Source organism: Methylophaga sp. UBA2496, assembly GCF_002341635.1.
In the GTDB taxonomy this organism is placed as follows: domain Bacteria; phylum Pseudomonadota; class Gammaproteobacteria; order Nitrosococcales; family Methylophagaceae; genus Methylophaga.
The window spans coordinates 513,217-570,887 of sequence record NZ_DDOK01000004.1 but is presented as its reverse complement, the minus strand read 5'-3'; the positions used below and the strand labels follow the sequence as shown (position 1 = coordinate 570,887).

General features: G+C 46.5%; 59 protein-coding genes (1 of these 59 running past the window's edge). 49 read left to right on the top strand and 10 right to left on the bottom strand.

Translation table 11 applies throughout. The features are described 5' to 3' along the window. Both sbcB and hemL read right to left on the bottom strand, forming a co-directional pair. Positions 1-8, bottom strand: the 5' end (the start) of a protein-coding gene (gene sbcB / locus B2W60_RS06025; protein ID WP_292362116.1) for an exodeoxyribonuclease I. The gene continues 1,435 nt to the left of window position 1, outside the view; 8 of the gene's 1,443 nt are visible here — the first part of the coding sequence; the start codon lies at positions 6-8; its stop codon lies beyond the left edge, outside the window. Continuing rightward, on the bottom strand, positions 9-1,295 hold the full coding sequence (gene hemL / locus B2W60_RS06020) for a glutamate-1-semialdehyde 2,1-aminomutase (RefSeq protein ID WP_292362117.1): 1,287 nt from the start codon (positions 1,293-1,295) through the stop codon (positions 9-11). Between the two features lie 125 nt (positions 1,296-1,420). On the opposite strand from hemL, the gene B2W60_RS06015 reads away from it, so the two are divergent. The 12 genes from B2W60_RS06015 (at position 1,421) to B2W60_RS05960 (ending at position 12,960) form a co-directional block, all read left to right on the top strand. After that, a complete protein-coding gene (locus B2W60_RS06015) occupies positions 1,421-2,758 on the top strand; it encodes a LapD/MoxY N-terminal periplasmic domain-containing protein (RefSeq protein WP_292362118.1) in 1,338 nt (445 codons plus the stop codon). Next, positions 2,755-3,390 carry a response regulator gene (locus tag B2W60_RS06010; RefSeq protein WP_292362119.1) on the top strand — a complete coding sequence of 212 codons (636 nt, stop codon included), beginning with the start codon at positions 2,755-2,757 and terminating at the stop codon, positions 3,388-3,390. The genes B2W60_RS06015 and B2W60_RS06010 overlap by 4 nt, the downstream gene beginning before the upstream one ends. Positions 3,391-3,721: 331 nt before the next feature. Next, positions 3,722-4,489 (top strand): DUF3450 domain-containing protein, encoded by a 768-nt coding sequence (locus B2W60_RS06005; RefSeq protein ID WP_292362120.1) that lies wholly within the window; start codon positions 3,722-3,724, stop codon positions 4,487-4,489. Beyond that, positions 4,486-5,847: a MotA/TolQ/ExbB proton channel family protein gene (locus tag B2W60_RS06000; RefSeq protein ID WP_292362121.1), complete on the top strand. Its 1,362-nt coding sequence runs from the start codon at positions 4,486-4,488 to the stop codon at positions 5,845-5,847. The genes B2W60_RS06005 and B2W60_RS06000 overlap by 4 nt, the downstream gene beginning before the upstream one ends. 40 nt (positions 5,848-5,887) lie before the next feature. Continuing rightward, entirely contained in the window at positions 5,888-6,352 is a 465-nt protein-coding gene (locus tag B2W60_RS05995) for a MotA/TolQ/ExbB proton channel family protein (protein WP_292362122.1), read from the top strand. Between the two features lie 8 nt (positions 6,353-6,360). Beyond that, a complete protein-coding gene (locus tag B2W60_RS05990; protein ID WP_292362123.1) occupies positions 6,361-6,768 on the top strand; it encodes an ExbD/TolR family protein in 408 nt (135 codons plus the stop codon). Beyond that, entirely contained in the window at positions 6,740-7,447 is a 708-nt protein-coding gene (locus B2W60_RS05985) for an energy transducer TonB (protein WP_292362124.1), read from the top strand. The genes B2W60_RS05990 and B2W60_RS05985 overlap by 29 nt, the downstream gene beginning before the upstream one ends. Continuing rightward, positions 7,447-8,670: a tetratricopeptide repeat protein gene (locus B2W60_RS05980; protein ID WP_292362125.1), complete on the top strand. Its 1,224-nt coding sequence runs from the start codon at positions 7,447-7,449 to the stop codon at positions 8,668-8,670. Before B2W60_RS05985 ends, B2W60_RS05980 begins: the two co-directional genes overlap by 1 nt. Further along, positions 8,663-9,229: a class II aldolase/adducin family protein gene (locus tag B2W60_RS05975; protein WP_292362126.1), complete on the top strand. Its 567-nt coding sequence runs from the start codon at positions 8,663-8,665 to the stop codon at positions 9,227-9,229. Before B2W60_RS05980 ends, B2W60_RS05975 begins: the two co-directional genes overlap by 8 nt. A 134-nt stretch (positions 9,230-9,363) precedes the next feature. Next, complete coding sequence (ovoA, locus tag B2W60_RS05970; protein WP_292362127.1) at positions 9,364-11,511, top strand: 5-histidylcysteine sulfoxide synthase; 2,148 nt, start codon at positions 9,364-9,366, stop codon at positions 11,509-11,511. Beyond that, the gene (locus B2W60_RS05965) at positions 11,498-12,670 is read left to right on the top strand and encodes a MalY/PatB family protein (RefSeq protein WP_292362128.1); all 1,173 of its coding nucleotides are present in this window, start codon (positions 11,498-11,500) and stop codon (positions 12,668-12,670) included. The genes ovoA and B2W60_RS05965 overlap by 14 nt, the downstream gene beginning before the upstream one ends. A gap of 86 nt (positions 12,671-12,756) precedes the next feature. Further along, complete coding sequence (locus B2W60_RS05960) at positions 12,757-12,960, top strand: winged helix-turn-helix domain-containing protein (protein WP_292362129.1); 204 nt, start codon at positions 12,757-12,759, stop codon at positions 12,958-12,960. On the opposite strand, the gene B2W60_RS05955 is transcribed toward B2W60_RS05960, so the two are convergent. Beyond that, on the bottom strand, positions 12,957-13,529 hold the full coding sequence (locus B2W60_RS05955) for a Tll0287-like domain-containing protein (RefSeq protein ID WP_292362130.1): 573 nt from the start codon (positions 13,527-13,529) through the stop codon (positions 12,957-12,959). The genes B2W60_RS05960 and B2W60_RS05955 overlap by 4 nt on opposite strands. A 22-nt stretch (positions 13,530-13,551) precedes the next feature. Continuing rightward, positions 13,552-13,752 (bottom strand): YgaP family membrane protein, encoded by a 201-nt coding sequence (locus tag B2W60_RS05950; protein WP_292362131.1) that lies wholly within the window; start codon positions 13,750-13,752, stop codon positions 13,552-13,554. 153 nt (positions 13,753-13,905) lie between these two features. Between B2W60_RS05950 and parE the strand changes: the two genes are divergently transcribed. From parE to B2W60_RS05840, 22 genes are all read left to right on the top strand, one after another. Further along, complete coding sequence (gene parE / locus B2W60_RS05945) at positions 13,906-15,804, top strand: DNA topoisomerase IV subunit B (RefSeq protein WP_292362132.1); 1,899 nt, start codon at positions 13,906-13,908, stop codon at positions 15,802-15,804. 14 nt (positions 15,805-15,818) lie between these two features. Next, the gene (parC, locus tag B2W60_RS05940; RefSeq protein ID WP_292362133.1) at positions 15,819-18,059 is read left to right on the top strand and encodes a DNA topoisomerase IV subunit A; all 2,241 of its coding nucleotides are present in this window, start codon (positions 15,819-15,821) and stop codon (positions 18,057-18,059) included. Between the two features lie 54 nt (positions 18,060-18,113). Further along, on the top strand, positions 18,114-18,584 hold the full coding sequence (locus B2W60_RS05935; protein WP_292362134.1) for a DUF3305 domain-containing protein: 471 nt from the start codon (positions 18,114-18,116) through the stop codon (positions 18,582-18,584). Then, entirely contained in the window at positions 18,581-19,021 is a 441-nt protein-coding gene (locus B2W60_RS05930; RefSeq protein ID WP_292362135.1) for a DUF3306 domain-containing protein, read from the top strand. The genes B2W60_RS05935 and B2W60_RS05930 overlap by 4 nt, the downstream gene beginning before the upstream one ends. Further along, positions 18,984-20,570: a 4Fe-4S binding protein gene (locus B2W60_RS05925; protein WP_292362872.1), complete on the top strand. Its 1,587-nt coding sequence runs from the start codon at positions 18,984-18,986 to the stop codon at positions 20,568-20,570. Before B2W60_RS05930 ends, B2W60_RS05925 begins: the two co-directional genes overlap by 38 nt. Positions 20,571-20,575: 5 nt before the next feature. Further along, positions 20,576-21,151, top strand: coding sequence for a TorD/DmsD family molecular chaperone (locus B2W60_RS05920; RefSeq protein WP_292362136.1), 576 nt, complete (start codon positions 20,576-20,578; stop codon positions 21,149-21,151). A 131-nt stretch (positions 21,152-21,282) separates the two neighbouring features. After that, positions 21,283-21,492 (top strand): Tat pathway signal protein, encoded by a 210-nt coding sequence (locus B2W60_RS05915; protein WP_292362137.1) that lies wholly within the window; start codon positions 21,283-21,285, stop codon positions 21,490-21,492. A gap of 12 nt (positions 21,493-21,504) precedes the next feature. Then, positions 21,505-24,381 carry a formate dehydrogenase subunit alpha gene (locus B2W60_RS05910; RefSeq protein ID WP_292362138.1) on the top strand — a complete coding sequence of 959 codons (2,877 nt, stop codon included), beginning with the start codon at positions 21,505-21,507 and terminating at the stop codon, positions 24,379-24,381. Positions 24,382-24,397: 16 nt separating this feature from the next. Next, on the top strand, positions 24,398-24,982 hold the full coding sequence (fdh3B, locus tag B2W60_RS05905) for a formate dehydrogenase FDH3 subunit beta (protein ID WP_292362139.1): 585 nt from the start codon (positions 24,398-24,400) through the stop codon (positions 24,980-24,982). 2 nt (positions 24,983-24,984) lie between these two features. Beyond that, positions 24,985-25,164 (top strand): hypothetical protein, encoded by a 180-nt coding sequence (locus tag B2W60_RS05900; RefSeq protein WP_292362140.1) that lies wholly within the window; start codon positions 24,985-24,987, stop codon positions 25,162-25,164. 10 nt (positions 25,165-25,174) lie between these two features. After that, entirely contained in the window at positions 25,175-26,182 is a 1,008-nt protein-coding gene (locus B2W60_RS05895; RefSeq protein ID WP_292362141.1) for a formate dehydrogenase subunit gamma, read from the top strand. A gap of 335 nt (positions 26,183-26,517) precedes the next feature. Then, entirely contained in the window at positions 26,518-28,215 is a 1,698-nt protein-coding gene (locus B2W60_RS05890) for an NAD(P)H-dependent oxidoreductase subunit E (RefSeq protein WP_292362142.1), read from the top strand. Further along, complete coding sequence (gene fdhF, locus B2W60_RS05885; RefSeq protein WP_292362143.1) at positions 28,215-31,016, top strand: formate dehydrogenase subunit alpha; 2,802 nt, start codon at positions 28,215-28,217, stop codon at positions 31,014-31,016. Before B2W60_RS05890 ends, fdhF begins: the two co-directional genes overlap by 1 nt. Before the next feature lie 241 nt (positions 31,017-31,257). Continuing rightward, the gene (gene surE / locus B2W60_RS05880) at positions 31,258-32,010 is read left to right on the top strand and encodes a 5'/3'-nucleotidase SurE (protein WP_292362144.1); all 753 of its coding nucleotides are present in this window, start codon (positions 31,258-31,260) and stop codon (positions 32,008-32,010) included. After that, positions 32,007-32,669 carry a protein-L-isoaspartate(D-aspartate) O-methyltransferase gene (locus tag B2W60_RS05875; protein WP_292362145.1) on the top strand — a complete coding sequence of 221 codons (663 nt, stop codon included), beginning with the start codon at positions 32,007-32,009 and terminating at the stop codon, positions 32,667-32,669. Before surE ends, B2W60_RS05875 begins: the two co-directional genes overlap by 4 nt. After that, positions 32,666-33,241, top strand: coding sequence for a YqaA family protein (locus B2W60_RS05870; RefSeq protein ID WP_292362146.1), 576 nt, complete (start codon positions 32,666-32,668; stop codon positions 33,239-33,241). The genes B2W60_RS05875 and B2W60_RS05870 overlap by 4 nt, the downstream gene beginning before the upstream one ends. 2 nt (positions 33,242-33,243) lie before the next feature. After that, positions 33,244-34,074 carry a peptidoglycan DD-metalloendopeptidase family protein gene (locus tag B2W60_RS05865; protein WP_292362147.1) on the top strand — a complete coding sequence of 277 codons (831 nt, stop codon included), beginning with the start codon at positions 33,244-33,246 and terminating at the stop codon, positions 34,072-34,074. A gap of 88 nt (positions 34,075-34,162) precedes the next feature. Next, positions 34,163-35,240 (top strand): peptide chain release factor 2 gene (prfB, locus tag B2W60_RS05860; RefSeq protein ID WP_292362148.1). Its coding sequence is split into 2 segments (ribosomal slippage): positions 34,163-34,216 and positions 34,218-35,240, totalling 1,077 coding nucleotides; the frame shifts between segments, so codons are not numbered across the junction. 11 nt (positions 35,241-35,251) lie between these two features. Further along, complete coding sequence (lysS, locus tag B2W60_RS05855) at positions 35,252-36,745, top strand: lysine--tRNA ligase (protein ID WP_292362149.1); 1,494 nt, start codon at positions 35,252-35,254, stop codon at positions 36,743-36,745. A gap of 178 nt (positions 36,746-36,923) precedes the next feature. After that, complete coding sequence (locus tag B2W60_RS05850; protein ID WP_292362150.1) at positions 36,924-38,795, top strand: hypothetical protein; 1,872 nt, start codon at positions 36,924-36,926, stop codon at positions 38,793-38,795. 2 nt (positions 38,796-38,797) lie between these two features. Next, positions 38,798-39,520: a hypothetical protein gene (locus tag B2W60_RS05845; protein ID WP_292362151.1), complete on the top strand. Its 723-nt coding sequence runs from the start codon at positions 38,798-38,800 to the stop codon at positions 39,518-39,520. A gap of 235 nt (positions 39,521-39,755) precedes the next feature. Further along, positions 39,756-40,283, top strand: coding sequence for a hypothetical protein (locus B2W60_RS05840; protein WP_292363964.1), 528 nt, complete (start codon positions 39,756-39,758; stop codon positions 40,281-40,283). A 53-nt stretch (positions 40,284-40,336) separates the two neighbouring features. Here the strand turns inward: B2W60_RS05840 and B2W60_RS05835 are convergent, their stop codons facing one another. Continuing rightward, positions 40,337-40,930 (bottom strand): AI-2E family transporter, encoded by a 594-nt coding sequence (locus tag B2W60_RS05835; RefSeq protein WP_292362654.1) that lies wholly within the window; start codon positions 40,928-40,930, stop codon positions 40,337-40,339. A gap of 148 nt (positions 40,931-41,078) precedes the next feature. Between B2W60_RS05835 and B2W60_RS14335 the strand changes: the two genes are divergently transcribed. From B2W60_RS14335 to nadS, 5 genes are all read left to right on the top strand, one after another. Beyond that, positions 41,079-41,336, top strand: a complete 258-nt coding sequence (locus tag B2W60_RS14335; RefSeq protein ID WP_366652766.1) for a TIGR02450 family Trp-rich protein — start codon at positions 41,079-41,081, stop codon at positions 41,334-41,336. 90 nt (positions 41,337-41,426) lie between these two features. Continuing rightward, positions 41,427-42,149, top strand: a complete 723-nt coding sequence (locus B2W60_RS05830) for a transposase (protein ID WP_292362153.1) — start codon at positions 41,427-41,429, stop codon at positions 42,147-42,149. A gap of 43 nt (positions 42,150-42,192) precedes the next feature. Next, positions 42,193-42,531, top strand: coding sequence for a thioredoxin family protein (locus B2W60_RS05825; protein ID WP_292362154.1), 339 nt, complete (start codon positions 42,193-42,195; stop codon positions 42,529-42,531). A 103-nt stretch (positions 42,532-42,634) separates the two neighbouring features. Beyond that, on the top strand, positions 42,635-42,976 hold the full coding sequence (locus B2W60_RS05820; protein WP_292362155.1) for a type II toxin-antitoxin system RelE/ParE family toxin: 342 nt from the start codon (positions 42,635-42,637) through the stop codon (positions 42,974-42,976). Continuing rightward, positions 42,966-43,256 carry a NadS family protein gene (nadS, locus tag B2W60_RS05815; RefSeq protein WP_202971553.1) on the top strand — a complete coding sequence of 97 codons (291 nt, stop codon included), beginning with the start codon at positions 42,966-42,968 and terminating at the stop codon, positions 43,254-43,256. Before B2W60_RS05820 ends, nadS begins: the two co-directional genes overlap by 11 nt. Positions 43,257-43,297: 41 nt before the next feature. Here the strand turns inward: nadS and B2W60_RS05810 are convergent, their stop codons facing one another. After that, a complete protein-coding gene (locus tag B2W60_RS05810) occupies positions 43,298-44,143 on the bottom strand; it encodes a DNA ligase (RefSeq protein WP_292362156.1) in 846 nt (281 codons plus the stop codon). 527 nt (positions 44,144-44,670) lie between these two features. On the opposite strand from B2W60_RS05810, the gene B2W60_RS05805 reads away from it, so the two are divergent. After that, positions 44,671-46,518: a lytic transglycosylase domain-containing protein gene (locus B2W60_RS05805; RefSeq protein ID WP_292362157.1), complete on the top strand. Its 1,848-nt coding sequence runs from the start codon at positions 44,671-44,673 to the stop codon at positions 46,516-46,518. A 108-nt stretch (positions 46,519-46,626) separates the two neighbouring features. Here B2W60_RS05805 and B2W60_RS05800 read toward each other — a convergent pair whose 3' ends face one another. Continuing rightward, a complete protein-coding gene (locus B2W60_RS05800) occupies positions 46,627-46,914 on the bottom strand; it encodes a DUF3144 domain-containing protein (protein WP_292362158.1) in 288 nt (95 codons plus the stop codon). 168 nt (positions 46,915-47,082) lie between these two features. Here B2W60_RS05800 and B2W60_RS05795 point away from each other — a divergent pair, with 168 nt between their 5' ends. Continuing rightward, a complete protein-coding gene (locus B2W60_RS05795; protein WP_292362159.1) occupies positions 47,083-47,424 on the top strand; it encodes a Fis family transcriptional regulator in 342 nt (113 codons plus the stop codon). A 42-nt stretch (positions 47,425-47,466) separates the two neighbouring features. Here B2W60_RS05795 and B2W60_RS05790 read toward each other — a convergent pair whose 3' ends face one another. Next, the gene (locus B2W60_RS05790; RefSeq protein ID WP_292362160.1) at positions 47,467-49,911 is read right to left on the bottom strand and encodes an SAM-dependent methyltransferase; all 2,445 of its coding nucleotides are present in this window, start codon (positions 49,909-49,911) and stop codon (positions 47,467-47,469) included. Then, complete coding sequence (locus tag B2W60_RS05785) at positions 49,911-50,666, bottom strand: protein-L-isoaspartate(D-aspartate) O-methyltransferase (RefSeq protein ID WP_292362162.1); 756 nt, start codon at positions 50,664-50,666, stop codon at positions 49,911-49,913. Before B2W60_RS05785 ends, B2W60_RS05790 begins: the two co-directional genes overlap by 1 nt. Before the next feature lie 247 nt (positions 50,667-50,913). Here B2W60_RS05785 and B2W60_RS05780 point away from each other — a divergent pair, with 247 nt between their 5' ends. The 7 genes from B2W60_RS05780 (at position 50,914) to B2W60_RS05750 (ending at position 56,590) form a co-directional block, all read left to right on the top strand. Then, the gene (locus B2W60_RS05780; protein ID WP_292362163.1) at positions 50,914-51,765 is read left to right on the top strand and encodes a PA4780 family RIO1-like protein kinase; all 852 of its coding nucleotides are present in this window, start codon (positions 50,914-50,916) and stop codon (positions 51,763-51,765) included. A gap of 186 nt (positions 51,766-51,951) precedes the next feature. After that, on the top strand, positions 51,952-52,422 hold the full coding sequence (arsN2, locus tag B2W60_RS05775) for an arsenic resistance N-acetyltransferase ArsN2 (protein ID WP_292362164.1): 471 nt from the start codon (positions 51,952-51,954) through the stop codon (positions 52,420-52,422). Positions 52,423-52,461: 39 nt separating this feature from the next. Then, positions 52,462-53,079 carry a class I SAM-dependent methyltransferase gene (locus B2W60_RS05770; RefSeq protein ID WP_292362165.1) on the top strand — a complete coding sequence of 206 codons (618 nt, stop codon included), beginning with the start codon at positions 52,462-52,464 and terminating at the stop codon, positions 53,077-53,079. 305 nt (positions 53,080-53,384) lie between these two features. Next, the gene (locus B2W60_RS05765; protein ID WP_292362166.1) at positions 53,385-54,062 is read left to right on the top strand and encodes a methyl-accepting chemotaxis protein; all 678 of its coding nucleotides are present in this window, start codon (positions 53,385-53,387) and stop codon (positions 54,060-54,062) included. Between the two features lie 137 nt (positions 54,063-54,199). Continuing rightward, complete coding sequence (locus B2W60_RS05760) at positions 54,200-54,784, top strand: DJ-1/PfpI family protein (protein ID WP_292362167.1); 585 nt, start codon at positions 54,200-54,202, stop codon at positions 54,782-54,784. Positions 54,785-54,985: 201 nt separating this feature from the next. Continuing rightward, on the top strand, positions 54,986-55,513 hold the full coding sequence (locus B2W60_RS05755) for a hypothetical protein (protein WP_292362168.1): 528 nt from the start codon (positions 54,986-54,988) through the stop codon (positions 55,511-55,513). Positions 55,514-55,807: 294 nt separating this feature from the next. Next, complete coding sequence (locus tag B2W60_RS05750) at positions 55,808-56,590, top strand: outer membrane protein (protein ID WP_292362169.1); 783 nt, start codon at positions 55,808-55,810, stop codon at positions 56,588-56,590. A gap of 147 nt (positions 56,591-56,737) precedes the next feature. Here B2W60_RS05750 and B2W60_RS05745 read toward each other — a convergent pair whose 3' ends face one another. Further along, the gene (locus B2W60_RS05745) at positions 56,738-57,412 is read right to left on the bottom strand and encodes a type 1 glutamine amidotransferase domain-containing protein (protein WP_292362170.1); all 675 of its coding nucleotides are present in this window, start codon (positions 57,410-57,412) and stop codon (positions 56,738-56,740) included. Between the two features lie 136 nt (positions 57,413-57,548). Between B2W60_RS05745 and B2W60_RS14330 the strand changes: the two genes are divergently transcribed. Further along, positions 57,549-57,671, top strand: a 123-nt coding sequence (locus B2W60_RS14330; RefSeq protein ID WP_349676607.1) for a helix-turn-helix domain-containing protein, incomplete at its 3' end; no start/stop codon positions are given.

Genomic DNA, 57,671 nt, shown 5'->3' with positions numbered 1-57,671 from the left:
GTATTCATTTATAAGCTCGCCAAAACCAGTTCTGCCGCTGCCAGAGTGGCTTCAATTTCATCATCGCCATGTGCAGCAGAAACAAAGCCCGCTTCATAAGCAGAAGGTGCCAGGTAAACACCGCGATCCAGCATGCCGTGATAAAACCTTTTAAAACGTTCCTGATCACATTGGGTGACCTGTTCAAAAAACTCAATGTTGTTTTCTTCGGTAAAGAAAAAGCCAAACATGCCACCAACATAATTAATACTCATTGGAATACCGGCTGCATCGGCTTTTTGTTTCAAGCCATTGGCCAGTTTGGCAGTCTGTTGACTGAGGCGATCATGAAAACCGGGTTGTTGTACCAGTTTCAAAGTGGCCAGCCCAGCGGCCATAGCGACCGGGTTACCGGATAAGGTACCTGCCTGATAGACTGGACCCAGAGGCGCAATCGAATGCATCACATCTTTGCGTCCACCAAAAGCCCCTACCGGTAAGCCGCCGCCAACTACTTTACCCAGCGTAGTGAGATCGGGTTTAACTCCATAATGCTGCTGTGCACCGCCCAAAGCGACCCGGAAACCGGTCATCACTTCATCAAAAATTAACAGGCTGCCGTATTGATCACAGACGTCGCGTAAGCCTTCGAGAAACCCCGGAATCGGTGGAATACAGTTCATATTGCCAGCAACCGGTTCGACAATGATGCAGGCGATCTGATCGCCAATTTCCGCAAAACACTGATTGACAGATTCCATATCGTTGTAACGCAGGGTAATGGTGTGTTCTGCAATGGCTTTGGGGACACCAGCGGATGAAGGTTCGCCCAATGTTAATGCCCCACTACCAGCTTTAACTAAAAGGGAGTCAGCATGACCATGGTAACAGCCTTCAAATTTAACCATTTTGTCACGACCTGTATGGCCTCTGGCAAGACGAATCGCACTCATCGTCGCTTCGGTACCTGAGCTGACCATACGGACCATTTCCATAGACGGCACGAGTTCACAGAGTAAGTCGGCCATCTCGGTTTCAATAGCGGTGGGCGCGCCATATCCCAATCCGTTTGCGCACATTTGCTGAACGGCTTCAATGACTTGCGGATGCGCATGACCGGCAATCATCGGACCCCAGGAGCCAATATAATCAATATATTTTTTGCCTTCCACATCGGTGAGCCAGGCACCTTTTGCGCTACTGAAAAATACCGGATCACCGCCGACACCTTTGAATGCACGTACCGGTGAATTCACGCCACCGGGGATATGTTTTTGAGCCTGAAGGAAAAGTTGTTGATTGCTTTGCGCTTGCATTTACAGAGTCCTGATTTGATGATGTGCGATAATTGTAGGTCAATTTGATTTCTCATAGTCACAACAATGTCGGCTATGAAAGTTCAACAGGCCTTAGCCTATCACAGCGAGATAACTGACCCGACATGAGCCTGAAACTGCGTTTACTGATCATTGTAACCTTGATCCTGATATTCAACTTTGTCGCCGCTGGCTATTTTATGATTCAGAATGCCCGCCAGGCAGTCGCAGCTGAAATGGCCTCCAGTACTCAGTTGGCGCGTGGATTATTGATCAACGCTTTGCCGACATTGCGATTTTCCAATGATTTGAGTGAACGGGTGACCTTAATTGTCGATAGTGTGCGTCATACAAGACACATCCGCGCCTGGTTTGAAGATATGAACGGTCAACCGTTAATCGGCCATGAAGAAGGAGTGCCATTCACTAATCGACCAGATGCACCGGACTGGTTTATCCGTTTGATGGAACCGGAAGCGGTCGCCTTCCGACGGCTTATCACTCGGGGCAGTCAATCTTATGGTTATCTGGTGGTGGAAGCCGATCCCAGCGATGAAGTCACCGAAGTTTGGCGCGATATGGAAACCTTGTTATTTTTGGGTTTGTTTTTCCTCACCGTGATTTCCAGCCTGATCTATTTGGCGTTATTACATGGTCTGAGGCCATTGCAACAATTAGCCGATGCATTGGGGCACCTGGAAAAAGGCGATTTTCATGCGCGGGTGGATACCGGCGGTGCCAAAGAATTAAAACCGATCCAGATTCGCTTTAATCATATGGCCGATGTATTGGAAACCACCATGGCTGAAAACCATGCCCTGGCAGGAAACATGCTGACCTTACAGGAATCTGAACGACGCGATTTGGCACGTGAATTACATGATGAGCTGGCACCCTGTTTGTTTGGTATACGCGTTGATCTGGCTGAAATTGAACGCATTGCCATTGAAAATAAATTGCCGGATGTCGAAGAAAAAGTCAGCTCGGTTAAATTGATTACCAGCCATATTCAATCACTGGTGCGTAAAATGCTCAGTCGTTTGCGGCCGATGACACTGGATGATTTGGGTTTGGTGGAAGCGTTGCGTGATATGTTACATAACTGGCGTGACCGGCAACCGGAAATTGATTGGGAATGGGATTTTGTTGGCGATTTCACCGGTCTGGCGGATACGCTTCAAGTGACGGTGTATCGCGTAGTGCAGGAATGTACAACCAATTGTGTTCGCCATGCTGAAGCCAGTCACGTACGGGTTGAAGTAAAGCGCGAAAAACAATATATAAAGGTAACGGTCACCGATGACGGTAAAGGGCTGGATACATCTGCCGTAAAAGGCTTTGGCTTGATCGGTATGCGAGAGAGGGTCTCGGCGTTAGGTGGTAAAATCGCGTTTGATACTGCCGAAGGTCAGGGTTTGCAGGTAAGGGTAATGATCCCTATGAAGAGTGAAAATAAAAAATGAAACCAAGTATCACAATCCTGGTAGTAGATGATCATCCGATTGTCAGAGCCGGCTGTCGGCAGTTAATTCAGCAAATTCCCTCGGCCAAAGTCGTAGAGGCTGAGACCGGTGAAGAAGGTTACCGGATGTTTCAGGAACTGTATCCGGATATGGTGTTACTGGATATCACCTTACCCGGTGTGGGCGGTCTTGAAGTATTACGCCGCATTCGGGCCAACCGTGATACCGCCAAGGTATTAATGTTCAGCATGCATGAGGATCCGGTCTTTGCCTCTCGGGCCATGCAAGCCGGAGCACGAGGTTACATCACCAAGAACAATGCAGCGGATCATCTGGTCGAAGCGGTCAGTAAAGTGCTGGAAGGTAAAATTTATCTCAGTCCTGATATGGCCCAGCAGCTGGCAATGTTGAACATTGATGCCGGTACCAGTGCGCTAAGTGATCTGTCGCGGCGTGAATTGGAAATTTTACGCTTACTGGGCGAAGGTAAGAGCATGAACGAAATTTCGGACGTTTTAGGCATCAGTTACAAAACTGTCGCGAATAATCTGACCCAGATAAAAGGCAAGCTGGACATTAATAAAACAGCGGAACTGATGCGTTTTGCAATCAGCCATGGTTTATCGTCCTAACAACTTGTTTTACTTGTATGTTTTTGAAAAGGAACATATTCCCGTTTTAAAAGGAGAAGTCGCTCATGGCGAATGGGCTTGCATTCAGTAAGCTGTATCACAAGTCCATAGGAATGTTCAGCTTCTATTGTCTTATATTTCTCTCTCCTTCTATGAAGGTTTAGCCAGACCCAATCGGTCTGGCTTTTTTTTTGCCTTTTTTTGCACTTTTTTCATCTTCGTACGTCTAAATGATAAGAGATCGCATTTAGACTTCCCACTGTGCGTCTTCTCTTGATAAGATGTCGCTTTCATTTCCACCGCCGACATCCGGTAACACAAGGAAAATTTTATGCATTTTAATTTCAGCCGACTATGTTGCCTGCTAGGCATCTGGTTGGTGCCTTCATTCACCAATGCTGGCGCATTAGATCAAGCTGTTGACCAACAGGTGCAAACCGATACCGCAGCCCAGCGTACCCAGCAGCAAATTGACAATCTGGATGATGAAACCCGCGAATTATTAGCGGAGTATCGCAGTGTTTTGAATCAGAAGGAAAGTCTGGCGGCCTATAACAGTCAACTTGAACAGCTTGTTTCATCTCAACAGGAAGAACTGTTGTCAGTTGAAGCGCAGTTAGCCAATATCGATACAACGCAACGCGATATTGTGCCATTAATGATCAAAATGGTGGATGTGATAGAACAGTTTGTTGAATTGGATAGCCCATTTTTACCTGAAGAACGTAATAGCCGCGTTGAACAGTTAAAAACAATGATGAACCGGGCTGATGTAACGCTGTCTGAAAAATTCCGTCGTATTCTGGAAGCCTACCAGGTTGAAACTGAATACGGTCGTACTTTGGAAGCCTATCAGGGTGAACTGGTCGCAGGTGATAGCAATCGTACCGTTGATTTCCTGCGCGTAGGCCGCGTAGGTCTTTATTACCTGACACTGGATCAACGCGAGGCGGGTATGTGGGATCAGGAATCAAAAAGCTGGCAACAGCTCCCCAGAGAATCCATTCAGTCCGTTGTACAAGGTCTGAAAGTAGCTCGTAAGCAATTACCACCCGATTTATTAACCCTGCCGGTAAGAACGCCAGAGGCGATCCAATGAGAAGTATTTCAACGATAATTATTTTTTTAATGGCTTTGCCATTCTCTGTTGTGGCAGAGGAAAAGCCTGTCAATCTCGACCAGTTACTTGATCAAGTCAAGCGTGAACGTGTCATTGAACAAGAGCAGAATCGTTTGCGGGAAGCCGAGTTTCTTGAAGCCCGTGACCGTCAGGCGCAATTGCTGGAGCAGGCCAAAGCAGATTTAGCTGCTGAAGAACGCCGAACAGAGCGGCTCAATGATGCGTTTGAAGAGAATGAATTCAAATTAGCCGAGCAGGAATCTTTGCTGCAGGAACGTTCCGGTTCGCTGGGTGAATTATTTGGCACAGTTCGTCAAATGGCCAATGACAGCCGGGCGGTTATTGAATCATCAATGACCAGTGTGCAGTATCCGGAACGTATCGCATTTCTGACAGAGTTAAGCGAACGAAAACAACAACCGAGCATCGATGAGTTACGTGAACTGTGGTTAGTCTTGCAACACGAAATGACCCATTCAGGCAAAGTGGAACAGTTTCCAGCCCAGGTCATCACGGCAAACGGGGAAGTGGCAGATCGCGATGTGACCCGTGTCGGTGTGTTTACTGCTTTCAGTGATGGCAAGTTTCTGCGTTACATGTCTGAAAACCGTAATCTGGTGGAATTAGCCAGACAGCCGGTACAGCGCTTACGCGATCAAATTGAAGCATTTGAAAATAGTGATCCAGGTGAGTTGAAGACAGTCGTGGTTGATCCGACTCGCGGTGCAATTATGGCGTTACTGGTGCAAACACCTGATTTGCGTGAACGTATTCAACAAGGTGGCTGGATTGGTTATATCATTCTGATTTTGGGTGCAATTGGTTTACTGATTGCGCTGATTCGTTTTGTGACATTGATGCGGCTGGAGCGTGGCGTCAGCAAGCAGCAAAAATCCAAAGAATTGAATCTGAAAAATCCGTTGGGCCGAATCCTGTCTGTATACAGCGACAAGATTGCTCAGGATGTAGAAACGCTTTCTTTAAAACTGGATGAAGCCATTCTCCGGGAAACACCGAGTATTGAACGGGGGCTGGTGACACTGGCGATTCTGGCTGCTGTAGCACCGATGCTGGGTCTGTTAGGAACGGTTTCCGGCATGATCGAAACGTTCCAGTCGATTACGTTGTTTGGGACCGGTGATCCGAAACTGATGTCCGGCGGTATCTCACAAGCTTTGGTGACCACCGAGTTAGGTTTGGCAGTAGCGATTCCTATTTTATTAATTCATAGCGCTTTATCGAGCAAGAGTAATCGTTTGATTCAAATTCTTGATGAAGAGAGTGCAGCGATTGTTGCTCGTAACGCTGAAACACAAACTCTGAACCGTGACGGATAATTTCTTTCAGATACAGCTGCTGATGGAAAGCGGCGGCACAGTGCTCTGGCTGATTTTGCTGGCGTCGATTTTAATGTGGACACTAATCATTGAACGCTATGTGTTTATCTGGTTCCTGCATCCACGTGAAGTTCGCAAGATGATGGATGAGTGGCACCAGCGTGACGATTTGGCCAGTTGGTATGCCCAGCAAATCCGCCAGGGCATGATTGCTGAAAGCCAGGTGATGCTGGAGCGCTTTCTGATTTTGATTCGAACGCTGACCGTTGCATTACCGATGCTGGGATTATTAGGCACAGTAAACGGCATGATCCAGACCTTCGATGTGATGACCGTTTTCGGAACCGGTAATACTCGCGGTATGGCGGGTGGTATCTCAGTGGCATTGATAACGACGATGGGCGGTTTGCTGACTGCTTTATCAGGGCTCTATTTCATTACTCAGCTGGAACAGCGTGTTGCCCGAGAAGTTAATAACGTGGCTGACGCCCTACGCAGAGATTAGGAAAGTTTATGCGAAAACGACATTCCCGCCGTCAAAGTGGCGGTATAGCTGAAATCAACATGACACCTTTGATTGATATGGTGTTTATATTGCTGATCTTTTTTATTGTCACCACCTCGTTTGTTAAGGAAACCGGTGTTGATGTAAACCGTCCATCGGCTAAAACAGCGGTGGAGAAAGAGCGTGCAAATATCCTGATCTCGATTCGTGAAAATGATGAAATCTGGATGGATCAACGACAGATCGATCGCCGTGCTGTACGTGCCAATGTGGAACGGATGTATGCTGAAAACCCGGAAGGTTCGGTGATTATTCTGGCGGATGAAAATGCGAAAACCGGTATATTGATTGAAGTCATGGATCAGGCACGTCTGGCAGGAGTTGCGAATGTCTCAATTGCTGCTGAACGAGACTAGTCGCGGAGACTCATCGACTATGCGTATCTTGATCGGATTATTACTGGCGATAGTGGTCAACTATGGTCTGTTTACTTTAATGAAAGAGATGACCACTTCTGACAGCAGTCTTTATCGCGATGATAATGAAATGCTGGTACTGGACTTTGTGCGTCTGAAACAGGAAGAAACGCCACCTGAGACGATAAAGCGTGAGATCCCGAAAAAACCACCACCGCCGGAAGAGCCGCCACCGCCAACACCCACAACTGCGCCAAAAATGACGCAGCCTGATGTTCAACAACCCAAAATGGACATGCCGAGAATTGATGTGCCGCTGAATATTGCCGGTCAGCCTTATCTGGGGGATTTCAGTGCCGAGCCGGCACCAGCGCCTTCACCCAGTCCGGTGCAAGGCCCACAAATGGATGATGAAGTGGTGCCATTGGTACGTATTCCACCGAATTATCCACGTGTTGCTCAGCGTCGCGGTATTGAAGGTGTGGTGACCGTAGCCTTTACCATAACCCGTGATGGCAGGGTAAAAGATCCCGTAGTGGTGTCTGCCAACCCGGAGAATGTATTTGATAATGCGGCGATGACGGCCATTCTCAAATGGAAGTTCAAACCGAAAGTTGTTGATGGTGAGTCGGTTGAACGTCGGGCAACCCAGGAAATTGAATTTAAGCTGGCCAGATAATGAAGAAAATACTGAATCATAAATTCGCTGTGATGATCATACTGAGTAGTCTTATCTGGCCATTTTCAGTGCTGGCAGATGACTATTTACTGACCGAAAAAACCTACAAAGCGCTGAGTGCTGCTCAGGAAAAAATGGAGCAGCAACAGTATCGGCAGGCTGAAGCGGATCTGAAAAAGCTGATTGGTGAGACAGAGTCAGGCTCATACGAACGGGCGGTAGTATTGCAAACACTGGGTTATTTGTATTCAGAAACGGAACAATACAAGCAGGCCGCAGAACAGTTTGAACAGGCATTAGCACTCAATGCCTTACCTGAAGATGTGACTCATAATCTGCGCTACAATCTTGCTCAGCTGTTAATCGGAGATGGACGTTATCAAAAAGGCATTGATTTGCTGACAGCCTGGTTAAAGGATGAACCTCAGGCAAACAGCAGTGCCTATGTTCTGCTGGCAACGGCGTATTATCAAATCAATCAATTCACCAAAGTTGTTGAAGCGATTCGAGTCGCCATCCAACGAGATAAATCACCCAAAGAAAACTGGTATCGATTGCAGCTGTCGGCGCATATGGAAATGCAGCAATACAGTCAATCAATAGACGTGCTGGAAATTCTCATTGAGCAGTTTCCAGTGAATAAAACCTATTGGGATCAATTGGCTGCTCTCTACGCCCAACAGGAAAAACGACTTACCTCCCTGGCGGTGCAGATGTTGGCTAAGCGACTGAATCTTGGTGACAAAGACACGGTATTGCGCCTGGCGAATATGTATCGATATCTGAATATTCCCTATAAATCTGCTCAGCTTTTACAAAAATCTATGGATGATGGCGTGATTGAACGGAATTTCAAAAACCTTGAATCGCTTGCTGACAGTTGGTTAGCGGCCAGAGAAAATGAAAATGCCACTCAGGTTTTAGCTCGTATGCAATCAATGGACGCTTCAGGTGAGACCGATCTGAAACTCGCCAGAGTTTTCATCAGTATGGAAAGCTGGCCTGAAGCGGCCGGGCCTTTACAGCAAAGCCTGGAAAAATTACCGGAAGACAAGCTCGGTCAGGCGTGGATGCTTTCGGGTATGGTTAATTATCATTTGGGAAACATGGAGCAATCCGAGCAACATCTGAACCGTGCGCTGAATTACTCGGAAGTACGTAATCAGGCGTCGCAATGGCTGAGACATCTCCAGAACACAAGGCCGGATAAGGAAGATGCCTGAAGCCGCATTGAACGAACTGAAAGCGCAGCTGGTTCAACATTATCGGTGGCTGCGTCAGTATGGTTGCAATGATTCACATAGTGGTAATGCGTCTTTCCGCTGGCACAACCAGATATGGGTGACACCTACAGGCTGTTGCGCAGACACGCTCGCACCGGAAATGCTGGTGCCATGTGATGTTGATGGACAAATTGGTGATGGCGCTTCGCTTGATGCGCCGCTACACTTGGCAACCTATCAGCATAATCCGGCAACGAAAGCCATTTTTCATAGCCATGGGCCACATGCCATTGCAATGACGATGAATGGTAAAGACTTTATTCCTTTGGATTTTGAAGGGCAGTATTACTTTCCCAGCGTACCGGTTATTACGATTAACTATGCTGAATATGTGGAAAAGTCACCGTTGGCTGTAGCTCAGGGCTTGGCGAGAAATAAAGTTGTCATTGTTCGCGGGCATGGTGTGTATGCCTGTGCGGAAACCATCAATCTGGCCTATAAGTGGAGTTGCTCGGTAGAGTTGTCTGCAAAAACAGCCTGGCTTACTGCTCAGCTATAATCCGCTTTACACGAAACCAATTCGTACAAAATAAGTCAAAAGGGTCTGTTTATCTTCCGTCTCCAGCAGTGGTGGAGACGGAAGATAAACAGACCCTAAACTCTCATAAGTATCCTCAAAGGGATTTTTGACCAATGACTGCCGAAAAAGCCTTATCTTTTTCCCACTCAGAAGCCACGTATTTGCGTACTCCGCACTTAAATACAACAGATCCAGCAGCCGTTCGGACGGAACTTGCAGCCTATTTCAATGCCAACTTCGAACGTTATGAATCGCTGTTTGATACCTTGAAATCTGACGATGGGTATTACCAGAAAAGTATTCCGTTACGTCATCCATTGATTTTTTATTTCGGTCATACAGCAACATTTTTTGTTAATAAACTGTTACTGGCAGGCTTGTTAACGCAACGAATCAATCCACGTTTTGAATCGATGTTTGCTGTAGGTGTGGATGAAATGAGCTGGGATGATCTCAATGATGCACATTATGACTGGCCGACAGTAGCGGAAGTTAAAGCCTATCGCCAACAGGTAAAAAAAACGGTAAATCAACTTATTCAAACAGCACCGCTGCAATTGCCCATAAATTGGGAAAATCCCTGGTGGGCAATCATGATGGGTATTGAGCATGAACAGATTCATCTGGAAACGTCATCGGTATTAATCCGGCAACAGCAATTACAGTGGGTGCAACCCCATGCGGCCTGGCTGGCATGTGACATTTCCAGACCAGCTCCTGAAAACGCACTTTTGCAAGTGGAAGCCGGTACGGTTAGTCTCGGAAAATCATTTGATGATGCTTATTACGGTTGGGATAACGAATATGGTCAGCATCAAGCTGATGTAGAAGCGTTTAAGGCTGCAAGGTATCTGGTCAGTAATCAGGAGTTTTTAGCTTTTGTTGAAGCTGGCGGCTATCTGCAGCGACATTACTGGCAGGAAGAAGGGCTGCAATGGCGTGAATTTACTCAAGCTGAATATCCGACATTCTGGATAAAAACGAATCAAGGTTGGCAGTTGCGATTAATGGCCGAGGTGGTGCCGATGCGTTGGGATTGGCCGGCAGAAGTCAACTACCATGAAGCCAAGGCATTTTGTGCATGGAAGGCTGAACAAACCGGTGAAACCGTGCGCCTGCCTACTGAAGATGAATGGTATCGTCTGGTCGAGGTTTCAGGCCTCGAAGAGCTGAACGAAACGCCGGCAGCAGCAAATATTCATCTGGATCATTTTGCCTCCTCCTGTCCGGTCAATCATTTCGCCCAGGGTGATTTCTATGATGTGAGGGGGAATGTATGGCAATGGACCGAAACACCGATTTATCCATTTGATGGATCCCAGGTTCATCGCTTATATGATGACTTCACCACACCAACCTATGATGGAAAACACAATCTGATCAAAGGCGGCAGCTGGGTTTCCTGTGGTAATGAAACGCGTTTATCATCACGTTATGCTTTCAGACGTCACTTTTTCCAACATGCCGGTTTCCGCTATGTGGTCTCAGAGGCCCCGGTGGTAAATCTCGATTCAAATTACGAAACCGACAAAATGCTCTCAGAATATGCCGAGTTCCACTACGGTGAAAGCTATTTTGATGTGCCGAACTTTCAAAAAGCCATTGCTCGGTTAGCTATCGAAAAAATGTCTGGCAAACCATCACGACGTGCTCTCGATCTGGGTTGTGCTGTGGGACGGGCCAGTTTCGAATTAGCCAGGCATTTTGATCAGGTAACAGGAATTGATTTCTCGGCACGCCTGATTAATCTGGGGGTCCAGCTCAAACGGGATGGTGTCGTTCGCTATGCTGTAGCCGATGAAGGTGATTTATTACTCTACCGTGAACAGCGGCTGGCGAATTTTGGATTGGAAAAGACAGCTCACAAAGTCGATTTTATGCAGGGGGATGCCTGTAATCTCAAAGCGGTATACAGCAATTATGATTTAGTGCTGGCAGCGAATTTATTAGACCGTTTGTATGACCCGATTTTATTTTTAAAACAGATACATGAACGGATTAATGCGGGTGGCTTGCTGGTGCTGGCTTCGCCGTATACATGGCTGGAAGAACACACGGATAAAGCCAATTGGCTGGGTGGTTTCAAAAAAGACGGAGAAAGCTTTTCCACACTGGACGGCATCAAAAGCGTGCTGGAAAAACACTTTCAGCTGATTGATGGTCCATTTTCACAACCCTTTGTTATCCGTGAAACCCGACGTAAATTCCAGCATACTCTGTCAGAGGTGACTATCTGGGAACGTCGACATGTCGAAGATTGATTTTGATCAGAAAATAGATCGCAGCGGCACGTATAGTCTTAAATACGATGCCCGCCAGCGACTGTTTGGCCGGGAGGATGCGATTCCTCTGTGGGTGGCTGATATGGATTTTGTTGCCCCTGAGGCCGTAACCCGGGCGTTGACAGTCAGAGCTGAGCATCCTTTGTACGGTTATAGTGAATATCCAGCGGCCCTGTATCAGGCGACTCAGGAATGGTTTCTGCGTCGTCATCACTGGCATATTGCCACTGAACATATTCTGATCTGTCCCGGCGTAGTGCCTTCATTGCATGCCACCATTATGGCGCTCACGGAAAAGCATGAGCAGGTTATTGCTCAGCCCCCGGTCTATTTTCCGTTTTTCTCAGCCGTCACAGAGACACAGCGCGAACTGGTCGTAAATCCGTTAGTACTGGTGGACGATTATTACCAGATGAACTTCGATCAATTGGCTGAACAAGCCGCTTCTGGCGCAAAAATGCTGTTGCTCTGTTCGCCGCATAATCCCGGAGGGCGTGTCTGGAGCGAAGCTGAACTGCAGAAACTCCTCGATATCGCCAGACAACATCAACTCATCATTCTCAGTGATGAAATTCATGCGGATTTGGTATTTACCGGCAACAAGCATATTCCGCTGGCATCCCTGGCAAAGGATGTGCCCATTGTGACTGCGGTATCAGCCAGCAAGACATTCAATATTGCCGGGCTGGGCATGTCGATGTTGATCGTGCCGGATAGCGAGCATAAAAAGGCAATTGAATCGGTTTTTAATTCCTGGCATGTCAGTGCTGCCAATCCGTTCAGTATTGAAGCAACCATCGCTGCCTACCGGCATGGTGATGACTGGTTGGAACAGTTACTGGTTTACCTGCAACAAAGCTATGAGTGGGTAAAACAGTTTTTTGCTGTACATTTACCCAAAATCAGGGTGTTGCCATTACAATCGACCTATCTTATATGGCTGGATTGTCAGGCTTTGCTGCTGAATGACAAACAACTGCGAACTTTTTTTGTTCAGCAGGCTGGTGTGGCGATGAATCCAGGCGTGATGTTTGGTGATGCAGGCAGTGGTTTTATGCGCATGAATATTGCAGCACCGCGATCTGTGATTGAACAGGCTTGTCAGCAAATTATTACAGCCTGGGAAAATATGCAATGAAGCATTCCAGTCAACAAGCCCTAAATCAGGTGATGAATTATCAGATGATTAGGTAATGAAGTTATTTCAATAATGTGAGGTTTAATATGCAGCAGATTATTGGTGATGCCGCAGGGGAAATCTGGAAGTATCTCAAAAAGAATGGCGCCACAAGCACCTCTAAATTAGCAGCAGAATGTGCTCTGGACAGTAAGTCGTTTCAGCGGGCTGTAGGCTGGTTATGCCGTGAAGATAAACTCAGTTTGACGCAAAAAGGCCGTAGCGAAATTATCGACCTTAAAGAACGTTAATCTGCCGGTAAACCTTCCTTCACGGTAAACGCACCGCGGACACTGCCGACACTGAATCCTGTTGCCTGATCTTCGGGGTACAGTTTTTTCAGCTCTGCCTTTATGGGGTCAGGTATTTTTTCTCCGTGGCAGGATATGCAGACCAGGTCAGTGCCAATAGCCTTCATCAGTCGCCATTGCTTAATGCCATCGTTATCAACCTGCTCACTGAATGTGAGCTTTTTAACCGTTTCGCCTTTTTCCAGTCGTTTTTCGAAATTCCCCAACACCCTGGCTTCCCATTCATCAGCCTTATTTTCAGGATTTCTTACTTTCAGTGCGGTGCGACTCACATCAAGATTGTATTTTGCTGAAACCTGCTGAGCTACTTTAGGAGCAATATCCTTGCAGACCCCTATGGTTTTTACAGAACCATCGGTTTGCATTGATAACATCAATGCGGATTTGAGCGTTTCAGCAAATTCTTTTATCGCCTGATTAGCCTGAGTTTTAAATTCCTTTGCGTCATCAGCCTGAACTGAAAAGGCAAAAAACAGAAATGGGATAAAAACTATCTGCCGAATATTCATAACCTTGCTCCACGTCGGGTCATTAAAATGCGTTGCCTTGTGACAGGCCAATTTTTTTGAGCAATTTTGCCATCGGACAAAAACCAGTAAAAGCTGCCTGAAGCATATTTATACCCACAACTGCAGTGAACCACAGCCAGTAAATATGATGCAACTGTGAAAGCAATAAACTTATCAGGATAAAACTTCCAGCCAAAGCAAAAACCATTTTATCTGTATTCATGTTGTTTCTCTCTATAATTAGTTGTTACTAATATTAGATAGCAATTATATGTGATGCAAGCTTAGTTATTTCATCGCCGTGCTCTAGATGCTTGTACATCCGGCTTTTATCCTGCTAACCTTCGGGCAACTTGATTTTTTTGACTAAGAGAAAATGACCAATATCTACGACGCTTCGGCAATTGAGGTTCTAACGGGATTGGACCCGGTCAGAAAACGACCCGGCATGTATACCGATACCACAAGACCGAATCATCTGGCTCAGGAAGTCATTGATAATAGCGTCGATGAAGCCATTGCCGGTCATGCGACAAATATCGAAGTCATCCTGCATCCTGACAACTCGCTTGAAGTCATTGATGATGGACGCGGTATGCCGGTGGATATTCACCCTGAAGAAGGTGTGCCGGGTGTTGAAGTTATTCTGACCCGCCTGCATGCCGGTGGTAAGTTTTCCAATAAAAACTACCGTTTCTCAGGTGGTCTGCATGGTGTCGGTGTCTCTGTTGTTAATGCCTTATCCAAACGACTGGAAGTCAATATTCGCCGTGATGGCATCAGCTATAGCATTGCATTTGAAAATGGTCTGTTGGTTGAGCCTTTAACCGAAACCGGGACGGTTGGCAAAAAAAATACCGGTACCAGTGTCAGGTTCTGGCCGGACACCAGTTTCTTTGATGCACCGAAGTTTCTCGTCTCACGTCTGCGTCATGTTTTACGAGCCAAAGCGGTATTATGTCCCGGTTTAGTGGTTACCTTTGAAGATTTAAGTGGTGCCGAAAAACAGAATGATCGCTGGTGTTATGAAGATGGTTTAAACAGTTATCTCGCCAATGCGATGACTGATTTGCCATGTGTGCCTGCGAAACCATTTGTTGGCCATTTTGCCGATGAAAATCAAGAAGTCGATTGGGCATTGATGTGGCAACTTGAACCAGCCGAAGTGATTGCGGAGAGTTACGTCAATCTGATTCCTACGGCGCAGGGCGGCACTCATGTAAACGGTTTGCGTTCCGGCCTGCTGGATGCTTTACGGGAATTTTGTGAATTTCGCAGCTTGCTGCCCCGCGGTGTCAAACTTTCTGCTGAGGATATCTGGGAACGCTGCAGTTACGTGTTATCCGTTAAATTGCAGGATCCCCAGTTTTCCGGTCAAACCAAAGAACGTTTGTCCTCCAGACAATGTGCCGGGTTTGTTGCAGGTGCAGTAAAAGACTCATTCAGCTTATGGCTTAATCACCATATTGAAGATGGCGAAAAGATTGCTGAACTGGCGATTAGCAATGCACAGTCACGGTTAAAACAAGCCAAAAAAGTGGTGCGTAAACGCGTTCAGTCCGGCCCGGCATTGCCAGGTAAACTGGCGGACTGTACGTCACAGGATCCCTCACGTACCGAACTGTTTCTGGTCGAAGGGGATTCTGCTGGTGGCAGTGCCAAACAAGGTCGGGATCGGGTATTTCAGGCCATTATGCCGCTGCGTGGAAAGATTCTGAATACCTGGGAAGTCGAAGCTTCCCAAGTGCTGGCCTCCCAGGAGGTTCATGATATTGCTGTGGCAGTAGGCGTTGATCCGGGGTCGGATGATCTTACCGGTCTGCGCTACGGCAAAATCTGTATTCTTGCCGATGCTGACTCGGATGGCGCGCATATCGCCACGCTGTTATGTGCCTTATTTGTCCGTCATTTTCGTCCATTGGTTGAAGCCGGACATATCTGCGTGGCGATGCCACCGTTATATCGAGTCGATGTGGGTAAGCAGGTTTTTTATGCACTGGATGATGAAGAACGCCAGATCATTCTGGATCGTATCGAACGGGATAAAATCAAAGGCAAAGTCAGCACCCAGCGCTTTAAAGGTCTGGGGGAAATGAATCCTTTGCAATTACGTGAAACCACCATGGCACCGGATACTCGCCGTCTGATTCGTCTGACCATTGATGCTGATGACGATACCTTTATGACCCTTGATAAACTGCTGGCTAAAAAACGGGCAGGGGATCGTAAGGTCTGGCTGGAACAGCATGGCGATTTGGCTGATGGTTTAATCTGAACTGAGAATTTTAAATGAGTGCATTAGTCGACGATCTGGAACAGCAACCGCTTAGAGAGTTTACCGAAAAAGCGTATCTGGGTTATTCCATGTACGTCATTCTGGATCGGGCCCTGCCACATCTGGCGGATGGTCTGAAGCCGGTGCAACGTCGCATTGTATATGCGATGTCAGAACTGGGTCTCAGTGCGGTTTCCAAACACAAAAAATCCGCTCGTACGGTGGGTGACGTTTTAGGTAAATATCATCCGCATGGTGATTCGGCCTGTTATGAAGCCATGGTATTGATGGCGCAGCCATTCTCCTACCGTTATACCCTGATTGATGGTCAGGGTAACTGGGGTTCGATGGATGATCCCAAATCGTTTGCCGCGATGCGGTATACCGAAGCACGTCTGGCACCGTATGCCCAAACCCTGTTAACTGAGCTGGGGCAAGGCACGGTTGAATGGATGCCTAATTTTGATGGCACCATGGATGAGCCACAACTGCTACCGGCTCGTCTTCCCAATGTATTATTGAATGGTGCCACCGGTATTGCGGTGGGTATGGCAACCGATATTCTGCCGCATAACCTGCGGGAAGTGGTCAATGCCTGTCTGTTGTTACTGAAATCACCGAAAAGCACATTAGATGATTTGCTAACCGAAATTCAGGGACCGGATTTCCCCACAGGCGGCGAAATTGTTTCATCACAAGCAGAAATTCGCCGGATTTACGAAACAGGTCATGGTTCGATACGCCAACGTGCCGCTTATAAAGTCGAAGACAATGAAATTGTGATTCATGCACTGCCATATCAGACTTCCGGTGCCAAAGTGCTGGAACAGATCGCCGCACAGATGAATAACAAAAAGCTGCCAATGGTGGCGGATTTACGGGATGAATCCGATCACGAACAGGCGGTTCGTCTGGTGATTGTGCCGCGTTCCAATCGGGTGGATATTGAAAGTCTGATGTCACATCTGTTTGCGACTACTGATTTGGAACGCAGTTATCGCGTCAATATGAACATGATTGGTCTTGATGGCCGGCCGCAGGTGAAAAATCTGCTGCAGATGCTCAGCGAATGGCTGACCTACCGCATTCAAACGGTACGTCGTCGTTTGCAGTTCCGGCTGGATAAAGTGCTGGATCGCATGCATGTGCTGGAAGGTTTATTGATCGCCTATCTGAATATTGATGAAGTCATTGCCATTATCCGTCACGAAGATGATCCCAAAGCGGAGCTGATGGCCCGATTCAGTCTGAGTGATCGTCAGGCCGAATCGATTCTTGAATTACGTTTACGGCATTTGGCCAAACTGGAGGAAATGAAGCTCAAAGGCGAAATGGATGAGCTCAGCAAGGAACGTAAATCACTGGAATTATTACTGAGCTCGGAAACCCGTTTGAAATCGTTGATCCGCAAAGAGTTGACAGCCGATGCTGAAAAATATGGTGATGATCGGCGCAGTGAAATCAAACAACGTGATGCGGCCAAAGCGCTCAGTGAAACCGAGTTATTACCGACAGAACCGTTAACTATTGTGCTCTCAGCCAGTGGCTGGGTGCGTGCTGCCAAAGGCCATGATGTGGATCCGGGATCGCTAAATTACCGAACCGGGGATCGCTATCTGGCCTCGGTGAAAACCCGCAGTAATCAGCAAGTGGTGTTTCTGGATGAAAGTGGACGCAGTTATTCTCTGGCGGCGCATACCTTGCCATCAGCAAGAGGGCAGGGAGAGCCATTAAGCGGGCGCTTGCAATCTGCCCCCGAAGTAAGGTTTATTGCCGTAATTGCTGCCGAAAATGATCAGATGGTGTTGCTATCCAATACGGCAGGTTATGGTTTTGTGACCCGCTTTGATAATTTACTGGCCAAAAATAAAGCGGGCAAAGCCCTATTTAATCTGCCGGAGAAAGCGGCATTGTTGCCACCACTGGTGTTGGATACCAAGACGCCACAGCAACTGGCTGTAGCTGCTGGTGATGGTCGTTTGCTGGTGTTCCCGATCAGTGAAGTGCCAGAATTAAATAAAGGTAAAGGCGTACGGCTTATCAATATTCCGCAGGCTCGCTTTAGCAGCGGGCAGGAGTGGTTGCAATCGGTCACATTGGTCCCGGAAAATCACAGCCTGACGCTGCATGCCGGACGTCGTCATCTGACATTGAAAACGGCTGATTTGCAACACTATGCAGGAGAGCGCGGAAAACGCGGTCACAAGCTGCCGAGAGGATTACAAAAAGTCAGTTCGGTCGAAGTAGCCGAGTAAAAAGCTCGGTTATTTGTTATCCTGTTTGGCATTAAATCACAATGCCTGATAGAGATGCTGGATTTACCTTCTGATCATTTTTCCGTTACTGCCGTATTGCTGAAAAAAGCCAGTCAGCACCGCTGGGCCAGTCATTCCTGGTCTCTGCTCGGTGTGATGCCAGGCCTCAGCGAAACGCAATTGTCCAATGCGCAGGAATCAGGCGAGCTGCATTATTATTCCGATCTGCATCTGCGTTTATTTCGGCATTATTGTGAAAGTTACTACCATAACCTGATGTCTGAACAGGCCAAGATCTATTTTATCGGGCGCCTGGAAAATGACCAGTTATCACCCGTTTTACTGACCGTGGATTTCGATGAGGCGGCTTCGTATATGGAAGCTGGCGATCAGGTACTGGAAGCACCATTGCCGGATGAATTATGTGTCTGGCTGGAACGGTTTCTACTTTACCACTATGCCCCGGAAGCACCTAAAAAACGCCGACGTGAACGCTGGAAAGATAAAGATGGAGGTGCCAGATGAAAGAAAAATCAGCATCCGAAAATTTCCTGGCGCGCTGGTCTCGCCGCAAACAACAGTCTGAAGTACTGACAAATCACGCCGTTGAGAACTCACCTGATGTAGAGCCATCTGAACCGGCAGTAGCAAAAGATCCCGCTGAGTTACCCATCTGGCAACGAGATGACGTGGATCCTGAAACCAGGCAGCAGGCTTTAAGAGATTTATTTCGTAAACCGGGCTTTAATAAAACTGACGGCCTTGAAGAATACGAAAACGACTATAACTATCATGCTTTTGCCGGATTAGGCTCTGTGGTGACGCATGAGATGAAGCGCATGCTGGAGCGTCAGCTGGAAGCAGATGAAACAGCTGAACCGTCAACAACAGCAGATTCAACAGAAAATCCTTTACAGGATGAAGATGCAAAACCGCGAAATACTCGCGACGAGGAGGATTAACCCATTGCATAACGTGGTTTTGGAAGCAGGTCGAATTGAAATTCATCCTGTGCAATTGATTGAGTTTGAATCCCGTGGAAGATTGTTAATTATCGGCAGTAGCGAGGCGATTTCTGCCGTAGCTCCACATTGTCAGACATTAACGATAACTGCGTTAGTGAGTGATGCTGCGACTGTCAGTGCTGAAGAAGTTTCGGTTTTAGCAGGTGAGTTGACTGGTTTAACCGGCTGGCTGGGTGAGTTTGATGCGATTATTTCTGGTCAAACGTTACGATTCGATTTGGTTCTGGATTTGAGTGACTCGTCAATTCTCAAACAGAAAGTTTCGCCTTTAGGCTATTTTGCACCGGGTGATAATCAACAGGCATTGGCAGAAGCCTTACAGCAGTTACCGGATTTGATTGGTGTTTTCGATAAACCACGCTATTTCCAATACAAACCGACTATCTGTGCCCATTCCCGACGTGGTATTAATGGCTGTAATCAATGTCTTGAAGCCTGCCCGGCCGAGGCTGTGAGCCACGCTGGTGATGAAGTCAGAGTGGATCCCAATTTATGTCAGGGGTGTGGCAGCTGTGTGGCGGTATGCCCTTCCGGGGCAATGAATTACGCATTGCCGACGCTGGATGTCAGTCTCGAACGGTTACGCTCTATGCTGCAGCAATATGATGAACTGGAAAGCCTGCCACCGCATATTTTGATCCATGATGAATCCAATGCACAAACCTTGCTGGAAATGCGCGGTCATGAACTCACTGATGATGTGATTACGTTCTCGATTGAAGAAATTGGTGCATTGAGTATGCCTTTCTGGTTGGCTGCCATAGCTTATGGTGCCAGTGGTGTTACAGTCTGGGATGCACTGACCCACGACGATCATGACTGGCTGGAATTACAGCAGCAAATGCAGTTAAGCAATGAATTATTGAACGGTATGGGGTATCCGGCTGCAATTCACTGGCATCAGGGCAATGATTTCACTGCATTACAAACTCATCTTAAACAACTTTCCAAAACAGATGCTGCTGCTCCGGGTCGTTTTGCCGGTATGGATAATAAACGGCGGGTCAGTACTCTGGCCTTATCCCATCTATACGAACATGCCCCGGCACCACAGGCAGAAATTAAACTTGAAAAGCCCGCGCCATTTGGTGAGATTCTGGTTGATAAACAGGCTTGTACTTTATGTATGTCCTGCGTATCGGTCTGTCCGGTGGGATCCTTGGTTGATGGGGTGGACAAGCCGCAACTCAACTTTATAGAAGATTTATGTGTGCAATGCGGTATTTGTGAAACGGCTTGTCCGGAAAATGCCATCACGCTGTCACCTCGTTATCTTTATCAGCGGGATCAGGCACGCCAAAAACGTGTATTGCATGAAGAGGCGATTTTTCATTGCATCAGTTGCGCAAAACCATTTGCCACACAGAAAATGATCGATACCATTACCGAAAAATTAAAAGATCACCACATGTTCCAGGGCGCTGCTTTGGAGCAATTGAAAATGTGTGAAGACTGTCGTGTAAAAGCAATGTTCAAAAAAGGTTGATAGGCGTGGAAGATATTGAAGAAACTCAATGGCGTGCCCAAACATACGCCTTATTAGCTAATTTGCTGGCGGCCCCGCCACAACAGAATTTACTGGATAACATTGTCAGTCTGCAGGTTACTCATCCTGAAAGTCCTCTGGGGCAGGGCTGGAAGGCTTTGGTAGAAGCTGCCGGAAAATACAATGCCGAACAAATTGCGGATGAATATCAATTATTGTTTATCGGTCTGGCGCAAGGTGAGGTTATTCCTTACGGCTCGTATTATCAGAGCGGCTTTTTAAATGAAAAGCCACTGGCAAAATTACGCATAGATTTAGGCAAACTCGGACTTGAGCGGCAACAGGACAAAGCGGAGCCGGAAGACCATATCGCCGGGGAGTGTGATGTGATGCGTTTGATTCTGACAGCTAACGGCACGCCAATCATAGATGATAAAACCTTTTTTAATACGCACTTACGACCCTGGGCAGTCAAATTCTTTACTGACTTGGCGAAAGCCAAAAGTGCTGCTTTTTACGGCGGGGTGGCATTATTGGGTAAACATTTTACAGAAGCTGAACTTCAACGCCTCGAACAATGACAAATAGTTTGATTTTGTGGGCGAATATCCTTGAACACTCATGTCGTCTGCGCGATAATTAACACTCAAATTTGTTGTCGACGCTGACAACCTCTTGCTTGTCAATGCACTGAATTTCATCCGGAGAAATCATGACTGCAAAGCCATCAAATAGCCGCAGAGAATTTCTGCACAAATTGACTGCCACCATTGGTGGAACGGCGACACTGGCACTGACAGCAAATACGCTGCAAGCCGCCCCAAAACAAGCAGTTGAAACTCCCGCTAAACCTGCTCCCGCTGCAAAAGGTTATCAACATACTGAGCATGTTGAGACTTACTACCAGCGTGCTGACTTTTAAAAGACTGACGCTATGAAACTGACTAAACGTGATCCGGCAGCTATTCGCAGTGATAAATCAGGCGTTAACCGTCGTACATTCCTGAAAGGTTCAGGTATTGCTGCGGGTGGCGCAGCCTTTATGAGTCTGTTGCCTACCGCAATGATTCAAAAAGCAGACGCGGCTGAAGGCCGCCAGCCGGCTTATGATGAAGGCGAAATCACCAGGGTACGCAGTGTCTGTAGTCATTGCAGCGTAGGTTGCGGTGTCACTGCAGAAGTGCAAAACGGTGTGTGGATCGGTCAGGAACCAAGTTTTGATCATCCTTTCAATCTGGGGTCGCATTGTGCCAAAGGGGCATCGGTCCGCGAACATGGTCACGGTGACAAACGTCTTAAATATCCGATGAAAAAAGTCGATGGCAAATGGCAACGATTGTCATGGGATCAAGCGATCGAAGAAATCGGCACACATATGCTGAACATACGAGAAACTTCAGGACCGGATTCGGTTTACTGGCTGGGCTCTGCAAAATTCAGCAATGAGCAGGCTTACCTGTTCCGCAAATTTGCCGCATTCTGGGGCACCAATAACGTCGATCACCAAGCACGGATATGTCATTCCACCACTGTTGCCGGGGTAGCCAATACCTGGGGCTATGGTGCAATGACCAACTCTTATAATGACATTCATAATTCAAAAGCAATTTTCATCATTGGTGCCAATCCGGCCGAAGCTCATCCGGTTTCGTTACAACATATTTTCCGTGGTAAAGAACGTGGTGCACCGATCATTGTAGTCGACCCGCGCTTCAGTCGTACCGCCGCCCATGCGGATCAGTTTATTCGTATCCGCAGTGGTTCTGATATCCCGTTTGTCTGGGGTATGTTGTGGCACATTTTTGAAAATCGCTGGGAAGATAAAAGCTTTATCGATCAGCGTGTTTATGGAATGGAAGAGATCCGTAAGGAAGTGGCGAACTGGCCACCGGCGGAAGTCGAAAGAGTCAGTGGCGCCAAGGAAGCGGATGTTTATCAGGCCGCCAAAACCATGGCCGAACACCGTCCCGGTACGGTTATCTGGTGTATGGGCATTACCCAGCATACCGTGGGTAACAGTAATACCCGCGCATTATGCATTCTGCAGTTAGCGCTGGGTAATATGGGGGTTTCCGGTGGTGGAACCAATATCTTCCGTGGCCATGACAACGTTCAGGGAGCCACCGACTTCGGTGTGGTTTCTAACAGTCTGCCGGGTTATTACGGTCTGGCTGAAGGTGCCTGGGAGCATTGGGCCCGGGTATGGAATGTCGAGCTGGACTGGCTGAAACAGAAATTCGATCAAACCAAATACGAAGAAGTTGAAGGCACTGCGGTGTCACCGATGTATACCAACGGCATTACGGTTTCCCGCTGGATTGATGGTGTCTTGGAAAATAAAGATAACATCGACCAGAATGATGCCATCAAAGCGATGGTGCTTTGGGGGCATGCGCCAAACAGCCAGACTCGTGGCCCGGAAATGAAAGAAGCCATGGAAAAGCTGGATTTACTGGTGGTGGTGGATCCTTATCCAACGGTTTCTGCCGTTATGAATGATCGCCAAGACGGGGTGTATTTATTACCCGCTTCAACCCAGTTTGAAACCTATGGTTCACTGACTTCATCAAATCGTTCAGTGCAATGGCGTTTCCAAATCATCAAGCCATTATTTGAATCATTGCCTGATCACACCATCATGTACAAATTCGCCAAAAAATTCGGCTTTGAACAGGAACTGTGCAATCAGATCGAAGTGAATGGTGAAGAGCCATTGATTGAAGATATCACGCGCGAATACAACAGAGGCATGTGGGCAGTTGGTTACACTGGTCAGTCGCCAGAACGTCTCAAATTGCAATCTGAAAACCTGCATACCTTCAATACCACCACATTGAAAGCCGAGGGCGGCCCATGCGATGGTGAAATTTACGGTTTGCCCTGGCCTTGCTGGGGACCACCGGAAATGAAACATCCGGGCAGTCATATTCTGTATGACAACTCTACACCGGTAGCTGAAGGCGGTGGTCCATTCCGTGCCCGCTTTGGTGTGGAACGTGATGGCGTCAACCTGTTATCTGAAGAAGGCTCCAGTACAGTGGGGGCTGAACTCACGGATGGTTATCCTGAATTTACCGATACCATGCTCAAGGAGCTGGGCTGGTGGGATGATCTGACCGCTGAGGAAAAAGCCGAGGCCGAAGGTAAAAACTGGAAAACCGATTTATCGGGTGGTATCCAACGTGTCGCCATCAAACATGGTTGTGCGCCTTATGGTAATGCCAAAGCGCGGGCAGTAGTCTGGCAGTTCCCGGATCCAGTACCAATTCACCGTGAACCGCTGTATACAACCCGTCGTGATCTGGTGGAAAAATATCCTACCTATGAAGATCGCCGCAGCTTTTATCGTCTGCCGACGCGTTATGGTTCAATTCAGGCGAAAGATTTCAGTAAAGACTTCCCATTAATCATGACCAGTGGCCGACTGGTGGAATACGAGGGTGGTGGTGAAGAAACCCGTTCTAATCCATGGCTGGCTGAGTTACAGCAGGATATGTTTATCGAAATTAATCCGGCTGATGCCAACAATGCAGGCATTAAAGATGGTCAGCAGGTATGGGTGGATGGTCCTGAAGGGGGAACCATCAAAGTAATGGCAATGGTGACCCAGCGTGTTGAGCGTGGCGTAGTGTTTATGCCGTTCCACTTTGGCGGCCACTATCAGGGTAAGGATTTGATTGATAATTACCCTGAAGGCACTGTGCCACATGTTCGAGGTGAATCGTGTAACACCGTATTCACTTATGGTTATGACTCCGTAACGGCGATGCAGGAAACGAAAGTTTCTCTCTGTCGTATCCGTGCTGCCTAATTAAGGGGATTGCTAAATGGCTCGAATGAAGTTTTTGTGTGATGCCGAGCGTTGTATTGAATGCAATGCCTGTGTCACTGCCTGTAAAAATGAACATGAAGTACCCTGGGGTATTAACCGTCGCCGCGTCGTCACTATCGATGATGGGATTCCAGGTGAAAAATCTATCTCAGTTGCCTGCATGCATTGCAGCGATGCGCCATGCCAAGCGGTATGCCCGGTAGATTGCTTCTACACCACAGATGATGGTGTGGTATTGCATGACAAAGATATTTGCATTGGTTGTGGTTATTGCTTTTATGCCTGCCCATTTGGCGCGCCGCAATATCCACAAGAAGGTGCTTTTGGTGCCCGCGGCAAAATGGACAAATGTACTTTCTGTGCGGGTGGCCCGGAAGAAGATAACTCGGCGGCTGAAGTTGAAAAATATGGTCGTAACCGTTTAGCCGAAGGTAAACTGCCATTGTGTGCTGAAATGTGTTCTACAAAAGCATTAATTGCTGGTGATGGTGATATTGTTGCTGATTTGTTCCGCAGTCGTGTGGTACGCCGCGGTGGACGTCCTGATAACTGGGGTTGGGCAACAGCCTACAAGGATTAATCATGAGATTGATTATTTTAATGCTTGGCGCCTTTCTACTTTCTGCCTGTTACGAAGACACTGATGTAACCATGCATAAAGCGGGCGTTTATAAAGGCAAGGAAGATAGTCATGCTTTATCTGCAGAAGAACGTGCTGAGGTCTTAAAGCAACGTTTCAACAGCGTACAAACGGATCGCTAACGGAGTAAGCATGTCTGCAACGGCTACTATGAATAATCGTAAAAAAACATCGCTCTGGGCAATGCTGATCATTGTGTTGGCTATTCTGGTGTTGCCGTTAACCGGATATTTATATGTACACTTCACCGGCACGGATACTGTTGCAGAAGAATCCAATCCGCGTGCTGATACCTGGCGTCAGGTTCGTGAAGGCAACAAAGGTTACAGTGCGGTTAAAGGTCAGGAAACCAATGTACTGATTGAAGGCGCTGGTCAAAACTGGCGTCAGTTGCGTAATGGTCCTATTGCAACGTACGGTGCCTGGTTACTCAGCGGCGTGTTAGTGATTCTCGCAGCATTTTATTTATGGCGGGGTGAGGTCAAACTCAATCATCCTCGAACTGGCAAGACCGTTGAGCGTTGGACATTAAATGAGCGGCGTTTGCATTGGACTACAGCAACATTGTTTATCTTGCTGGCAATCACTGGTCTGAGCTTATTGTACGGGCGTTTCGCTTTGATACCGTTGTTGGGCTATCCGGGGTTTTCTGCATACGCCACTGCCGCCAAATGGATACACAACGTACTAGGCCCTGTGTTTATGGTGGCTTTGTTTATTATCCTCATTAAATGGTTCAAAAATAATCTGTTCACCAAAGTGGATATCCAGTGGTTTAAAGACTTTGGTGGCATGATAGGTGATAAGCATCCCTCTGCTGGTAAATTTAATGGTGGGGAGAAAGTGTGGTTCTGGACTTTGGCAACGGCCGGTGTGGCATTATGCTTTTCGGGCCTGGTGCTGGATTTCCCTAACTTTGGTCAAGAGCGTTTCGTTATTATTGTCGCCCATCTGATTCATATTCTGACAGCAATGCTGTTAATGGCATTTTCACTCGGGCATATCTACATCGGTACCATCGGTACGGAAGGCGCACTTGAAGGTATGACAACCGGACACGTTGATGTTGCCTGGGCTGAACAACACCATGATTTGTGGTTAAAAGAACTGGAACAAGCACCACAAAAACCCAGACAGTAATTTGCGCAAATCAGATACCTGTTATCAGCCGGACAGTGAAAACTGTTCGGCTGTTGTTTTTTTGAGCTATCAAAACGAATTTCTCTCCTGCTCCAATTTGGATCATTTTTTTCCTTTCAACATCGCCTAAAACCAACTCAACGGTGCATTGTGCATTTATTTAGTGCATTTTTGAACTCTTGCCAAAGCGCTTAATCTTATCTTTAAACAAAAGCTTGATTTCGCTTTAATTTTCGGTCGTCATCAGGCTTCACAACAGCAGTTAGCCATGATAGTTTTGACAGGATTTTAAATTATAAAAGCCAAAGCAGGCTAAGAAGTGAGAGAGGCAGTACATGATCGAGCAACCCATCAGTGCTCAAAAAACTGGTAAAAAAACCAAGTTGGCACGCATTACCAGTAAAGGTCGGCAGATTGATCCCAAAGCGTTGGCCGAAGTCCGGCAATTGCTGGGCGATGCATCCAGACAAAAAGATCTTTTGATAGAACATCTGCATAAAATCCAGGACTTTTACAAACATATCTCGGCAGCACATTTAGTTGCGTTAGCCTATGAAATGAAATTGTCACGGGCAGAAGTCTATGAAGTAGCCACCTTCTACCATCATTTTGATGTGATTAAAGAAGGCGATACCATCCCGGCTGATTTAACCGTGCGGGTCTGTGATTCCATGAGCTGCGAAATGGCCGGTGCAGAAGGTCTTATCGATTCGCTTGAAACGGCAATGGGCCAAAAAGTACGAGTACAGCGTGTCCCTTGTATCGGACGTTGTGACAAAGCCCCGGTTGCCGTAGTGGGTATGCATCCTGTTGAGTTTGCCGATGTTCAAAAAGTCGATGAACTGGTTGAACAGAATGTCACGGAGCCTGAAACGATTGCACCGATTTTGTTTGAACAGTATGTGGAAAATGGTGGTTACTCCATTTATCAACAGTGCATGGCGGGTCAGCATAAAGTCGAGAATGTGCTCGACATGATGGATGATTCGGGATTACGCGGTCTGGGTGGGGCTGGTTTCCCGGTAGGTCGTAAATGGCGCATTGTGCGTGACCAACCTGCACCGAGATTAATGGCCGTCAATATTGATGAAGGCGAGCCGGGTACATTTAAAGATAAATATTATCTGGATCGTGATCCACACTGTTTCCTCGAAGGCATGCTGATTGCAGCCTGGGCGGTGGATATTAATGAAATCTATATTTATCTGCGTGATGAGTACGCTGCTATTCGGGTGATGCTGGAACAGGAAATTGCCAAACTACGCGCTCATCCACCGGTAACCAATTTACCAACTATCCATTTACGACGCGGGGCAGGTGCCTATATCTGTGGTGAAGAGTCTGCAATGATTGAATCCATTGAAGGCAAACGCGGCATGCCAAGGCTGCGTCCCCCATTTGTTGCCCAGGTGGGGTTATTTGGCCGGCCGACGCTGGAACACAATATGGAATCGTTGTATTGGGTTCGCGATATTCTGGAAAAAGGTCCGCAATGTTTCACTGATCATGGACGCCATGGCCGTAAAGGTCTGCGTTCGTTTTCTGTCAGTGGACGTGTCAATAAACCGGGTGTGCATCTGGCCCCTGCGGGTATCACGATGCGTGAACTGATTGATGAATATTGTGGTGGCATGCTGGAAGGCCATGAGTTTTACGGTTATTTCCCAGGAGGAGCATCAGGCGGTATTTTGCCTGCTTCGCTGGGTGATGTACCACTGGATTTCGATACCTTGCATGAATACGACTGTTTTATCGGTTCGGCAGCAGTGATTGTATTCTCTGATAAAGACCGGGCACGTGACCTGGCAGTCAATGCCATGCGTTTCTTTGAAGACGAGTCCTGCGGCCAATGTACGCCTTGTCGGGTAGGCACTGCCAAAGCGGTTACCTTAATGAAACAGGCTAAATGGGACGAACCATTGCTCGAAGAGTTGTCTCAAGTAATGGTAGATGCGTCAATTTGTGGTCTGGGGCAAGCTGCTCCCAATCCGTTGCGATGCGTCGTCAAGTATTTCCCTGAGGAGTTGAAATAATGGCCACTCAATTACAAGACAGCGTAGAAATGATCCAATTTACGCTCAACGGCCAGCAAATCAGTGCAAGAGCTGATGAAACAATATTAAAAGCTGCCGAACGTGAAGGTATCGAGATACCCCACCTGTGTTATTCAGAACGAGAAGGACAGGATGGTAACTGTCGTGCCTGCATGGTGGAAATTGAAGGCGAGCGCGTTTTAGCCCCTTCATGCTGCCGTTACCCCGGCAATGACATGAAAGTGCAGACCAACAGTGAACGGGCTTTGCATTCACAACGAATGGTGCTTGAGTTGCTCAAGTCAGACGTATCAGAAAAGCCGCATACACTGCATTCCGAACTGGATTACTGGGCCAGTAAACTGGAAGTCAGTACGCCGCGTTTTAAACCCCGCAAGCAAGCCGCTCCGGATCTGTCTCATCCAGGTATTGCCGTGAATATGGATGCCTGTATTCAGTGTACCCGTTGTGTGCGTGCCTGCCGCGATGAGCAGAATAACGACGTCATTGGTTTGGCCATGCGTGGCAGTCATACCGAAATTGTCTTTGACCTTGATGACCCGATGGGTGAAAGCACCTGTGTCGCCTGTGGCGAATGTGTACAGGCTTGCCCGACCGGTGCGTTGATGCCTGCCAATGAAGTGGCCATGGTGGAACCGGATCGCCAGGTTGAGTCCGTTTGTCCTTACTGTGGTGTGGGTTGTCAGCTGACTTACAACATCAAGGACGACAAGATTTTATATGTTGAAGGTCGTGATGGCCCTGCCAATCACGGACGCTTATGTGTCAAAGGCCGTTATGGTTTTGACTATGTACATCATCCACACCGTTTAACCAAACCACTTATCCGCCGTGAGGGTGCGCCGAAAGCCGGTGACTTTACGATGGAACCCAACGATATTGATAAAATCTTCCGTGAAGCCACCTGGGAAGAAGCGCTGGATATGGCCGCCAAAGGCTTTCTGAATATCCGCGATCAAAAAGGCCCGAATGCATTAGCCGGCTTTGGCAGTGCGAAAGGCAGTAACGAAGAAGCTTATCTGTTCCAGAAACTGATCCGTACCGGTTTCAAAACCAATAATGTCGATCACTGTACCCGTCTCTGCCATGCTTCCTCAGTGGTGGCATTGCTGGAATGTCTTGGTTCCGGCGCGGTATCCAATCCGGTCGCTGACGTAGACAAAGCCGATGTGATTGTGTTGATTGGTGCCAATCCGACCGTGAATCACCCGGTGGGTGCGACCTGGATGAAAAATGCATTGCGTGCTGGTACCAAACTGATTCTGCTGGATCCGCGTACTACCGAGTTATCGCGGATGGCGACACATCATCTGGCCTTTAAACCGGGCAGTGACGTGCCGATGCTTAATGCCATCATGCATGTCATTGTTGAAGAAAATCTGGTGGATCAACGCTTTGTAGCCGAGCGTACGCTGGGCTTTGAGGCGATGAAAAAACATCTGCAGAAGTATACGCCGGAACTGATGGAGCCGATTTGTGGCATTCCTGCACAAACATTGCGAGAAGTTGCGCGACTCTACGCCAAAGCGGATGCCGCGATGATTTTATGGGGTATGGGGGTATCGCAGCACGTTCATGGTACTGATAATGCCCGTTGCCTGATTTCACTGTCGTTAATGACCGGACAGATTGGTCGACCGGGAACCGGACTGCATCCATTACGCGGACAGAATAATGTTCAGGGTGCGTCGGATATGGGACTTATCCCGATGCGATTGCCGGACTATTACAAAGTGGAAGACGATTCCGCGCGGCATAATCTTGAACAGTTATGGGGCTCAGAAATTGATTCCAAACCGGGTCTCACGGTGGTGGAAATCATGGATGCGATTCATGCTGGCAAGTTGAATGGTCTGTATATCATGGGTGAAAACCCGGCAATGTCGGATCCCGATGCCAACCATGCAAGGCAGGCATTATCCGAGCTGGATATTCTGGTGGTGCAGGATATCTTCCTGACCGAAACCGCTTATCTGGCCGATGTAATTCTGCCAGCGTCAGGTTTCCCGGAAAAAACCGGTACATTCACTAACACTGATCGACTGGTACAGATGGGACGTACCGCCATTCCGATGCCGGGAGATGCACGTCAGGATTTATGGATCATTCAGCAGATTGCTCAGCGAATGGGGCTGGACTGGCATTATGATGGACCTAAAGAGGTCTTTGAAGAAATTCGTAAAGCCGTGCCTTCCATGGGAGGTATGACCTGGGAGCGGCTGGAACGCGAACATGGTGTCGTCTATCCATGTGAACAGGAAGGTGATCCGGGTGAGCCGATTATTTTCACTGATCGTTTCCCGACAACGGATGGACGCGGTTTGTTTGTGCCGGCAGATATTGTTGAACCGGATGAACGTCCGGACGATGAATATCCATACGTGTTGATTACCGGTCGTATGCTGGAACATTGGCATACCGGTTCAATGACTCGCCGTTCCAATGTATTGGATGCCTTGGAGCCTGAAGCCGTGGCGACTATCCATCCGCTGACCCTGGAAGAAATGAATGTCAGACCGGGTGAAATGGTGACCTTGTCGACACGTCGTGGTGAAGTTTCTGTGGTGGCGCGGGTAGATGAAGCCGTGCCGACCGGTGCGATATTTATGGCGTTCTGTTATTACGAAGCGGCAGTCAATAAATTAGCTAACGCGGCACTGGATCCGGCGGCAAAAATTCCGGAGTTCAAATATTGCGCGGTTAAAGTCACACCAGGTGGAGTTCCACTGGAATTTCATAGTTATGGTGGTGGTCAAGCCGTCAATAAACTTAGACAATGATTGAGTCCGGGCGCTGTTGTTTTTTGAGCACCTTCACTGCTTGAGGTTCATGTAATCAACAAGATGGAGATGAGGCGATGTAATTTGTTTTACATAAATTATTTCCAACCCAAGAGGGCGGAACAATAGCGCCTTGTATCACAAAAGGGCATGTTTTCATGCCCTTTTTTATGTCATAAGCGCGCATTCTTGCTAAGATAGCGGCGAATAATCTCTTGACGCAACAGGTCAAAAAAACATAATGAAAATCCTCATAAGTAACGATGACGGCTACATGGCAAAGGGTATCCGGACACTGGCGCGCTCGCTTGCCGGTCTGGGAGAAATCACCGTAGTCGCCCCTGATCGCAACCGAAGTGGCGCAAGTAACTCGCTTACCCTGGAAAATCCGTTAAGACTGGACCAAATGGAAGACGGTGTATACCGGGTCGAAGGCACGCCTACTGACTGTGTGCATTTGGCGATCACCGGTTTACTGGATGATGAGCCGGATATGGTGGTTTCAGGCATCAATGCCGGGGCTAATCTGGGCGATGATGTATTGTATTCCGGCACCGTAGCGGCCGCGATGGAAGGGCGTTTTCTCGGATTACCTGCCATTGCCATTTCTCTGGCCAGCTCTGAAGGTAAACATTACGAGACCGCTGGCTGGGTGGCGCAACAGTTGGTTGAAAGACTTAAATCTGTAGCATTACCTGCCGATACTATTCTCAATGTGAATGTGCCTGATTTGCCAATTGAAGAAATTATCGGCTTTGAAAGTACCCGTCTTGGGCATCGGCACAAAGCCGAACCGGTGATTAAAGAACTGGATCCGCGTGGCAGGCCAATGTATTGGATTGGCCCCGCGGGCGCTGAAGAAGATGCCGGTCCCGGTACCGATTTTGATGCGATTCGTCGCGGTGCTGTATCCGTCACACCTTTGCAAATCGATCTGACACGCTATGATGCGATTGATGGTGTTTCACGGTGGTTGGAAAGCACTTTGCCATGATCGCCGATCCTCGCGGAATAGGGATGACTTCGCAACGGACACGGGATCGTTTGATCCAGCGTCTGCAGGAGCGTGGTATCAAAAATCTTCAGTTACTGGCGGTGATGCGGCAGTGTCCACGGCATTTATTTGTCGATGAAGCATTAGCCAGCAGAGCCTATGAAGATACGGCGTTACCCATTGGTTTAGGCCAGACGATTTCACAACCTTATATTGTCGCCCGCATGACAGAAATTCTGTTGGAGGGTGGTCCCAGAAACAAGGTATTGGAAGTCGGCACTGGCTCTGGCTATCAGACGGCAGTGCTTTCTGCATTAGTGCCAAGAGTCTTCAGTGTTGAGCGCATTGCGCCATTACTCAAGCAGGCCAGAGAACGCTTTTATCTGTTAAAGCTTAATAACATTCGCCTCAAACACAGTGATGGCAATTGGGGGTGGCCGGAAAACGGTCCTTATGATGGCATTATCGTCACCTGTGGAGCAGAACAGATTCCCCCCACGCTGCTGGAGCAACTTGCTCCGGGTGGCCGTCTGGTGATTCCTGTCGGTGGTAGCAAAGGGCAGATATTAAAAGTGATTGATCGTATCGGTGGAAAATTTGAAGAAACAGACTGGGATGCAGTCAGTTTTGTCCCATTGTTAAGCGGACAAATTGGATGAAATTATTTTCAGGACTGTACGCCAAAGTCATGCAATGGGCCAGGCATAAATATGCCACCTATTGGCTGGCATTGGTCAGTTTTTCTGAATCGTCTTTTTTCCTGATACCGCCAGATGTGATGCTGGCGCCGATGTCATTGGCACGGCCGGACAAAGCCTGGTTTTATGCTGGCTTAACGACAATAGCTTCCGTGTTGGGCGGTTTGCTGGGATATCTGATTGGCCTGTTCGCTCTGCAAATGGTTGAACCCTGGATCATCCAGTTTGGTTACATTGAAGCCTATGAAACGGCCCAGCAATGGTTTGCCGATTACGGTTTCTGGGCCATATTTTTAGCCGGATTTACGCCAATCCCGTACAAGATCTTTACCATCGCTGCCGGTGCCGTTGGCATGTTGTTACTGCCCTTTATTCTGGGGTCTTTAATTGGGCGCGGCATGCGTTTCTTTCTGGTCGCCGGATTAATGAAATGGGGCGGCAAGCCGTTTGAAGAAAAATTACATCTGTGGGTTGACCGTCTCGGCTGGTTGACTGTTGGTCTTTTGGTTCTGGCCTATCTGATAGTTATTTGAATATGAAACTGTTGCTGATTTCGTTGCTCCTCTTATTGACTGCCTGTAGCGGTAACTATGCGTTAGCACCGATTGGCAGAGAAGATGGTCGCAACTATCAGCAGCGTCCGGCCCCGGCTCCCGCCCCAAACAGCTATACCGTTAAAAAAGGCGATACGCTGTATTCGATCAGTTTCCGTTATGGAATGGATTATCGTGATGTGGCGCGCATTAATGGTATTCGTTCACCCTATACGATTTATGTCGGTCAACAGATCAAATTCAAGGGTGCGCCAATCACGACCACAGCGACACGTCCAGCGCCTGCTAAACCGGCCCCCAGTAAGCCTTCGTCACCTTCGGTCACACGGCCTTCAACACCTTCTCAACCGTCAAGACCCACTACGGCTACACAAACGCCAAAAGCAACACCCTCAACACCTGCCCCATCATCTTCACCCGCAGTGACCTCAAGCAATGAAAGCCTTGTCTGGCGCTGGCCAACAGAAGGGCGCGTTGTGTCGACTTTTTCGGAATCTGCAGCTGGCCGTAAAGGTGTCAATATTATCGGAAAACCCGGTCAGCCTATTGTCGCGGCGGCAGATGGTAAGGTGGTATATAGTGGTAATGGTTTACCGCGTTACGGTAATCTGCTGATCATTAAACATAATGACACTTATTTAAGTGCCTATGCCCACAATGACACGTTACTGGTGAAAGAAGGGGACTCAGTGAAAAGCGGTCAACGCATCGCCACGCTTGGCCGTTCCGGTACTCAGGTCGAGCAATTACATTTTGAAATCCGCCGTAACGGCAAACCGGTCGATCCCTTACGTTTTCTGCCTAAACAATAAGCGGCATTATCCGTTACAATAACGGGTTTGCTGCGGCAACATTATCAATCAATTTCAATGAGGTACTAGCGTGGAACTCGGCGCGACGATGCAACGAATTAAAACTCTCCGCGATCGCAGTGACGATCTCAGGGGGTATCTTTGACTTCGATACCAAAGCAGAACGCTTAGTCGAAGTTACCCGTGAGCTGGAAGATCCCAATGTCTGGAATGATCCTGACAATGCCCAGAAACTGGGCCAGGAACGCTCAAGCCTCGAGCGCATTGTCAAAACCCTGTCATCGCACAGTGAAGTTTTAGACGATGCCAAAGACCTGCTCGAACTTGCTGTAGAAGAAAACGACGAAGACACCTTTAATGCGGTGAATGCGGATCTGGACGAGCTGGAAAAAGGTCTGGAAAAACTCGAATTCCAGCGCATGTTTTCCGGAAAGCTCGACGCCAACAGCGCCTATCTGGATATCCAATCCGGCTCTGGCGGTACGGAAGCACAGGACTGGGCCAATATCATTTTGCGTATGTATCTGCGTTGGGGCGAAGCCCAGGGTTACAAAGTCACGCTGATGGAAGTCTCCGAAGGTGAGGTTGCCGGTATCAAGAGCGCCACCGTGCGTTTTGAAGGCGAATATGCCTTTGGTATGTTGCGTACCGAAACCGGTGTACACCGTCTGGTGCGTAAATCACCGTTTGATTCCGGTGCCCGCCGTCATACCTCATTTGCCTCGGTGTTTGTGTATCCGGAAGTGGATGACACCATCGAAATCGATATTAATCCGTCTGATTTACGTATTGATACCTACCGCTCAAGTGGTGCGGGTGGTCAGCACGTTAACACCACCGACTCAGCGGTACGTATTACTCACGTACCGACCAACACTGTGGTGCAATGTCAGATGGAACGCTCACAGCATAAAAACCGTGACCAGGCGATGAGCCAGTTACGCGCCAAACTCTATGAGCTGGAATTACAAAAGCAAAACGAAGTCAAACAGGCCGCCGAAGAATCCAAATCGGATATCGGCTGGGGCAGTCAAATCCGCTCCTATGTACTCGATCAATCACGCATCAAAGATTTACGTACCGGTGTCGAAACCGGAAACACGCAGGCGGTTCTGGATGGCGATCTGGATCAATTCATTGAAGCCTCACTCAAATCAGGTTTATAAGCGAATCCAACATGACCCAAGAAACAGAATTTGACGAAAACCGACTGATTGCCCAACGTCGTGAAAAACTGGCGACCATTCGTGAGCAAGGCAATGCCTTCCCCAATGACTTCCGTCGCAATGTGATGAACGGCGAGTTGCAAACCGAATATGCCGAGTGGGATGGCGATCAACTCAAAGCCACACCACGCCGCGTTGCGATTGCCGGTCGAATGATGACCAAACGGGTGATGGGTAAAGCCAGCTTTGCCACCGTGCGTGATATGTCCGGTGATATCCAGCTCTATGTCGCGCGTGATGAATTACCAGAAGGCGTCTATCCACAATTCAAAACCTGGGATAACGGCGACATCATTGCTGCCGAAGGTACCTTATTCCGTACCCAAAAGGGTGAATTGTCGATACATGTCGAAACCATCAAATTACTGACCAAATCACTACGTCCATTACCGGAAAAATTCCACGGCCTGTCCGATATGGAAACCCGCTATCGCCAGCGTTACGTCGATCTGATCATGAACGAAGCCAGCCGTGAAACCTTCCGGATTCGTACCAAAGTCATTGATGGCGTGCGTCGTTACCTGATGGACAAAGACTACCTCGAAGTCGAAACGCCAATGATGCAAGCCATTCCCGGCGGTGCCACAGCCAGACCGTTCACCACCTATCACAATGCATTAGATATGGATCTGTTCCTGCGTATCGCACCGGAACTGTATCTGAAACGACTGATTGTCGGCGGCTTTGAACGGGTGTTTGAAATCAACCGTAATTTCCGTAACGAAGGTCTGTCTACTCGCCATAACCCAGAATTCACCATGGTCGAGTTTTATCAGGCCTATGCAGATTTTAATGATCTAATGGATCTCACCGAAGACATGCTGCGCACAGTGACCCAAAATGTACTCGGCAGCAGTCAGGTGCATTATCAAGGTCTGGATATTGATTTTGCCCAGCCATTTTATCGCATGACCGTTAAAGACTCGATCCTGCATTTCAACCCGGATCTGAAAGCCGAACAACTCGACAGCATCGAAGCCGCCAGAGAAGTTGCTCAAGGCTTGGGTATTCCATTAAAAGACAGCTACGGTCTTGGTAAAGTACAAATCGAAATCTTCGAGAAAACCGTTGAGCATCAACTGATGCAACCGACCTTTATTACAGCCTACCCAACCGAAGTATCACCTTTGGCAAGACGCAGTGATAACGATCCGTTTGTTACCGACCGCTTTGAATTCTTCGTCGGTGGCCGTGAAATCGCTAATGGCTTCTCAGAGTTAAACGACGCCGAAGACCAGGCCGAACGATTCAAAGCCCAGGTTGCTGAAAAAGATGCCGGTGATATCGAAGCCATGCACTACGACGCCGACTATATCCGTGCTCTGGAATACGGTATGCCACCAACAGCCGGTGAGGGGATTGGTATTGATCGTCTGGTGATGTTGTTGACTGACTCACCCTCAATTCGAGACGTATTGCTGTTTCCGCATATGCGGCCGGAATGAAAATAAGTTACATTTTAAAATGAACTGACGGGCGCGAATGCCCGTCAGGCTTGTAACTCAAGCAAAATCCGTCTATTGTCCTTCTTTATGATCTTGAGAAGCTGGTCGTTCTAAGTATCAGAATGATATTAAGTTTTTTGGGCTCTAGTGAGTTTTTACTCGTAGATAAGGAGGTCCAATGAAGCTTCAGCAAGTTCTCTCATCAATCAACCAGATTGAAAAATCCAAGTTTATTACCTGCCTAGATAAGCTCTGCACATCGGCAGAGAAATCAAATAAATCTATCTCTGAAACATTAAAGAAAGTTAATAAACATATCAAAGAAGCATCTGGTGTTGAAATAACTCATCTATTTAATGCTGTTTCACCTGACTATAAGTCTTCGATTCAATCACAGCTGGCAATGGCTGGAGCCTCAACGGGATTATTAATAAATATATTAACCAGAGATGGGAATGCTGTTGCACGGACTTCATGGATCGAACAGTTATATTCAAAAGAACAGGAACGTTTAGACAAATTATCCCAAGAATTAATAAACGAAATCGAAAAGACCGACCAAGAAAATTATGATCATGCTCATCGATTAAGTATTTTTCGAAATTGTATTGAGGTCGCATACAAAAACGATTTACAAATTAATCGACAAGCAAATATTTCAGATGATGAACGAAGTATTCTAAATACTTTGGCACATGAATTAAAAATTTCTCAGGATGAAGCTGCTGCGATAGAACATCTTTCCGATCCCATTAAAGCCGGTAAAGAGACTGTTGAAGCATGCCTTCAGACTCTTCGAGAAATGGGCATAATTTTTATTAATCGACGGACTTCAGAAGTTCTAATTCCTGATGAAATCATTCTTGTATTGAATGAAATACAGAATAAAGAATTAGCAGATAAATACTTATTACGTATTTTCCGGTGTTTATCAGATGCAGAGTTATCTAACATCTTGAAAAGTTACGACAAGCGTATTCGTGGGATAACAAGGGCAGAGAAAATCAATACGATTTTACATGCCGGAATTAATATCAGAGATATTCTCTCAGATGATTTATTCGACAAAGACGAAAATCAAAATCAGCGTAAAGAACGACTTAAAGAATTAATTAATGAGCTTGATATCCCAGCTGAAAGACTAGGGACTACACTGGATGAACGAATTAATATTATTATTGAAAGTTTAAGATCGGCTACAGAAAGAGAATTTGATGCTATCAGTGCCACGAGTTATAAAGAATTATTCGAAGCATTAGAAAGTAATTTTAATAGTTTAAATAATGAGTCTAACGAAACATTTATTGAACGCCTCAGACGAGAGTTTGAACTGGAAGACAATGAAGAGCTTGATACAGAAAGATTACGCGCTCTTTCAATTACTCCTCATGATATTCTTTACCTCCTTTCCAATGAAGAAATAAAAAACCTCAGAGACAGCATGAAGCTGTCCAAGAAAGGTAATCCACGTGTTGTTATTCTGGAAGCTTTCGCCAGTGCAAATGATAAATTAATTGAAAACTTTGGTTTGCTTTCACGCCGTGATTTAGCTGGCTTAAGAGCGGCTGGGGTTGAAATTAATGAGTCCGAACTCGGCAGCAAATTTGAGGAAACCATAAAAGCAATATTGGAAAGTCTTGAGCTTAATGTTAACGAAGAGCTAAGAAAATCTTTAAATACGGCCAAAGATAAAGCCGATATTTTGATTTCACTCAGCGAAGATGACGTAATTGTTGGTGAAGCAAAATCATTTAAAAATGGTGATTATGCAAAGTATTCCACTACTTCACGACAGGTGAAAGCTTATGCTAATCGTTGTGAGAGCCAAGGAAAACGAGTTGCACAAGTATTGATCATTGCTCCAGCTTTTTCAGCTGACTTTGTTGAGTCCGCTGCAATGGATACAGATATCAATATCTCACTATTAACAGCGGATGGTCTGAAATTAATTTACGACACCTATAAAACGAAGCGGAAACCTAATTTTTCAGCAAAGTTACTTACGAAAGGTGGTTTGTTAAAAGCAGAATTGATAGCGAAAAATTTATAAAAATGGCTCGGAGGAATAATAATCAGCAGACTACAACTACGAAAGATGCTTTAAATTATCAAGCACTTGCGTTCCGTGATTATTTAGCAGCGAGGCATCTTCTGATTGATGATTTCTTGCTACAAGGAATAGTCCTTTCCAGCATTTCAGTTGAGAAATATTTAAAGCTATTATTGGCTGCTAAAGGAGTAAGAACAGGAAAACATATAGATAGACTTAGTGTTTTTAAACGTTTATTTGAAATGCATTTGCCAACTTTTTTCGATGCTTTTGATGAAGAATATTTATGGCTTCTATCCCGTGTATATGATCTTCGTTATTATGATCATATTAGAGGTGAAAAAACTGTTGGTTTTTATAAATGGCAAGTATTATCTGAGCTTGATTATATGGTTAATTTTATCGAATCTTCCATAAATATTAAGAATGGTATCAATGAAATAAAAACTCAGTATTCTGAGTATGTCGAAAATTCAAACATAAAACTTTTTAGAGAAAATTACATATTTAATAAAATTAACAAAAAAGACTTTATGGAACGAAAAGGACTCAGTTGTACTTTATTGTTTGATGACAGGATTATAAATAAATTTGGTGCAAATGAATTAATCGTTGAAATGCAGAACACTCCCGTTAAATATGACGGGGTTATTTCTTTAATTAGAGCAAAATTTAACAAGAATCAAAAGCAAGAATTAAATGTGCCAGAAAATCAAGATGGCTGAGCCCTGGATTAAAATGGCGTTTGGGAAAGAGAATCAAAAAATTACAGATGACACTCTTTGGGCTGAAGCCTTTGGCAATGAAAAATTTCAACGTTGTGGGGCTGCAAGCAAACGGATAGGCCTGCGATATTAAAATCTCACGGAGGGGATTGGTCAGTGGCTGACCCCTTGATCTTCCTTGAATGTTGCCCCTTGTTCGTCGAGCAATAAGCAGGTTATGAGTGGAATCCTAGAATTGATTGAAACTTACCAAACATTAATTGTGGGAATCTTAGGCTTTCTGGGTGTTATTGCTACGCTCATTTTCAATTCTAAGCTCAGCCGGGATCTCAGAAAAGACGAACTGAAACACGAGCGAAATTCAATCAGGCAAGCTCTGATTACGGAGCTTGAATCATTGAAAGGCTCATTCAAGGATAAATCTGAAAGTGTTGAAACTGACCAAGATTGGTTTCTACCCAAGAACATCGAGACGGGCATCTATGACGTGTTACTTCCACAAATTTCACTACTTACTCGCGAAGAAATAAAACATGTACTCCACGCATATCTGTTGGTAAGAGAGACTCCTATACGTTTGAGCCTCTTGGCTGCGGCCACTGATTTGGATAAAACTCCAGATGAGTACTTCCATATTAAGAACAAGCACGTTGTTACAGTCAGAATTGTGCTTGCTGCATTTATACCAGACATTGATAAGGCTATAAGTTGTCTTTCTAAAGAACTCAACAAAGGTGATACAAAAGGGAACCAAACGGGTTAATGGCTGACCCCTTGATTCCCTTATAAGCAAGCACCAGATATAACGCGTCAGGCTTAGGGGGCGGAGTTTTCTCGATCAACGTTTTCACTGCCTCGTGCCGAAAGAAAAGTACCAAATGCCTGCAACTTGGGGATGTGCTCACAAAAGGTACGAACAGCGACCAATAACGGCACTGCCACCAACATGCCCACGATTGACCACATCCAGGCCCACAAGGCGACCGTGAGAAAAATCACGACGGGGTTCATTTCCAACCGCCGGCCTACGAAATATGGCGTGGCAAGCTGTCCTTCAACAATAGTTAGGATCAAGTAAGCTAGGGCCGGCAGCAGCGCGGCACCGGTATGGTCAAAGGTGAGCAAACCCACGAGGGCCGCGATCGCAACGCCGACAATAGCGCCAATATAGGGCACAAAATTAAAGACGAACGCTAACACACCGAATAAGATGGGATTTGGCATGCCCAGTAGCCACATTGCTACACCAATTGTTATTCCGAGCGCAGCGTTAATGAGGGTAATGGTAAACAAATAATTCGACAACTTGCGTTCGATATCATAGCTAATTCTGGTCGCGTTGCGCTTGTCTTTGAACGTCGGCATGATATGGACAAGCTTTTCGTAAAACATATCACCGGAGGCCAGCAGGAAGAACAGAAATCAATGGGGTCAGAGTGTTTGATTTTACTCTAAGCATATATTTATGCAGCCGATGAAAAGTCGTTATGGAGTATTTTAAGGCTACACGAAAACGCTTAGACACTATTTAGGATGAGAGTTTATTTACAATCGAGTCATGTTAATCTTAAATTGGATAATATTGTCACCAGGCATTGCTATGAATCGAATAAACCCAGCTAAGCTACATAACAGTAAGTGGACCGCGGTGAATCCGATAAAGCGAGAAAAGCATTTCTTGGTATCAGATATCGAGTTTGACGAAGATGGCTCAGTTATCTCATGCAAAGTGGAAGCGATTATTTCTAAGAAGATCTATTCAATCGACTGGACGGAATTAAAAAACCAGGAAAAATGGATTCAGGGTTGGAAATAGCTCTTGGATGGGGCGGAACCTAAAAGGTCAGAGAATTTGGTTTTGTTCAGTGAATAAATAAATTTTATCGTCATTAAGCAAGGATTGCTCATGGCCCGATTGCCAAGATTGTTTATAAAGGACTGTCCTCAACATATCATTCAACGAGGTAATAATCGCCAAGCTATCTTCTTCGCTGATGAGGATTACACGGTTTATTTAGCTAAACTCAAAGACTTGTCCGAGAAGTATCAAGTGAAAGTACATGCCTATGTACTAATGACAAATCATGTTCATTTATTACTTTCAACTGAACACGAGGGTGCTATCAGTAAAATGATGCAATCAATAGGGCGTTATTATGTTTTGTACATTAATAAAACCTATCAACGCACAGGAACTTTGTGGGAAGGACGATATAAATCAACACTTGTCGATAGCGATCATTACTTATTAACTTTAATGAGATACATTGAAATGAATCCTGTTAGAGCAGGCATGGTAGAGCATCCAGTCGAATATCCCTGGTCAAGTTATCAAGCAAATGCAGTGGGGAAGTCAATCGCGTTGTTAACGCCGCATGAGCAATACGTGAAATTAGGCGATACTCATACTGAAAGGCTTTCCAGGTATGTTGGTTTGTTTGATGAGTGTTTATCTGATAACACATTAGAATTAATAAGAGCTGCAACCAATAAAGCGTGGGTATTGGGTAGTGAGCGTTTCAAACGACAGGTTGAAACACAGATTAACCGACGTGTGGAGCCTGCTCATCGTGGTGGTGACAGGAAATCGGAGAAATTTCGCGAGCAAGCTAAAAATCAAACACTCTGACCCTTTTGATTATTCTTGTAACTTACAGTGGGGAGTAAAAAGGATGAAAACCAGTGATATTGGTTCTAACTCTGATTACGCCGAAGAAGCATTTACATTTGAACAAATTAGCGAGTTACCCGGTGAGGTTTTACTTGAGTTTGGCGCGCCCTGGTGTGGACACTGTCAGGCTGCACGTTCGGCGATAGACGAAGTCGTATCTGAACATTCAGAACTCCGACATATCAAAATCTATGATGGAAAGGGCAAACGACTGGGGCGTTTGTTCAAGGTAAAGCTCTGGCCAACTTTGATACTCCTGCACGATGGTAATGAAGTGGATCGTCTTGTTAGGCCATTACGTGCTGACGAGGTTCGAGAATTAATGTCGAAAATCAACTAAAGGCGGCTAACACGTTAAGGCATCGGACATAGCCAGTTGTGCCACTGCTTAAAACGTTAGGCCGTCTTGACAAAGGGTAATCCAATGGATTACATTTTGTTTCATGCAGACGATCGTAGAGCTACCTGAATTCCTGAAACGTGCATTGGGTCTTCTCAGCGAAGAAGAGAAGGTCAGCATTATCAATTATTTGGCTCTCCATCCTCAATCTGGCGACCTCATGCAGGGCACGGGTGGAATTAGGAAGCTACGATGGTCTGCCCAAGGAAAAGGTAAAAGTGGTGGGGTTCGCATTATTTACTACTACCACAATGGCACGATGCCGCTGTTTTTATTAACTGTATTCGGCAAAGGTGAAAAAGCGAATCTGAGCAAGTCCGAGCGAAATCAACTTGCAAAATTCACCCGTCTTTTACGTAAACACTATGGTGGCAATGATGACTAATGCATTTTCAAGTATTAAACAGGGTTTGACCGAGGCAGTAGAGTTTTCTAAAGGCAAATCCAGTAAAGCCGTGGTACACGAATTTAGCCCGCTGGATGTAAAGAAGATTCGGACTAAAGTCGGTATGTCCCAAAATGAATTTGCATCGGCATTCGGTATAAGCGTCAGTACTCTCCGCCACTGGGAGCGTGGGGATCGTACCCCGCAAGGACCCGCTCTGGTGCTTTTGAATGTCGTCGCCAAAGAGCCGGAGCTTGTGCTCCGTGCCTTGGCATCGTAGCGCTGGCAAGGCAATTCACTCCGTCCGCCCCTCAATTCTCATTACTCCCTGATTCGTAAAAAGCTGGCAAAACGGGGCACGCCATTATTTGTGAAGCCATGGTATTTATAAGTGATGATACTGCCGATAGGCGGAGGGTTCGCGCGATCCGCGTCCTTGAACCCAGTGCCAATAGAAAATTCAATGCCTTGTTGATTCTTTACTCGCAGCGCTCCAAGCATGCCCGTGTATTTGCCCTGACCGGGTAAATGCGCAATGACTTCAGCTTCGTTATCAAAGTAAGGTTTTAACTTCAATAAAGCATCACTTCTGTTGGAGCGGTGCGGCGCTGATGCTAAATGCAACATCAAACCTTCCGCACCATTTTCAACCAGCGTTTGCAGGTGTTCACTTAATGCATGGTTGGAGTCAAAACGTTGTTGTTTGACGGCCTGAATATGGTCAGCATTTATCTGTTCGACCAGGCGTGAATAGTTGTTATAACGCTGCTCAAAAGGAAGGTTCGCGTCGGGCATATCAAAAACCATATATCTGACTTCACGCCAAAGTTCATCATCTGGCGTTTGGGTTCGTACAATACCGCTTAAAGCGTCGAAATCCTGCCGTCGTGTCCATAGCTCACCATCAAGCCAAACCCCAGGAAGGGGAGCAGTAAACCATTCAGGAGCTGATATTGCATTGCCTTGCCTGGTAAGCAGTTCTTCGCCTGTCCATATGGCACGCACACCATCGTATTTTTCACTGACCAAGTAGTTGCTGATGTCACTGACATTATCCTGGTCATAAACGTTTGCCAGTTGGACCTGTGGTGGTGTCTCTGCTCCAACGGCGAAAACTTGAACGGTGAAATAGAAAACCGCTAAAAATAAAAGAATAGGTTTTGACATAAATGCATCCTTGCTTGTCAGGGGGGGTGGGTATCACGGGTAGAAAGATAATCGGTCGGGAGGGCTTATTGCTCCTGCATAATGTTGGTCAATAACATTTATATAGATTGGTGTTGCCTGCACCGCCAAATATAGCCTGATCACTGGGCTCAATTCCGCAAATCATGTCGCATACTTTGTTCTTTTATCGTTGATAAAGAGGTCTTACTTTGAATTACCTAATGAACCAATGATAGTGTTATCAGGCATAGTGACAAATAGCTGATGAATATGTGTGCGGGCGTACTATGCAAAGGTCAGGGCTGATCATAAAAAGCCAGGTATCCAAATTGAAGCGCCGCGAGATTGCGAAGATTTTGGTTTCAAATCTGATTGAAGACTACTGCTTTGACAAGGCAATCATCCTTGATCTGCTCGAACGCTGTATTTCATAACACTTCTTTAAAAAGAGCGGCATAATATTACAGGTCAGCACTGGATCGAGCCCTGACCCTGAATCATCTCGCTTTTAACCATTGGAACATCGAATGAAACATATTGGGTGGCTGCTTTTCGTCTTATATAGTTCGAACGCGCTGTCAGCGGGCGAAGTTGAGATCCCTTTGCTGGCTGAAACCGCTCATCTTCAGACGGCGATCAGTCGCGTCCTTGATTTCGATGAAAATGGCCAAAGCACGATTAGCAACGACCCATGCAACCGGGTTGAGTTATCCGATATGGTGGTGGTGACCGATGGTGACCAACTGTCTGTTGGAATGGCATTGACTGCTACTACCGGTGGCTACGTGCTCGGTGCCTGCCGGGGACCGAAACCGTGGCAGGGCCGTCTTGCACTGAAATTGACCCCTCAGGTTATGGCATCGGGACAGGCCATAGAATTTGTACCTGATTCGATTGAATTGTCGCGCCCGGACAGTACCCCTGGCATTTTGACTAAACCCGCTCAGATCATTGCCGATGCGCTGGTGCTGCCGCGCATGAGGAGGGTACAAATTGACCTGGCCGGGCCACTGAACGGCCTTGATGGATTGATCGTGCAAATGCTGGGTCAGGGTAGTGCGCAAGGTGGTGAGCAGTCCCTCATTCAACGAACCCATATTACCCGCCTGCAGACTGAAGAAACAGGCATCAGGGCTTGGCTGGCTTTCCAGGTTCGCGCTCCTGAACCAGACCTTCGCGCGCCCGAGCCAATTTTGGATGACAGTGAGTTAGCTGAATGGCAAACACTTGAAGATGAGTTAGACGGGTTTCTGACCACCATTATTTCGGCGCTGGCCTACTCGACTGAGTCCCGTATTTTACGTCTTGAATTACTCGCCGTGCTGCTCGACGCGCGACACGCGATTGCCGAAGCGCTGACGGTCGATGATCCCGAATATGATCCGGTTCGAGAACTTTTCCTGGCGACATGGGATCGGTTGCGGCCACTGATGAACGAACTTGAACGTCTGAAGACCCCAGGCTTGGAGGCTGATTTCAAGCTTGCTACGTTTATTGCGGGTGGTGACGCACTGCGTGCTCTTGACGCCCTCGGGCCTGAGTATGGATTTGAAATTACGCGTGACGGGTTGCGAAGGCTTGCCCGCTTGCTGCTTGCCGAATCGGCACCGCCGACTTTTACACCGTTACCCCTGGAGGTCGATCCCGAGTTTCGCGATTTGTTTGGATTGGATACCAGCAATGAGGCCGAATTCACAACAGAAGAATTAGCAGGACAAATCAGTGGTGGCTTCAGTTGGCTAGGGTCCTGGCTGTTTCCGGCCGCCCATGCCGACAGTATCCCCCCGGAAGAGGCTTTAAAGGGACTAGTGCCGCAACGGGATAATCTTGATGCCTACCTTGAGCTGGTCGCCAGCTTACTGGAGAAGCAAACTAACGCCTGGCTGGCCGAAAATGATCGCTTGCCGGACACGATGGCAGAGCGACTCGATCCTTTGGTTCGTGCCACCGCATGGAAAGAATCCTGCTGGCGCCACCTCGTTAGTTCACGTGACGGGCCTCAGGTACTGCGTTCAGCCGGTGGCGCAGTGGGCATGATGCAAATCAACGGTCGGGTCTGGCGTAATGTCTACGATCTTGAACGCCTCGTTGATGAGGTTGACTACAATGTGAACGCCGGCATCGAAATTCTGACCCATTATTTGGTTGATTATGCAATCCGCAAAGGCGAGCACGAACAGCCCGGCGGTGATGACAATTTGATCAAGGCAACCTATGCCGCTTATAACGGCGGGCCGGGACACCTGGCACGATACCGTCGCGAAGACACCGCCATCAGCTTGAAGGCTATCGACAATGCGTTCTGGAACCACTATACGACCATCAAGGCTGAACAATGGCCTGATATCTCAAGCTGCTACTCGGTCGGTGGATGATCTCGATAATGTTCAAAAAACGTCTGTCAGACGAGATCAAGTTGGCTTAGCATGAATGAACATAAAGCCCTGTTTAGACTCAACAGGGCTTTATATTTTAGTGATTTATTATTTCTGTCTATAGCTATCGAAACGGGCAATATATTCTTCAAGGTTTTGATTGAGCATTTCTGCGTAACGTTGGGTGAAAAATTCAATGGCGGCTTGTTTTTCGGCCTTCAGAATCTCGGCACTTTCAACAGAACGGGCGACGCTGAAGGCATTAAACCGGGCGGTTGAATAGAGTATTGACGTATTGACCTCGTCTACAGTACTTACTGCTGCTTGCTGATTTGCAACGGCGATGAATTCATCGGCACGTTGTTGAAATGTTTTTGCTGGTGAATTTTCACTCATTCTTTCTCTCTCATTAGTCTTATTGATTTGAAATGTGATTGATGTCGGTATGATGTTTTAATTGGCTATATTAGCTTCTCGAACGTGACCTATAGTATCAGATAGAAAAATCTGTAAAACAGAGCGAACATCCTTAAGATCTAAAAATCATCAGACCTGATATGAACTATGCGTAAAACAGATAAAAAAATTGATAACGAACTTCGGCTAAAATTGACCGATGTATGTGAACAGGCATTAAAAGATATCGCTGGTTTTCAGTGGCTAACGCACTTGGTGAACTATGATGATTATCCAAATAGCTTAATGGTGGTTTGTGTATTTGATACAAACGAGAATTTGAAAAATTACCTCCAATCAGATGACAGCCAGGCATTGATATCCCTTATTCAAGCTGAATTTAAAACGATGGATATCGAGTTCAAACGTCTTGGTGATCATATCGCATACGATTCTGAAGAGAACTGTAATCAATATCACAAGGGTAATTGGGCGCTCAGGTTGGGTTAAACATTAGCAATTGATTCTGCTTCCAATAACTCACAGGTTGGTTTAGTTCGAATCGCGGTTGATTTTGCCAGTTCCGGGAAACAGCCAGGCCGCCAATAAATATAAAAACACGGCGACGCAGATCAAAACACGAAAACCAAATTGCATCGCGATCAGAGTCGCGAGAATCGGGCTCATCACCGAAGCAAATCCGTTAATGCCCCAGGCCCAGGGGATCAAATCAGCATGCTCACGGCTTAGGACTGCCAGCCCTGTTGGAAACGGTGCTCCCATACAAAACCCGATAGGCAGTATAAGTAAAACCGCCAGCATATATCGCAGAACATCGTTTTGTTGTAACAAAAATGCCGATATCGGACCAAATGCCAGTAGATACACCAGACTCAGAAGTGCGATGCCCATCACCACAGCACTAACGCGCCTTTGCGGTTCGATATGTGGGAGTTTACCGGAGACATAACTTCCCAGACCTGCTGCCAACAGAAAACTGGCTATTACCGTGGTGACGGCATAAACAGGGTGATGCAGGATCAGGATAAACTTCTGGATAAAGGCGATTTCGATAAATAAAAACGCCAGCCCCAGTACAAAAAAATAACCCAGCACTTTTTTATGCAGTGGGTTAGCCGCCCGCCTGCCCTGACGCCGTTGCCATAACCATAATGGTAGTAACAACAGCAGGGCACTGGCGACCAGCGCCTGCACCAGTGCCGCTAACAACAGTAGATAACCGCTTTCCAACAGGAACACACTGCCCTGATCGAGGAGTGATAGTATCTCCGGTAAGGTCTGCCACCTGAAAAACTGGGAAAAATACGGCTGATCATCTGTCGCCGGCCGGAGATTGAACTTGTAATCTTCGATAAATTTATCGCCTTCAGATCCCGCCAAAGCAGATGCTGCCTGGTAAAGATAAGGCTGACTGAGCTTATGAAACCGATTTACTTCCCCGGGATTGATGCCCGGATAATAGGCCAGATCAAAATTATTCTGCTGACTGAAGTGTTTGAGGCGACTGATTTCATCCTCAGTCACCACACCATTCTTGAGCAGCAGGGTGCTTGTCTGCCAGCTACGAATCAGGATCAGGCTTTGTGATACGTTTACCTGTGGTAATTTTTTCAAAGTCGCCACTAACTTTGGCATATCACGTGGTGGCAGCGTAGCTCGGCGTGTGAGACTCAAATAACCGTCTGGTTTCAAATGCTGCAGATAAAGCTGCATCGCCTCAACGGTATAAAGATAATTTTCCGTCATTGAGTACAAACCACCTGAAGACATGCCCGAGCCATCGATCATCGACATCGTTATCAGGTCATACTGATTTTCGGTTCGTGTAACAAAAGACCTGGCCTCGGATTGATGCACCGATACCTGTGGCAAGGAATAAAGTTCTCCGGCAAACTCAGCATAATCGTTTTTAAGCAAACGTATCATCTGTGGATTCTGTTCCACCGCATCAATCCGTGTTGCACCAAATAACAGCGCCTGCAACACATCACTGCCTGCACCTGCGCCCAGCACCAGCACATCGTCCATCGCATCAAACTGGTAGGGCAAGGCGGAGGTAGTCTGCTGCAGATACTCTAATCCTACGGGATTGCCATCAAAACGGTTGATAGCGGTCATCGCGTCGCCATCACTGAAAACCGCCAGTTGTTCCGGCAAATTCGCTTCACTGCTGATACTCAGACCGGGCGCATAACGCAGTGGTACCGCCTTGCTTTCTACTACATTCAATACGCCAAGCGGGCTGGAATAGGTTTTCACTACCTCGGTCTCGGGTATCGTCATGAGTTGGCTCTGGCTTTTATAGGGTGACATTTGCAGTTGCAGCGATGCCGGCACCAGAACCAGCATCAGTGCTGCCACGCCTATCATCAACGCCTGCCAGGACAGCTTTTTGGTCCCGGAATGTTCCCATGCCAGGGACACCAGCAATAACCCGGCAAACAAGACCAGACAGGGCAAAATTACTAAAATCTGCTCAACCAAAAAACCAAACAGCAAAACGATAATACCGATACTACCCAGCGCAGCACCCAGCAAATCAGCAGCATAAAGTGTCGAGATCCCCGTCCGGAACTGGTAAAACGACAAACCGATAATATTGGCTGCAAAAAAGAACGGCACGGCCAATACCAGGTAAACGGCTAACCAGTAAAGCAGTTGCCACGGGTCCCACAATAATTCCGACGGATTAAACGGTAATTCCTGGGCCAGCATAAAACACAGCGGCATGGACAGGGCCAGCAGCAACAAGTTGGTCATGATAACCGACGGGAAATGCCGGCTGACATAGTCCCGGGCCAGTGCCAGGAACACGCCGCTGACACCATAACCAAGTAAAGCCAGGCTGATGATCATAAAGGCAAAATGATGCCATTGAATAATCGAAAACAGCCGAAGTAACAACACTTGATACGCCAGTGCTGAGGCGGATATCAGGGTTATACCGAGCAGGTAGACTCCGGAAAGTCGAAACATCAGCGCTGGCCGGTCAGTGGTACAAAGCGAACCGGCAGCAATTGCTCTGTCACGATATTATCGTCAGCTTCTTTGGTGACCAGCACCAGATGCTGCACCATAAATCGGCTGCCAACCGGAATCACCATGCGCCCACCGGGTTTGAGCTGTTTCAGTAATGGGGGTGGAATATGATCACTGGCCGCCGTAACAATGATGGCATCAAACGGGGCTTCTTCTTCCCAGCCGTAGTAGCCATCACCTTCACGCGTGGTGACATTGAGATAACCGGTTCGCTCTAAATCAACCTTCGCCCGCTCGGCCAGTTCAGGTACGATCTCGATACTGAATACCTGTTCGACCAGTTCAGCCAGTATTGCCGCCTGATAACCGGAGCCGGTGCCAATTTCCAACGCCTTATCTGTTGGCTCAAGCTGCAACAGATCGGTCATCAGCGCCACGATGGCCGGCTGGGAAATTGTCTGGCCGTAACCTATCGGAAGAGGTCTGTTACGATACGACTGATGCTGGTGCTTATCCGGAACAAACTCGTGTCGTGGCACAGTTGCCATGACTTTTAATACGTTGTCATCCAGCCGGGATTTGCCCAGGACGGCACTGCTGGTATGCACATCATCCCGAATTTGTTCGATCAGTTCTTCACGTTGCTGCTGGAAATCGTCTGCCGCGAGCACTAAACTCGGACTCAGCCCGATAGACCATAGAATCAGCAACAAGATGCCAGTCGCCGTACTGGATACGTATCCCATATTCATCTTTCATCACTCCAGCCTGTTTAGCTTGGAAATAGCTCTTTTATTTCAAGATACTATGAAGAAATCAAGGGTCAGACATTATTAATCGAGTATGTCTGAATCGCCACTAATTTACCAGACAGCTTTCAGCCATTTAAAATCAAAAGGCCAGTGACTGAGCTCTTGATGTGACGCTTTAAACAAGCGGCTGTAGTTTATACTGCACGGTATCTTTTACTGGATACGTTTGAGTGATAAAAACCAAATAATGAAAATACCAAAACAAATTCAACCACTGGTTGATGACGGCTTAGTGGATGAGGTGATTAGTCGCTTAATGAGTGGCAAAGAAGCCGATGTCTATGTCGTGAGATGCGGTGATGAAATACGCTGTGCCAAGGTTTATAAAGACGCGGTCAAGCGTAGCTTTAAAAAAGCTGTTCAATACCAGGAAGGACGAAAAGTACGTAACAGTCGCCGGGGCCGGGCGATGGAAAAAGGTTCTAAATTTGGTCGTCAGCAGCAAGAAGAAACCTGGCAAAATGCCGAAGTCGATGCGCTGTATTTGCTTGCCAGTGCCGGTGTGAGAGTACCTCAACCCTATGATTGCATGAATGGCGTGTTATTGATGGAGTTGATAACGGATGAGGAAGGTGATGTCGCGCCTCGTCTCAATGATGTATCCATGTCTGCCGAGCAAGCTATCGAAGATCATATGATGGTCATGCATTCTGTGAAGAAAATGCTCTGTGCAGGTTTAGTTCATGGCGATTTATCAGAGTTTAATGTGCTGGTCGATGCCTATGGCCCGGTGATTATCGATCTCCCTCAGGCGGTGAATGCGGTGGCAAATAATAATGCACAAGCGATGCTAAGTCGTGATGTGCAAAATATGACGCGTTATTATGCTCAATTCGCACCAGAATTACGCAAAACACACTTCGACAAAGAAATATGGTCACTATTTGAGAATGGCGAATTACTGCCAGACACAGAACTCACCGGCCTGTTTGAAGAAGACTCGCAAGCCGCGGATGTGGATGGCGTACTGCTGGAAATCAAAGCGATACTGGCGGAAGAACAGGAAAGACAATTGTGGTTACGGGATAAAGATGACTAAGGTTTAACCATAATAAATTGAGAAGAAATCAAGTTGGATGACCCTTGATTTAATTTGATTCCGTAAATTGATGTAATAATTTAATTAAAATCTTATCGCTACATGGATGTAACGACATGGCAAGACTTTGCCGATTTGTGCTATCTGAACTAACGCCCTTACATTAATCGTTAGCGGTCAAAAAGTATGAATATAGAACCAATCGAATTGAATGATGAAATTGAGACACTTTTAGTAGGTGAAGAGCTTCCAATTTCAGACCTGCACAGTTCAAATCAGACGCAATTTTTCAGGGGGTGCGAAGGTGTGCACATCATAGGTGTTGTGGGTATAGAAATATATGAAAATGTCGGCTTATTACGTTCTTTGGTAGTGGAAAAAGGTTGTCGCAAAGCGGGCTACGGCAAACAATTGGCGGCTAAGGCAGAGACATGGGCATATGAAGGAAGTATTAAATCCCTTTACCTTCTCACAACAACGGCAGCCGGTTTCTTTTCACAGCTCGGTTACCAGGTAATTCCTCGAACTCAAGCTCCGGTTTCTATAGCAAATACTGCTCAGTTCGTTGGCTTATGTCCGTCGTCGGCTACCTTTATGTACAAGGAATTGAATGCTAACAATCTAATTCAGCCGACCGTTAACGTATCGGTTGATTAGGACGTTAGCTTTCCGGGGCAATACTGGAATATATGGGCCATGAAAGACTCTAAGAAGTTTTGGGACAAATCTGCAGAAAAGTATATTAAAAGTCCCATTAAAGATGAAGCTACGTATCAGCAGAAACTGGCAATTACCCAAGAATTCCTGAGACCGGATTGTAAGGTGCTAGAGTTCGGTTGCGGCAGTGGTGCCACCGCAATTTTTCATGCGCCTTATGTGGAACATATTGTTGCTACGGATATATCTGACAAGATGATAGAAGCGGCTCAGAGAAAAGCGATCCAAGCAGGAGTAAAGAACATGGTTTTTCAGCAGGGTACATTAGACAGTCTAACTTTCCAAAATGAGAGTTTCGACGCTGTGTTGGGACTAAATGTGTTGCATCTTTTGGAAGATGTAGATGGTGCGATTGCTAAAGTTTATCGACTTTTAAAAAACGATGGTGTTTTTGTTTCAAGTACGTCGCTAATAGCAGAAATAAATTTATTTTTTCGATGGCTGATCTCTGGCATGCAGTTCCTTGGTTTAGCACCTTATGTCAGTCGATTCACAAAGCGCCAGCTTATTTCCAAATTGTTGGAGTCAGGCTTTACAATTGAACGTGAATGGCAGACTAGCCATGAATCGGTATTCATAGTCGCTAGAAAAGGCTAGTTAAGACGTTGGGTTAAAGCTAACAATCAGCTGTTATCGACCCTTCGTTGTTGGGACGGCCTTTCCGCCACTTCGCGGCACAAGTCTGCCCTAAAAATCAAGGGTCAGCCAACTTGATTCATAATCATGTGATGTGAGTTCCTTTCTTTAGAAATTTGATCTATTGTTAACTTTGCATGTTTCGTGGAGATTGGTCCATGGCTGACTCCTTGATTTCGATATCAGAACAAACGCGTCAAAGGCGATGTTCATAGCTCGCATGCTTTATGCGGACGTTATTAACCTCTATTAACAGAAGAGACCCCATGAGCAGTAGTGATGCCTTTCCCAACGAAACCCCAGCAGATGACCAAAATATCTTTGAAAGTATTTCCAGCCGTATGTCCGGCTTTCTGTATCGTTGTCGCATGGACGATGACTACACCATGCTGAACATGTTCGGCAATGTGCAGGAGCTTACCGGGTATAAACAACAAGACTTGGTTGGCAACAAAGCTAACTCGTATGTGAACCTGATCCACGAAGAGGATGCGCAGTCTGTCGATGATGCCGTCGCGGCAGCTATTGAACAGCATAAAAACTGGGATGTTGACTACCGTTTAAAATGCAAAAAGGGTGAGCCCATTTGGGTGAATGAAAAGGGTGGCCCGGTCTTTGACGATGACAACCAAGTGGCGTTTCTGGAAGGTGTGGTGACTAATATACAGGCCCGGAAAATGCAGGAACTGGAACGTCAATCCAGAATGGAAGAAGTCGAAAGCCATAGCTCGGATATCGTCAAACAAACGCACACCATTTTGGATATGCTGAAAACCCTGCGCCTGCTTAGCCTGAATGCCAGTATTGAGGCCGCTCGGGCCGGAGATGCCGGTCGAGGTTTTGCTGTCGTTGCAGAAGAAGTAAAAAAGCTGGCCGAGCGTACGGGTCAGGCCACCGCTGAAATCACCCGATTGACCAAAGAACTTGACGCACTGCTTAAGTAATCTTCGTCCAGGTAGAAAATACACCTATACATAATCGAGTGGGAAGCGGTCTTTCAGAATAGACAACGATCGATAACTTAGCATCTTAATGTTTATCTATAGTTTTGGCCCCATTGATTGTATTGGAGAATGTTGCGTTGAATGTAGGAATTTATATTTACCAAAACGCAGAAGTTCTGGATTTTTCTGGTCCTTTTGAGGTTTTTTCGACGGCAAGCAGGTTATCTCATCCGAAAAACATCTTTAATACCTTTCTGGTATCGGAGGAAAATCATCCGGTGATTGCCAGGGCAGGCTATAGCATCAATGCACAATACAGCTTTGCAGATCATCCCGGAATCGATTTGTTGATCGTTGCTGGCGGGCTTCATGAAGATGAAGTTGCAAAACTCAATGTCATTAATTGGATATCCAGTACGTCTGAAAACGCAAAGATTGTGGCATCTGTATGCACTGGTGCTTTTCTACTCGCTGAAGCCGGGCTGCTTGCTAACTTAAACGTCACTACTCATTGGGCGGATGTTACGTCTCTTCGAACTTCCTATCCTGATCTGACCGTTGTTGAATCTCAGCGTTGGGTAGATGAAGGGAGCATTGTTACTTCGGGTGGTATTTCAGCAGGTATCGACATGAGTCTTCATTTAGTTTCGAGACTTTCCAGCATAGAGCTGGCAGAAAAAACAGCAAGGCAAATGGAGTATGAGTGGTGTAAAAACGCATAACAAAAGCAGTTAAGATGGTGCGAAAAAGTAGCTGTCTGTTGAAACGATGTTTGGTTAAATTGTGTGGTGGGAAGTAATGAAAATCACTCGTTTGAGAAGTTGGCAATGGCAGAAAATAAAGCGGTTACTGACATTTTGCAAAGAAATGCAGAAAAAGGATTACCCTGTGGCACACAGAGCTTTATGGAGAAGCTTGAATAAATGGCAAAAAGTTCATTAAATTACCGGGCCTCGCAGCAGACCGATGAAAAAATAAAAGGGAAGTTTCCCCTTAACAATAAAAACCACCACATAAGACCATGTATGAAAGTAAAACAAATTGTATTTTTTGCACTAATTATATTTAACCCGGGTTTTGTCTATGCAGATAGTCTGGATTGCTATTTACCATCGATGAAAGATGGTGAAGTGCTGGAGAAAATGTCTATATCACGAAAAGACGAGTCCATCTCTGTTTATCATGTATTGTCTGAACGAACGTATCGAAAAGCTTCCAGTAACGAAAGATTTGTTCTTTATCATCATTATTCAGTGCCGGTTGAAGAGTTTCCCAATGGAAAAATGATTCAAATTGAATCAGCTTATTCTTTAGTGCTTATGCGCAGTAATTTTGAAAACACTGAGTATAGTCCAGATATTTTGATTGTTGATTGGGATGCAGGGAAGATAAAAACTGGCAGTCCATATCCCGATAAGTTCACTACACGTTGGAAGTGCATTGAACCTTAGGGCTTGTTGATCTTTCGTTTCCGCCTCTGTTGTGAGCTGAAAAAGCGTCAATCAAGGCACGAGGAACGCTTTTTGTAGTTGTTCTAAATAAGTGACGAGCAACGCAGACCGGCGCTTTTTCAGTCACAACCTGAAGGGCTGGGACTATTTTTGCGCCCACCTGCGTTGTCAATCACTTATGTAGGAAGGCTACACGGGGTGATTTCCGCCTTGTCGGACACAAAAATAGTCGCCAGCAGTGGTGGAGACGAAAGATCAACAAGCCCTAGAACTTAAACAAAGGAGAGTTGAATTATGCGTCACAAATCACTGATGGCTATTGGAATTATTGGTTTGAGTGCCATCAACGTAATGACAAGCGCTCATGCACAAACGAATCAGATTAACTGGTCTGGATTTTATGCAGGCGGCAGCCTGGGGGCTATTGATGGGCGTGCCTCATTTGATGCTGCTACCGCTGATGATTTCCCAGGATCGTATTTTTCGTCTCCCGATGCTGATCAAATCGCCTCGGAGTCAGATAACAGTCTTTCACAATCCAAATTAACGGCCGGTTTATTCGGTGGCTTTGGCAAACAATATAACCACTGGTACTTAGGCATTGAGACCAACATTAACAGTTTCGATTTTGATGAAACAACTACCTCCGGGGCGGTTTATGAGTCAAATCCAGTGAGCGAATTTAGACATGAGATGACAGTAAAGTCTGATTGGCAAGCGATGTTACGGTCTCGTGTAGGCTGGGCTGAGAGAAATTGGCTGGCCTACTTGACGGCCGGTGTTGCTGTTTCACGCTTTAGCCTGGATGCCTCTTTTTCAGATGACCTGCTTGCGGGTGCCGCTGGTCATGATTCAGAAAGCGAAACTAAATTTGGTTGGGTGGTAGGCCTTGGCGGTGAATATGCATTGAGCGAGAACTGGAGCATTCGCGGTGAATATCTGTACGCCGATTATGGAAAAGTGGATACCAACGCCGCTGTGAATAACGCATCGTTTCCTGTTTTGAGTAATAACCTTAAAAGTTCAGTCGATCTCAAGACTCAGATACTGTCTTTAGGTGTTTCTTATCGTTTCTAAAAAGAGATGATATTCCTATTTTTAAAACCCAAAAGAGAGTTTTTGAACTATAAAGATCCAAACTTAGGGTCAGTATAGAAACGCAAAAACGGCGTTTAACGCTGACCCTAAGTTGTCATTGGATAAATGATGTCCAGGTAAGTGTAATCAAACACCAAGCTGTTTGATAATGGCTTCCCCAACAGCGTGGGCACTGGCAGGGTTTTGACCTGTAATCACACGACCATCCTCAATAACAAATACTTGCCATGGTTGTACTTTGGTGAATTTTGCCGATTTTCTGGTCAACGCTTCTTCAAGCAAAAAGGGAATGGCATCAATGGTGCCATAATCTATTTCTTCTTCACGGGTAAATCCCGTTACAGATTTACTGGCAAGCAGTAATTCACCTGAGGAAAGTTTAATAGGCAAAAGACCTGCTGGCCCATGGCATACCGCGCCAAGAATGCCACCATTTTCATAATGGGTTGCAGCTAGCTTGGCAAAGCTTTCATTGGTGTGTAAATCTGACAGCAGACCAAAACCACCTGGGTAAAAAATCGCATCGTAATCAGCAATGTTCAGTTGCGATACAGGGATTGTGTTGTTAATACGGTTCTGAAAATCTTCATTGCCTAATACATCGTTATTGATTGCATCATCCTCAACATCGGTGCCATAAATAGGTGCTTTGCCGCCTTTAATAGAAGCAATATCATAATCAACCCCATGCTCCATAAAGACATGGATCGCATGGGTTAATTCGGGTGAGTAGGTTCCATTCGCCTGATCTGTATTTCCAAGAGTGGCGTGGTTAGTTACGGGGATTAATATTTTTTTCATGATTATTCCTTTCTGATAGATAGTGATTTGAATGCTTTTTGTTTTAACACGATGTCACTTTAAAATATTTCTCTAAAGTTGATAATCCATTGTTTTTGATAAACACTATTGCTGTATAGCAATAATAGGGTGTGGCATGGAGAGTTTTGAAGGAATCATTGAGTTTGTGGCCGTTGCTGAAAGTCATGGGTTCTCAGCAGCAGCCAGAAAACTGGGTTGCAGCACCAGTCATATCAGTCGGCAAGTAGCCAGATTGGAA

Excerpts from the sequence above, each read along its gene's own strand:
- B2W60_RS05870 (WP_292362146.1), top strand. The coding sequence starts at position 32,666 with ATGAAATTATTTTCAGGACTGTACGCCAAAGTCATGCAATGGGCCAGG.
- B2W60_RS06015 (WP_292362118.1), top strand. The coding sequence starts at position 1,421 with ATGAGCCTGAAACTGCGTTTACTGATCATTGTAACCTTGATCCTGATA.
- B2W60_RS05770 (WP_292362165.1), top strand. The coding sequence starts at position 52,462 with ATGAAAGACTCTAAGAAGTTTTGGGACAAATCTGCAGAAAAGTATATT.
- B2W60_RS05930 (WP_292362135.1), top strand. The coding sequence starts at position 18,581 with ATGAAAGAAAAATCAGCATCCGAAAATTTCCTGGCGCGCTGGTCTCGC.
- surE (WP_292362144.1), top strand. The coding sequence starts at position 31,258 with ATGAAAATCCTCATAAGTAACGATGACGGCTACATGGCAAAGGGTATC.
- B2W60_RS05820 (WP_292362155.1), top strand. The coding sequence starts at position 42,635 with ATGCAGACGATCGTAGAGCTACCTGAATTCCTGAAACGTGCATTGGGT.
- B2W60_RS05785 (WP_292362162.1), bottom strand. The coding sequence starts at position 50,666 with ATGAATATGGGATACGTATCCAGTACGGCGACTGGCATCTTGTTGCTG.
- B2W60_RS05810 (WP_292362156.1), bottom strand. The coding sequence starts at position 44,143 with ATGTCAAAACCTATTCTTTTATTTTTAGCGGTTTTCTATTTCACCGTT.
- B2W60_RS05805 (WP_292362157.1), top strand. The coding sequence starts at position 44,671 with ATGAAACATATTGGGTGGCTGCTTTTCGTCTTATATAGTTCGAACGCG.
- B2W60_RS05895 (WP_292362141.1), top strand. The coding sequence starts at position 25,175 with ATGTCTGCAACGGCTACTATGAATAATCGTAAAAAAACATCGCTCTGG.
- B2W60_RS05830 (WP_292362153.1), top strand. The coding sequence starts at position 41,427 with ATGGCCCGATTGCCAAGATTGTTTATAAAGGACTGTCCTCAACATATC.
- hemL (WP_292362117.1), bottom strand. The coding sequence starts at position 1,295 with ATGCAAGCGCAAAGCAATCAACAACTTTTCCTTCAGGCTCAAAAACAT.
- B2W60_RS05950 (WP_292362131.1), bottom strand. The coding sequence starts at position 13,752 with ATGAATACAGATAAAATGGTTTTTGCTTTGGCTGGAAGTTTTATCCTG.
- fdhF (WP_292362143.1), top strand. The coding sequence starts at position 28,215 with ATGGCCACTCAATTACAAGACAGCGTAGAAATGATCCAATTTACGCTC.
- lysS (WP_292362149.1), top strand. The coding sequence starts at position 35,252 with ATGACCCAAGAAACAGAATTTGACGAAAACCGACTGATTGCCCAACGT.
- B2W60_RS05745 (WP_292362170.1), bottom strand. The coding sequence starts at position 57,412 with ATGAAAAAAATATTAATCCCCGTAACTAACCACGCCACTCTTGGAAAT.
- B2W60_RS05800 (WP_292362158.1), bottom strand. The coding sequence starts at position 46,914 with ATGAGTGAAAATTCACCAGCAAAAACATTTCAACAACGTGCCGATGAA.
- B2W60_RS05890 (WP_292362142.1), top strand. The coding sequence starts at position 26,518 with ATGATCGAGCAACCCATCAGTGCTCAAAAAACTGGTAAAAAAACCAAG.
- parE (WP_292362132.1), top strand. The coding sequence starts at position 13,906 with ATGACCAATATCTACGACGCTTCGGCAATTGAGGTTCTAACGGGATTG.
- B2W60_RS14335 (WP_366652766.1), top strand. The coding sequence starts at position 41,079 with ATGTTAATCTTAAATTGGATAATATTGTCACCAGGCATTGCTATGAAT.
- B2W60_RS05915 (WP_292362137.1), top strand. The coding sequence starts at position 21,283 with ATGACTGCAAAGCCATCAAATAGCCGCAGAGAATTTCTGCACAAATTG.
- parC (WP_292362133.1), top strand. The coding sequence starts at position 15,819 with ATGAGTGCATTAGTCGACGATCTGGAACAGCAACCGCTTAGAGAGTTT.
- B2W60_RS05845 (WP_292362151.1), top strand. The coding sequence starts at position 38,798 with ATGGCTCGGAGGAATAATAATCAGCAGACTACAACTACGAAAGATGCT.
- B2W60_RS05900 (WP_292362140.1), top strand. The coding sequence starts at position 24,985 with ATGAGATTGATTATTTTAATGCTTGGCGCCTTTCTACTTTCTGCCTGT.
- B2W60_RS06005 (WP_292362120.1), top strand. The coding sequence starts at position 3,722 with ATGCATTTTAATTTCAGCCGACTATGTTGCCTGCTAGGCATCTGGTTG.
- B2W60_RS05985 (WP_292362124.1), top strand. The coding sequence starts at position 6,740 with ATGTCTCAATTGCTGCTGAACGAGACTAGTCGCGGAGACTCATCGACT.
- B2W60_RS05990 (WP_292362123.1), top strand. The coding sequence starts at position 6,361 with ATGCGAAAACGACATTCCCGCCGTCAAAGTGGCGGTATAGCTGAAATC.
- B2W60_RS05925 (WP_292362872.1), top strand. The coding sequence starts at position 18,984 with ATGCAAAACCGCGAAATACTCGCGACGAGGAGGATTAACCCATTGCAT.
- B2W60_RS05750 (WP_292362169.1), top strand. The coding sequence starts at position 55,808 with ATGCGTCACAAATCACTGATGGCTATTGGAATTATTGGTTTGAGTGCC.
- B2W60_RS05960 (WP_292362129.1), top strand. The coding sequence starts at position 12,757 with ATGCAGCAGATTATTGGTGATGCCGCAGGGGAAATCTGGAAGTATCTC.
- B2W60_RS06000 (WP_292362121.1), top strand. The coding sequence starts at position 4,486 with ATGAGAAGTATTTCAACGATAATTATTTTTTTAATGGCTTTGCCATTC.
- B2W60_RS05975 (WP_292362126.1), top strand. The coding sequence starts at position 8,663 with ATGCCTGAAGCCGCATTGAACGAACTGAAAGCGCAGCTGGTTCAACAT.
- B2W60_RS05935 (WP_292362134.1), top strand. The coding sequence starts at position 18,114 with ATGCTGGATTTACCTTCTGATCATTTTTCCGTTACTGCCGTATTGCTG.
- B2W60_RS05780 (WP_292362163.1), top strand. The coding sequence starts at position 50,914 with ATGAAAATACCAAAACAAATTCAACCACTGGTTGATGACGGCTTAGTG.
- B2W60_RS05965 (WP_292362128.1), top strand. The coding sequence starts at position 11,498 with ATGTCGAAGATTGATTTTGATCAGAAAATAGATCGCAGCGGCACGTAT.
- B2W60_RS05825 (WP_292362154.1), top strand. The coding sequence starts at position 42,193 with ATGAAAACCAGTGATATTGGTTCTAACTCTGATTACGCCGAAGAAGCA.
- B2W60_RS05850 (WP_292362150.1), top strand. The coding sequence starts at position 36,924 with ATGAAGCTTCAGCAAGTTCTCTCATCAATCAACCAGATTGAAAAATCC.
- arsN2 (WP_292362164.1), top strand. The coding sequence starts at position 51,952 with ATGAATATAGAACCAATCGAATTGAATGATGAAATTGAGACACTTTTA.
- B2W60_RS05790 (WP_292362160.1), bottom strand. The coding sequence starts at position 49,911 with ATGTTTCGACTTTCCGGAGTCTACCTGCTCGGTATAACCCTGATATCC.
- fdh3B (WP_292362139.1), top strand. The coding sequence starts at position 24,398 with ATGGCTCGAATGAAGTTTTTGTGTGATGCCGAGCGTTGTATTGAATGC.
- nadS (WP_202971553.1), top strand. The coding sequence starts at position 42,966 with ATGATGACTAATGCATTTTCAAGTATTAAACAGGGTTTGACCGAGGCA.
- B2W60_RS05765 (WP_292362166.1), top strand. The coding sequence starts at position 53,385 with ATGAGCAGTAGTGATGCCTTTCCCAACGAAACCCCAGCAGATGACCAA.
- B2W60_RS05910 (WP_292362138.1), top strand. The coding sequence starts at position 21,505 with ATGAAACTGACTAAACGTGATCCGGCAGCTATTCGCAGTGATAAATCA.
- B2W60_RS05955 (WP_292362130.1), bottom strand. The coding sequence starts at position 13,529 with ATGAATATTCGGCAGATAGTTTTTATCCCATTTCTGTTTTTTGCCTTT.
- B2W60_RS05795 (WP_292362159.1), top strand. The coding sequence starts at position 47,083 with ATGCGTAAAACAGATAAAAAAATTGATAACGAACTTCGGCTAAAATTG.
- B2W60_RS05865 (WP_292362147.1), top strand. The coding sequence starts at position 33,244 with ATGAAACTGTTGCTGATTTCGTTGCTCCTCTTATTGACTGCCTGTAGC.
- ovoA (WP_292362127.1), top strand. The coding sequence starts at position 9,364 with ATGACTGCCGAAAAAGCCTTATCTTTTTCCCACTCAGAAGCCACGTAT.
- B2W60_RS05755 (WP_292362168.1), top strand. The coding sequence starts at position 54,986 with ATGGCAAAAAGTTCATTAAATTACCGGGCCTCGCAGCAGACCGATGAA.
- B2W60_RS06010 (WP_292362119.1), top strand. The coding sequence starts at position 2,755 with ATGAAACCAAGTATCACAATCCTGGTAGTAGATGATCATCCGATTGTC.
- B2W60_RS05980 (WP_292362125.1), top strand. The coding sequence starts at position 7,447 with ATGAAGAAAATACTGAATCATAAATTCGCTGTGATGATCATACTGAGT.
- B2W60_RS05875 (WP_292362145.1), top strand. The coding sequence starts at position 32,007 with ATGATCGCCGATCCTCGCGGAATAGGGATGACTTCGCAACGGACACGG.